Here is a 44,137-nt window from a genome sequence, read left to right as displayed (position 1 = left end):
ATCTAGGCAAAATAATCGAATTGCTTCACATCGAAAAAGGATTACCAAACGGCAGGGAAAAATGAAAGGACGAATTGCTTCTGCTCATTTACTATTGACGATTGCTTACAACATCTTAAAAACAGGAGAACCCTATCATGAACTAGGCTCAAATTACCTAGAAGAAAAACAAAATAACAAAGAATTAAAAATGATCGAATACCTAAAAAAGAAAGGCTATACAATCGCTCCATCTAAACAACAAACTGCATAACCAGTTAAATAACGAAATAGTACATTTAAGCCCATCAAAAAAATGAGAATATGGAGGGTTTATTTTAACATGGCTTTTTTACTATTGTGTTTTCATACAAAAAAGCTGCCTTAAAGACAGCTCCGATCAGTAAACGATTCTATAAATTGTATAAACAAACTAGTGATGCGAGTAGTACAAACTGGACATGCTTTGAATGCCGGCAGCGCGGATCACGCTTTTCTGTTCGAATCCAGAACCTCCAAATAGTGCTGATTGTACATAATGCCTAGGATGTTCCCAAAGGGATCAACCACGGAGGCAGTAATGAACCCCTGACCGCGAACTGTAGGTGCCTCGTGTTCTTTCGCTCCCATAGACAGCAGCTTCTCGAAAGTTGCTGTCACATCGTCGACGTGCCAGTACACGACGGCACCACCGGCCGCGCCGGTCGAGGATCCACCGGGGGCGTAGCGGCTATCGATTAGGCCCAGCTCGTGCTGGTAGTCCCCGAGGCGAAACTCGGCATATCCCGGGCGTTCGAAGTATGGGTCGATACCCAGCAGCTCTGCGTACCACTTCTTTGCCGCCACTAGATCAGCCGCCCAAAAACTGACGGTGGTGAGTCCTCTTAATGTCTTTGTGTCACTCATAATCGATTTCCTCCTCAATGTTGAGTAAGTCTTCAATATTTAGGGTCACCGGGTAATTTCCTAGTTGCTGTTTCAAATTGTAAACGTCTAATGCTGACAACAGTATGTCAGTGGAGGTGAATATTTCATCAAAAGTGATTTGAACATTTATTCTTTTGATTAACTTCGATTTACCTACGAATAAACCCTTCTCTTATACAAGAAAATGTCCCAATTGTTGAACAAAGTTCAAACGGCACTGTTGGACTAACCTGCCCCTAGCAATAAGAAAAAACTGCCTTAATGACAGCTCCGTTTCTTCATCTAGCGCACCCTTTCTTTCAACAAGAGTTGGTGTATGTTCTCATTATATGTAATCGATGTCGAAATGAGGGGATAGTAATTCCATGCTTTGTAAATCCCATTCAAAGGTAAGTATGGCTGATTGTTTTGATTTATGAGTCAGGAGGGGTACACCATTTTTTATGATCATGCTTTCTGCATCCCAAAAGCGGACAGTTTCGTCTTCGCCAGTACGATTACAGACTATTACGGGCAGCCCTGTTTCTAGTGACCTTTGTTCCCATTCTCCCTCCGGACCATGTAATCCGGGACCCCAGGAAGACGGTGCAAGTAATATTTCTGCTCCTTTTTCAGATAAGGTGCAAGCAATATCTTTGTTATATGCGTCTGCACAAATCATAATGCCAACCTCAACATTGTCTGTTTTTATTGGCTCTAATACTTCCCCTGAAGCTGACCAATCATCAAGAACACTGATTTTTCTCTGTTTACCTATTAAATGACCTTTTTTATCTATGACAAACACAGAATTATACAACTCTCCGTCACTGCCTTTTTCAGGGCACCCCAAAAATACAGTGCTTTTCAAATTCTTTAGTTTACGGCTCAAATTATTCATCCAAACATCAGGTTGCCTGTTAATCCATCCAGTCCCAATCTCATGATTGAATTGAAGTCCGCTGATACATAGTTCGGGTGTTATAATCCATTCGGCATCATTATTTGATGCTATATGAATGGCTTGTTCAATTAGTTTTTGGTTATGCTCCACATCACCAGCGATAGGCAATAGGTGCAGTAAAGCTATTTTTATTTTCCTCATAATGATCTCCCAAACATCAACGTAAATTAATGGCTATACTTGTAAATTGTAGCATAGACATTGATTGGCTTGTTCAACTAATCTTCCTCGGCAGATTTTACCCATTCGCTGATGTAGAATATATCACCCACATTTATCACAAAATACTCCATTGCAGGGGCTGTTTGTTGTATCATCAAGAAATTGAAGTGGAAGGGGCAGAGATGACGGATTTTGAACGTTAAACAGGAGTTTACGGTTATACTTATTTCTATTTCAGGTTTTCTAGCGTTGCTCTGTTAATTAGTAAGTGAAAAACATAAAAAGGGCGCTTCCTCGGATAAGGAAGCGCTTCCATCTTATATAAAGCTATTGGACTTTCATTATAGCATGATTACCCTTCAAATAACAGGAATTAATGTTTAATTTTAGTTCATTTAATTTTATTTTGACATTAAATACTTATCTCCTTTTGTTAATGAAGTAACTGGAAAACTACTAATTTAATTCAGTATCCACAAAAGACCGTCCAGCTTTTGTAAATCGGACGGTCTTACGGATAATAGAATATAATTTTAATATCCTTCGTGAGGGAAAATATTTATTTAGCTGCACCAGCTTTATTTATCACTTCCTTCGCTACCTGCAATGCGGATTCATAATCTGGGTGATCCGTGACTTCCGGTACATATTCCACATACTTAATGGTTCCTTCTTGATTTATTACAAATACTGCCCTGCATTCCAGTCGTTGTTCTTTCATATACGTTCCATATGCAGTACCAAAAGACAAATCAAAGTGATCGGAGAGAATGGTTATAGCTTCCACATTACTTTCTTTACACCATCTTGCTTGAGCAAAGGGAAGGTCTGCGCTGATAGCCAACACTGCTACATCATCACCCATTTTGCTTGCTTCTTCATTTAAGAGCTTTGTTTGTAAATCACATACACCAGTATCAAGCGAAGGAACAGTCGTGATGATGCATGTCTTATTTTTATAGTCTGTTAAATGTGCTTTACGGCGGTCATTTGTTAATAGTGCGAAGTCAGGGGCCTTATCCCCTACTCTTAGTTCAGGACCAATCAAGGTCACTGGATTACCGCCTAAAGTCACTGCACCAGTACGTTCATGTGCCAAATTGAACCCTCCAACTCTCTTACTGATTTATTAGCTTCCTCGGTAGGTGCTATATCCTCCCGGAGCAACAAGCAGAGGAACATGATAATGTTCTTCATTACTTCTTATTCCAAAACGAAGTGGGACCTTATTTAAAAATGTTCTTATATTTGGATCATTCGCTCCATCATTGAAATATTCCCCAACATAAAAGACAAGCTCATACTCCCCTGGTTTGAGATCATCCCCTTGAAGTAGCGGATCATCCACTCTCCCATCTTTGTTTGTACAGACCTCTTTAATGAAAGAATGGTCTCCCTGTTCTGCTATGGCCCAAAGTTCTATCTTCATTCCTTTTGCCGGCAGACCTTTAGACAGGTCCAAAACATGTGTGGTCAGCTTACTGTCCATTATCGGGAAGCCCCTACCGTTGAATCAGCTGCCTTTTTTTGTTTAACGTCTTCTTGTGTAACGACAAAGCCTTGGAAGCCAAACGGAGGACGTGGTTCCTGATAAACACTTCCTTCTGAATTTGGAATGGTTTCTACAACGGTTTCCCAGGTACGATTATTGGTTTTAAATTGAACATTCGCCAGCTGAGGGAAACGTTCCAGAATCCTAATACCAATATGATAAATGAGCTGCTGAATCGAACGGTTATTCAGTTCATGGAACACTGTGTTTGCAATATCACAAATTTGTTCTGCCGCTACATATTTTTCTGGATTCGCTCCAGTGCAATCCTCCCAGCGGCTATATTCCCAATCGAAATCCAAGTAGATAAATAGTGGACGATCCTGAGCTTCTGGCAGTGTGGTGTATTCATCTTGAATAAATCCATAAAAAGAGCTTCCTTTAACCTTGATTAAATGGACATCAACTATTCCACTTGAATGCTTAACGATTTTGCTTCCGGTAGGTGTCCTTTTGACTTCGATTGTAGTGGTAGCCCTTTCATTTCTGGAACATCGATAGACAACATCACTATTTTCATGTCCTTCCCCTTTTGGAACGAGTACATGATCGAAGGGAACTTCAGTTGCTGTCAGTTCCACTGCATCTATGTGGCTATACTTATCAAGGAAAACTTCACATATGAACTTTAAAAATCCTTCCGCCGTATTTCCTTGATAATTGGCCGCCTGGCGATGAATGATGTTTTTCATGGAATCCGTTGCAACCACCAAGCTATTATCTCCTTCCGTAAAAGAAGATAAAAAAGCTTCCCCTTTCAGAGAAATCTGGCAATTAAATCCAAAAATAGTATTATCTCTTTCTGTGAAACTTGATTCCGGTATTTTCCTCAAACCTGTAAGAGGCTGTACAAAAGTCCTGTATACAAATACATCCCCTTTGCCGTAATACATCGTTCTATTTTCATTTTGAATTGTCATATTATTCCTCCTCCTAGTTAATAAAATCAGATAGCCTGTGTCTGGCAATTAAGTGGATTTGCTTGATCGCTTCCTTAAGTTCATTTGCCTGATCCAAACCAATCCTTCTTTTCATCTCTGCCTTTATCACCGTTTTATCGCTGCCACGGACAGCAAATATGAACGGAAATCCAAACTTTTCTTTATACTGATTATTTAACGCATGAAATTCTTCATATTCATCCGGAGAAAGCGAATTCAAACCGGCTGCGGATTGTTCTTTAACTGATGCTTCAGCCATATCAATCCGGGCTGCTAGGTCCGGGTGAGACTTGATTAATTGGAGCTGTTCCGATAATGAGGCATTCTGCACAACTATTTCCATTTTCTGTTTTAGGTCCTCTAAGGAAATGAATGGCTTGTACTCCCATGAACGCTCTGCTATCCATGGAGAATGTTCATATACCCAACCTAACTTTTGGATGAATTCCACCTTGTTCAACTCATTAATGCTATTAAGGTCAGATATCAATACGGGCCCTCCCTTCTTCCAATTATTTTTATAATTCAAAACATTCTTAACTTAATTGAATTATATACGTGCGTTTATTTATAGGTCATTAGCTGAAAAAGCTAATATTTTTCCAACCCCTTTGTGCTTACCGCACTCACCTTTTAAAGAACAGGCTATCCTAATAGCTTAGCTTTAGTTGCCAATATTCAAAAAATTAGTTAAATTAGAGAAAAAAGGCACAGCGAAGGGGACCTAACATGCATTTAACGATGACTGATGCATTAAAATTACCACAGATCAAACAATGCCAAGTGGCAGCTGGCATTCAGGGACTTAATAGAGAAATAGAATCCATCAATAGCTTTGATGCTCCTGATGTGCTTTCCTGGTTGAAGCCAAATGAATTGATTCTAACAACAGGATACTTATTTCAAGATAATCCGCAACAATTAGACCAATTCGTAATCGAATTGGCAAAAATGAATTGTTCAGGATTGTTCATCAAACTGGAAGAAATTCCGCAAACCACCATCAGCATTGCCAATATGGCCAATTTGCCTATTCTCAAAATCCCCCCTGAGTTTTCGCTATCAGATATCATGTCTCCCCTGCTTCGTGAAATTGTAACGAGACAGAATGAACAAAAAGAGCAAAGTTATAGTATGGAAGATATTTCCGTAGTTGGTGCCGAAAATTTAAGTTACGGGATTTTAGGAATGACGGAGGACAAATCCAGCTTCCATCAAATTACTGGGGGATTCATATGTACGGTTTTACCTTTAACGCTGCAATGGAATCAAAAGAATGATTCCATTACTTATAAACAGCTTATCAAGACAATTGAAACATTAACCGAACAATATAAAATCGATAAGCTCATAAGGAATATCAAGGGCAGTCTAGTTATCATTTATCTGGATACCATCCCCCTAGGGAACACCCGATTTTATTCACAAGTCACCCAGATAAGCCAACAAATTATCTCTACTTTATCTAAACACCTGCCAATGGAACTTACGCTGGGAGTTGGTAACTATCATACAGGTATTAATAACCTGGCCAATAGCCTACAGGAAGCTTTACAATCTATTGATTTGGGAAAACGATTGAACCCAGGAAAGGAAGTTTACAGCTATAAAGAATTAATAACATTTAAAATTTTGCAGTATACTCCAAAAAATGTGCTCATGGATATTGTTACAGGTAATTTAGCACCGCTGAAGGAGCATGACGATGAAACCCAGTCTGATCTGATCAAAACCTTGGAGGCCTATTTGCAATGCAATCTTCGACCTGCTGAAACGGCCAGAAAAATGGGGGTACACCGAAACACTATCCATTTTCGAATTAAAAGCATAAAAAAACTATTAGGAATGGAATTAAGCAATGATGATCTATTCACTTTAAAACTTGCCCTATATGCCAAACGTCTGCTGGATAATCGATAAGAAATGGCCCATACACATGAAAAACTGCCCGGGATACTACATTCCCTGGCAGTTTTTCATGTGCAGTAACACTTGATTCCCGATTCCTTCAAATCATGCTTCCTTTACCTAGTCATGTAATAATAACTTCGCAGCTTTTATACTAAACTGCAATTTAAAAGCAATATCCCTCGATTTTAAATCAACTCCTAATAAGTCTTCAATTCTAGACAAACGGAACTTTACAGTATTTCGATGAACAAACAAAGCCCGTGCCGCGTCTTCTATTCTCCCTCTTGAAAATAGATATGTTTCCAGCGTTTTTAACAACTCCCCCTCATTTTCCCTATCATATACAATAATCGGCTGAATCATGGATAGCACGTATTGAGTTATGGCATCCTTAGGGATTTGATTTATTAGATCTTCAACTTCAACGCTTGCGTAATCATTGATATTAGTCGGGTTGACCCTCGAGCCAAGTTGAATGGCCTTTTTAGCTTCAATAAACCCTTCTTTCATATTGTAGATTTCTTTTTTCACCTTGCTTAACCCCATCGATAGTGAAGTGCCAGGATTATCTTTGGATATAAGACCTTCGAAAAGGATGGCAATTCTTTGAGCCTGCATAAGCAGGTGTTCATCAGTCACCATTCCTTTTCCTTGCAGGATAATCAATTGACCATCGAAGTCGATATTCCAATACTTAAAATCTTCCCTTTCCGTTTGGTTTAATTTCTCCAACATTCTGCCAATTGGAAAGAATGAATCCCCTTCTTCTTTCGTTCCGTTTATTAAGAGCAGAATATATGGCCTATCGGGATTAAAGCCAAATTCCTGTAATTGGGGGATAAAAGATGAACTCCTATTTTCCCCATTCAAAAGAGAATGAAAAACTTCAACACTTCCTTTTCCATTGTTTTTCACTTTCTCCTTATTAACAAGTTCATATGTAAAGCTGAATAATAAGTCGGATAAAGGCATTTCATAAGGAATCTCCAGCAATGGGAAATTGTACTTGTTCGCTTCTTCCACCATTCCAGGAGGAATCGTAGAAAGAAACCGCTTAATCTTGATAGCTAATCCAGCACTTCCTCTTTTCGACAATTCCCTAACAAGATTGATTTGAGCATTCAGGTCATCCTTAAACACATAACCAGTTGTCAGTAGGAGTTCCCCTCGTTTAATCCATGATATATCCGGATGATCCATTATACTTACTGAATTAATTACCCGAGTTAACCCTTGACTTCCTCCAATAACTTCCACTTGGTTTAGGGCAGGAAGTTTCAAAGCTTTTTCGATCGTTAAATACATATTTCTCCCCCTATTCTTCTTAATTATATACAGAATGAACTTGAATGAATATTCATATTTTTCCAAAAAATAGTCTTGATTTAGCATTATGGCGGTGATAATATAAAAATACACCGATTTTGTAAATAGCGTTTCTTAATAAGCAACAATACAGCCATCCATAAGGAAGTATTTACAAAATCACAAGGAGGCGATTTCGTTACATTCATATAATTGGAAAGTCGTGACTAATTAAAAGGGGGCAAACATGGAAAAATTGAGCAAAGTAAACACGTTATTGTTAGGTTTACAGCATGTTTGTGTAATGTATGGAGGAGCGGTAGCTGTTCCACTAATCGTCGGTCCTGCAATCGGCTTGACACAAGAACAGATCATATACCTGATCTCGTTTGATTTACTCGCCTGTGGGATAGTCACCTTGCTTCAAGTTATTGGCGGTAAAGGATTTGGTATAAGATTACCTGCTTTAATGGCTGTTTCTTTTATCGTGGTTGAGCCAGTAATAGCCATAGGATCGGTCCATAGTATAACCGGGGTTTTAGGCGCAGTTATGGTATCCGGAATAATTGTTGCCATTTTATCAGGAGTAATTGGTAAATTAATACCCTATTTCCCACCAATTGTTGCAGGGTCCGTCATATTAATTATAGGCGTGTCATTAATGCCAGTTGCCATGAAAAATGCAGCGGGTGGAGTCGGTTCCCCCACCTTTGGAGATCCTATGAATCTAATGCTAGCTTGTTTTACACTAGTGAGTTTTCTTTTATTGAATACACTTACTAAAGGTTTCTTGAAAGCGGTTTCAGTTCTTTTCGCCATGGTTCTTGGCACTATATTGGCTGGTTGTTTAGGTATGGTCGATACCTCTGGCTTTTTAGAGGCCAGCTGGTTTACAATGGTGACTCCTTTTTATTTTGGGGTACCTACCTTCGACTTTTCATCTATTATCACTATGACAATCATATCTTTAATCATAGCTGTGGAAAGTATAGGCGTCTTTTTGACACTCGGGGAAGTATGCGGGAAGGAAATAACCGAAAAAGATGTGGAAAAGGGCCTCCGTGCAGAAGGAATAGGGAGCTTCATAAGCGGTATCTTCAACTCTTTTAACCATTCTACCTTCTCACAAAATGTTGGCTTGGTCTTGCTGACAAAGGTAACTCAGCGCTCGGTAGTAGTCACGGCAGGTTGTATCCTAATCTTTCTAGCTTTTGTGCCTAAGGTTGCCGGTCTTACGACGATGATCCCTTTACCCGTTCTGGGCGGGGCCATGATACCAATGTTTGGCATGCTTCTATCTGCAGCTTTGGGGATGGTAGCCAAAGCGGATTTAAGCAAACCTTCCAATCAATTGACGATTGCACTTGGAATAGGAGTCGGTCTGGCAATCAAGGGGGTCCCGGAAGCATTCGATAAATTCCCGGAAACAGTCCAATTAATATGTGGAAACGGAGTGGTGATGGGTACAATAACACTGGTTGTGTTAAATGCCATCCTGAATGGAAAAACAAATCCATCTATTACACACCATCATTCCATACCCGAAATTCAACCAAGTATGAGCCAGAATATTAATATCCACCCTTAGAAAGTAGCGGACAAGGCAATTCTCTAAGGGTGTCTAGTTGGCTAGGTTCTCCAACACTTTTAATTATAACCTTATTCAGGGAATTTTCAAACAAATAATACAAGCACCTTGCAACAGCCTATTTAATAGGTAAGCAAGGTGCTTTTTTTATTCAATTTTAGGGCAAAGCCTGATGGCTTTTCGACTTGTTTCATTTGAAAAGAGATCGATATAACCCTCCGGAAATTCGGAAAATCATTCCTGAACTTCTCCCCCTGCAGCACCAGTGACAAGTATTTTAGTAAGCGCAATTCTCATATACTCTTGATTGGTTATACAGTTATTTTTTCCAAACTTCAAGTATTTCAGATCCTACTCGATCCCATTCATATAAGGTAAGGGCAAGTTCTAAGCCTCGTTCGCCCATTTTTTTCATTAGTAATCTGTTTGATAGAATTTCTGTAATCTTCTCTGTAAAACATCCAGGATCTTCTGGATTCTCTACTACAAGCCCATTCTCTTTTTTTAGCTCCCATTTGACCAGCCATAATCTCGGGTGCACTAATCCCCAATATTCATTTCCTTGTTGTGCTAACTCTAGATAGCTTGATTCATTTAATTTTTCTAAGCTTCTTTTTGCTTGTTCTTCGAATTGTTCTAAAACATTCAGCAAATGGGAGCTTGCAGGCATTTCTTCATATGCATTAGCAATGTTTCGAAACCAATCCATTTTATTAATGACTTTTTGATAAGTCGCTGGCCATTTATATAATCTGGATGCAACTTCAGCTTGTTGAGGCGGAACATAACCTTTGCTTAAAAGGCGGAATTCGCCGAGAGCATTACAAAGGTGTTTGGCTCTTTCCAAATCTTTTGTTACAGGTGCCAATGATTCGATCCACTCAGCGACGAACCATAACTTCCCTCCTGCCTCAACATAATCATTTCCTCTTTGGTTTTCACGCTTCCTTAACATTAACTAAATATTCTTGAGCTCCTAAGCTAAACATACTTCTTTGGTCTTCTGTGTAAAAGCTTTAAACTCTTTGGCCCTGAACTTGTTTCCATTTTCCATATAGAGCCGCCTTTATCTGGTTTTGTTGTAACAACTTGAATGTTCTGAACGGAGAAACCGTAATGTTCAAGAACTTCTAGTGACATTTTTTCAATATATTCAGGAACAAAAAACTCATGAGTAAGTTCATCTTCTTCCCAAGGCACAATTATTGCTTTCTCCATGAAAACCCCTCCTGTGATATATATAAAAGTATTTTCCGCCAAAATAAGGGTACGGTCACGACAGATTCATTATGTTCTAATATCATGTTGTATCCATATACAAGCATAATTTTCTAATGTTGAATATTGTTCTTTATTAAATATGTGAAAAAAAACTTTTATATCGGACATTTCACCCAAATTGTTAGGTAATTGGGTTCTGGTGCAAATATGACCTGTTAGAAACATAGAATCTCAATAACCTTTTCATCTATGAATTATGGAGCTACTCTACATAAATTATGTATGAATTAAAGTCTCGCCTTGGACAGACTTCACCCCTTGCTGAAGTTGTCAGAATAAGCTGTGCAAAAACTTTTTCACAGGATTTTAATTATTTTATAACGAATTACTAGAAGAATTTCATACAAAAAGAAGGAGGAATATAGTGGGGATAAAAATTGACGAATACGAACTTCTTGACATAGATTCAGGCCCTTATGGAATAACTGCCGGAAAAGATGGTGCGCTATGGTTTACACAACATAAAGCAAATCAAATTGGTCGAATGACTGTTAACGGTGAAGTCACTCATTTCGTTGTTCCTACACCCGATGCAGGTGTGCTACTATAATCTCCACAACTCAGGGTGATGTATGGTTTACGGAAAATAGGGCGAATAAAATTGGTAAACTGACAGTAACAGGTGAAATCATCGAATATACTCTCCCGAGTCCAAATTCAGCACCTTTTGGAATAACTGAAGGACACAATGGAGACATTTGGTTTACCGAAATGAATGGAAATAGAATAGGGAGAATTTTACCATCAGGTAAAATTATTCAGTATGATTTACCGAGTCCTGGCTCTTATCCCTCTTTTATTGTTGCTGGACCGGACGGCGCCCTTTGGTTTACTGAGAATCAGAGTAATCAAATTGGTCGGATTACGATGCTCGGAGAAGTGACTAATTACATTTTGCCAACAAAACATGCTGGTCCTGTAGGTATTACAAGTGGACCGGACGATGCACTCTGGTTTGTGGAAATTAACGGAAATAAAATCGGTAGAATAACTACCACTGGAACAATAAGTGAATATACCATCCCTACTGCAAATGCCCGCCCACACGCAATAGTTACGGGTCCTGACCGTGCTTTATGGTTCACTGAATGGGGAAGTAATCAAATTGGTCGAATTACAATGCAAGGTGAAATTACGGAATATCTAATTCCTACACAAAATGCGGAGCCACATGGAATTGTATTAGGACCTGATGGTGCCATTTGGTTCGCTGAGGAGTGCAATAAGATAGGTCGGCTAAGTTTATTATAAAAATCCTGAAAGGCAGTGGATATCCATGGAATCAAATAAGCAACATGGGCCAAATCCTAAAGATAAATATCCGATTAAGGGAAATTCCGTCGTGCAATTTATAAAAAATACAATTACTAGACCAAACATTATTGTGGGTGAATACTCATATTACGATGCAAGAAATGGTGAATCTTTTGAAGATCAAGTGTTATATCACTACGAATTCTTCGGTGATCGACTTGTCATTGGGAAATTTTGTGCCATAGCACCTGGTGTAACGTTTATTATGAATGGAGCTAATCATAGAATGGATGGTTTTTCAACCTACCCATTCAATATTTTCGGAAACGGTTGGGAGAAATATACGCCAACGTTAGATCAGTTGCCGTTTAAAGGTGATACCATAATTGGAAATGATGTTTGGATAGGATTGGATACTGTCATTATGCCTGGAATAAAAATAGGGGATGGTGCAATTGTAGCAGCCAAATCCGTTATTACCAAAGATGTCGAGCCTTACACCATCGTTGGAGGAAATCCCGAAAAGAAACTTAAAACCCGCTTCTCAGAAGAAATCATTAACGAATTGCTGGATATTAAATGGTGGGATTTAGATATTGCTATCATTTCTGCTCATATTGATGTGATAGTAAATGGAGATATGGAGAATCTAAGAAAATTTTTTAAAAAAATATGACAAAGTTACAACTTCCGAGAATCCGTGTTCGGCAGAAAAAGTAATAAGATTCTTGTACCACAAACGGGAGTATTAATGGAGGAAAAATCACAGAAGTTATTAACTTTTTATAAGAGAATAGCAAATTCATATGATTTATTAGCATTAAAATTATTAAGAGGATGCTCAATCCATGATAAAGCATCCTCTATAGTGTATGGATAAGGTAGGTACAATGTATTTTTATAAATATTATAATTATTACAAAGTTTAGTAACAGCTACTGCATCAGATTTTTGAAAAAGTCTTAGTACTAGCCTTTTAGTGGTAATTGTTTTATTTAGATTATCATATATCATAAGAATCCCCCCTTAATTTTGGATACTAATTCTTACATACATTTACTATAATTATCCAAAAGTTCTTATTCAACTAACTGCCCCGATAGTTCCCTAAAGAAAAAGCTGCCTTAAAGACAGCTCCGATTTTCAGCTAGCGCACCTGTTAGTGGAATAAGGGTTAACGATTTTTTTTTGCATACATTCTTGCCATTGTCGAAGGTGAAAATTTAATTCTATATTTCCCTTCAAGTTCTTTCTTAATTTTTCCTGTTAAATTTAATCCTTGTTTATTGTGTTCTTCTTCAAGTTCAATCCCATTAGGAAGCAATTTATCTTCATCCCAATCAATCCATTCTCCATACATATTTACCCATTCAATCAATTCTCTTATTAACTTATTTGAAATCGGAATGTCTTCTATATCCAAGTTACAACCACATTGATTGCACCATATAGGGTCCGCCCCAACATCACCTTCAACTTTTAACTCATCTGTTTTTTTTGTTCACAAAAACATTCCATTATTTTCCGACTCCTCTACTACACGCTTTTTTATTATATTTTACATTACTTTTTGTTAAAGTAACCCTTCCCCGTTAGTCAATAAGAAAAGCGATTCTTATTAAAGAATCGTGCCCGATTGTATAAAAAAACATCCGAGAATGAATATGCAGAAAAATACCTTATTCATAAAATGTGCTTCGGTTTCATATTTCTATAATATTTTCGCGCTAAAAATACACTTGAAAACAGTGCGAATGTATATGTTTTTCCCGCAAAACTCCCCAATGAGGGATTCTGTTATAGGTTCTCACTTCAGGCCTTTTCCTTTATCCCTTTTCGTTCATGTAAAATTTCTTGAATGATTTCAATATGAACAAAAGACCATGATTTTTCATGAAAGTGAAGAAATACACTTATGGAAAGAATGGAAATATAAATTAATATAAAGACAACCCAAAGCAAACTCCCATCTTTAAAAAGGAAATCTTGCAATTGTTTTGAAAACAGAAAAAAAAGCCAAGGTCCAGAGGATATTATAATAGGAATGATTCCCGATCCGTTTTTCTCTTTTATCATACAATAATAAACTTTTTTTAACGTACCGCTATCAATCGAACTGTAAAAATTTTGAATCTCTTCCACTTCCATTAGTTTCTTCATACATTTGAAAGATCGGTCTTTGTATGAGACTTTTTTTAATTGAAGATAAATTTTATGAGCATCTCCACGTAACGAAATCATATATCTAATCTTTTCCCCCCTTCCAAAAAACTCCTTACTAAAGGCTTTGTCATAATTCGTATTTTTATGTAGTCATTGTCTTTTGAATTTTACAGTATCTACATCAGGGAAGACATACGAATTATTGTCGATACTATTACCATAAAAAAAACCAGCTTTATATGCGTATATGTAAACCTAAAAGGTCATAATTTTCATTCGCGATAATTATGACCTTTTAGGTAACGACAAAGATAGGGTACCCCAAGGAGTGACCTCACTATTATGTGGGGCTCTGACTCTTTGGGATGGCCGTTCATTATTAAACAGTATTACTTAGTTTCAGATTCATTTTTGTCCATATCTTCATCTAATTGTTCAAATGATCTGACCTTACCATGTGGATTCTGCGATTGTTTACGATCTTTCCATTCGCGTTCTTGTTGTCGCTTAGATTGAGTCATCTAATATGCTCCTTTACATTAAGTTCAGTACACAGTATGAAGTATGATAAGCCTCCACCCTTTGTACTCGGTGCAGGCATCACTTATTATGTTCGAGTCTGGCAAGTATTAATTAATGCATGCCTTTCCACTCACCTTGATTTTTAGATGCTTTTTCTTTTTTTGCTTTATTTTTATGTGCTTGATTAGCGTTTGCACTGCCAAATTCACGAGAGAATTCTGAATCAGTTTTGCTTGAATCAAATCCTTGTTTGTTCTTTTGGTCTGCATCATTTTTCTTTGTTCGTTTTGCCATGGATACCCCTCCTTCTTATCTTTAGTATGAGATCAGAAAGAAGAAATATACTCCGATTAAAACCGATAGTAACATGAACCCGTCATGTAATTCGGGGAAAAACAAAGTGAATAATAAGTTCCAGTTGAGTTATTTCAGCTAACGCAACCGTTAGTGCAGTAACATTCACCGTTATTTTTTTAGGTTTGCCTTCATTAAAAAGGAAATTTTTTGCTCATCCGTATTTTGGATCTGTTCCAGCTGATTAATAACTAGCTCTTGCCGATGTATTGAATGGTTTTGACTTAACTTCGCTTTCCCCTCTATCTTGTTGATCTTTATTTTGAAGCCTTGAATTCCTTTGTTCATCCCAGCGAGAAAGTCAGCGTCTAAATCTTGCAATTTGTATGAACTATCAGGGGCTTCATATTTCAATACCATGTCATGCAAGGAATCCGTTAACTCCTGTTCATCCTCAATAAGTTCGGCTTCGCCGTATACATGAACGGTCACATAATTCCATGTTGGTACTGCTTGATTCGTCTCATACCAAGAGGAAGAGATATAACAGTGAGGACCATGAAAAACGGCTAAAACTGTTTGATTTTCAATATCTTTCCACTGAGGGTTCGGACGAGCAAAATGACCATACAAATAACTTTTCTCTTTATTCAACAGCAGTGGTAAATGTGTAGCAAACGGAATGCCTTCATACATGGAAAACAATGTTGCAAAACCATTCTCCTGTATTACATCATAGGCTAATGCTAATTCCTTTATTTCAAATTGCTTAGGGATATACATAAACAATCTCCTTTCCAGCCATTAAATCTACCTTGAATAATCAATAACCCTCATCTGTAAAATATGGTATTATACAAACTGACATATAAAAAGGTACAATTATAAATAAGTATACATGTCAAAGGAGATCGTAAATGATAAATACCATCTTTGCCTTTAAGGATGATTCTCCCAAATACAAACAAATTTACGAGCAGTTTAAGTTATTTATTGAACGGGGTGACATACTTGCTGATGAACAATTGCCATCCATTCGTCAACTTGCAGATTCCCTTCTAGTAAGTCGAAATACGACATTAATGGCTTATGATCAACTTGTAGCTGAAGGCTACATTCGTGGAGAAGGGAGAAAAGGTTATTTTGCAAATGAATTGGAGCCACTTTTTTCCCAAGAAGAGTTATTTCCTCATAATAAAAAGCAAAAAGAGTCAGTGACGCCTTCCCTCATTGATTTCCGGGCAGGTGCCGTAGATCAAGCACATTTCCCTCTAAAAGTTTGGAGGAGGATTTCCAACCAAGTATTAACGTTACAGGAGAGCTTTCAATATGGCGAACCCTTTGGTGAGTTGTGCCTACGTGAACAAATTGCCACATACTTACTCCAATCTCGTGGGGTGAAAACAGATGAAAATGCCATTATTATCGGCAGCAGTACCCAACAAATGCTTATCAATCTTGGGCATATACTGAAGGATGATTTTCCAGGCATTACAGTAGAAGACCCTGGATATGATGGCGCTAGGGAAGCTTTTCAATTCCATTGTTTTACGATTGAAACTTTACCAGTTTATGAGGCTGGTGCTGATTTTTCACAATTGGAACAAATGAAATCACGATTAATCTATGTAACACCTTCCCATCACAGTCCATATGGGGTAAGCATGTCCATTCAACAACGGCAAACGCTTATTCATTGGGCTAACAAAATGCATGGGTATATTATCGAAGACGATTATGATAGTGAATTCCGCTATACACAACAACCATTTCCAGCTCTCGCATCCATTGATTCTGTAAGAGTCATTTATCTAGGGAATTTCTCAAAGTCCTTTCTTCCAGGAATTCGTCTAAGTTATATGGTGTTGCCAGAGCCACTCTTAAACCATTATAAAAATCAATTTCTTCATTTCGAGAGTACCACTTCACTTCTTAGCCAACTCACAATGGCTAAATTCATGGAAGAAGGAGAATGGAATCGCCATATCAAACGTATGCGTCTTGTTTATAAACGAAAAATGCAGCACTTGGTATCATTATTAAAAAAGCACTTCGATCAAAATATATCCATCATTGGTGAGCAGTCCGGTTTGTATTTATTAATCAAAGTACATCTGAAACGTTCAGAAGAATGGCTATTAGAGCGTGCTTCCCTTCATGGAGTTAAAGTGTATCCTACCTCACTCTACTTCATTGAAAATAATACCGATAAACCAATTATCAAACTTGGTTTCAGTAATCTTTCTTGCGAGGAAATCAAGCTTGGCGTGGAGCTCCTAAAAAAGGCTTGGTTATAAAAACACATTGTATTTTTGTAGGCAAATCATGGCTTTTAAATACAGGTTCTTATTCCACTCCCACTAAACCTGCGTCGTAAGCTAAAAAAGAAAAGAGCTAATCACCACCTCAGCTCTTTAATAAACTAACGCACCCATTACTTTAATACAAACTTTTACAATTTGAAGAATATGCCGATATGACAGCTCCGTTCCGTTCTCTAATTCTTGCATCTGATGGTTTTTATTTAACCCCAAAGGCAAATGAATGGGGATTGGTTTCCATTATTCTGTTGTGACAATCGTGCCAAAAGAGTTTTTTTTGAACAAACCCCCAAATTTCATCAACATTCGTGACCTTAAAATATTTTGGAACATACATAATAATCCACCTTTCTTATATGAGAGTTTTGGTCATTATAAAGTCCATTTGTACTCTTAGCCAACCATGCTGCATTTCTTTCATGGGAGTTGAAGAAGGGTCACCATAACAATCGTTATAGGAATTAATCCACTAAAAAAGGCCACTTAAAGTAGCCTTTTTTATTACAATCATATTCTTTTTATTTTTGACTTTAAGGGCCTTAATTACTTCTTCTGTTGCCTCAGCAATAAGGTCGTCGTTATAATCAGCATCTTTTTTATCACGACTTGAAAGTACAGCAAGAACAATAGGGTCTCCTTTTGATGGCCAAATGATCGCAATGTCATTTCGCGTACCATATGATCCTGCTCCGGTCTTATCAGCCACTACCCATCCTTTCGGCACTCCAGCACGAATTAACGCATCTCCAGTAGTATTTCTCTTCATCCAATCTATTAAAAGTTCACGTTTCTCAGTTGGAAGTGCATCTCCCAATGTAAAAGCCTGAAGGCTAGTAGCAAGTGCTCTTGGTGTACTCGTATCATGAGTTTCACCAGGATTAACTTCATTTAAATCTGGCTCAAATCGCTCAGGGTTGGTAACATTATCTCCAATTTCCTCCAGTGCTTTTTTAAATCCAGTCGGTCCCCCCAGTTGTTTAAGGATAAGGTTTCCAGCAGTATTGTCACTGTATCGAAGAGAAGCATCAGAAAGCTCCTTAAGAGTCATCCCCGTATCAACATGCTTTTCTGTAATCGGATTATAATTAACAAGATCCTCACGTGTATAGGTAATTCTTTGATTAAGTTCTTCTATTGATTTCTGTCGTAAAAGTGCTCCTACAGCTAGAGCCTTATGAGTAGATACATAAGCAAAACGCTCATCTGGATGATAGGTTACTGTTTGGTTTGTACCAGTATCCAACGCAAAGACACCAAGTTTAGCATCAAATTTTTCTTCAAGCTTAGCAAAATCATGATTAGTGGCAGTTTCTTGTTTTTTGGGTTTAGTTAATTCAGCATTAACGTTATTGTTTGAACAACCTACAAGCGTTGCACATGAAAGAAATAGGACAGGCACAATTTTTCTGAATGCGGAAGCACTAAAAATGTTGCTTAATGATTTCATTAAAATTCAACCTCTTTCTAAAAAAATTTTATTAGGTATTCTCCTGGGATAGCAGCCGGATCTCTTGCACCCTATCTTTTGTTCATGATGCAGTCCTCCTGATTTGATTAGACTCTTATGTACGAGTTGAAAAAACACCCTCATGCAAGGAGTTTTAACAGATTACATTTGTAGTCTTATCGCATCTGTAGTACAGTATTACATATGTAATCAAATAAAGTCAATTCTTTATTTTTTACCCTCAAGCCATATAAATATGAAATATACCTGTTTTTTAAAATTTAAAAGTCAAGAGAGTTGGTATTGAAGGACATGTTTTTAACTCATTTTATAATAGGTCTATTGGTGTCTTCATTTTCCGTTACTGTTATACTACTTATACGAAAATGGTTCGGAAGACAATTAACAGCAAAATGGCACTATCATTTGTGGATGTTTCTTTTTATGGCTTTAGCACTTCCATTCATACCTACTGATTTATATAATTTTAGTTCTCTCTTTAGCCGTGGGGATGCATATCAGACTAATGCACCCAGCTCTAATATGAAAATAACTGGAACTGATATGATACAAGGCCTGCACCTAATACAAGACTTTTCTGTATCGGTCAATCGGCCGGACCTGTCCTTACTTCATATTGGAGTGATGGGTTTATGGATGTCAGGAATGCTTTTATTTACCTTTACTATGGTTCGTGGCTGGCTCACACTTAGAAGGGTAAAGTATTATTCTTCTCCGTTTTCCAATCAAGAAGTTCTCATGCTTTTCGAAGAATGCAAGAAAAGACTACAGATTAAAAAATCAATAAAGATTGTTATTTCTAAAAGAGTCCAATCCCCAATGATATTCGGACTTTTTCAAACATATATTGTCTTACCTTCCCAGCATGAAAACTGGCTTAGCTTAAAAAATTACGAGTATATCTTTCTTCATGAATTAAGTCACTATAAAAACAAGGATTTGCTGACAAATTACGTGGTTTTGTTCTATCAAATCATTTATTGGTTTAATCCCCTTATCTGGCTTGCTTTTAGAGAAATGAGATTGGATCGGGAAATTGCATGTGATACATCTGTTTTACAGTTACTAGATGATGATAATTCATTTAGTGAATATGGAAATACAATCATTAATTTTTTGGATCTTTCAAAACGGTCAAGTAAGCTTCAGATAGTGACACATTTAAACGGTTCGAAGCTTCAAATCAAAAAACGAATTGAACAAATTTCTGCCTATAAGCATTCCACAAAAAAATCAATAAGAAAAAGTGTCTTTATTTATGTGTTGGCCAGTATCATTTTGACAATCCAATTACCTTTCGTTTCCGCATTTGCAACGGAAAATGACCGATACTTTTTTAATGATGATGGAACAGTTTACGAGGATTTACATCAATTTTTTAAAGGGTATGAAGGAAGCTTTGTTTTATATGATCATAACGCACAGCAATATCTCATTTATAATGAAGAGAAAAGTACGTTGCGGGTATCACCTGATTCCACATACAAAATCTATAGTGCCTTATTTGGACTAGAATCAAATGTGATATCACCCGAAGAATCCACCCTTTCATGGGATGGGACTGAGCAACCCTATGCTGCTTGGAATATGGATCAGAATGTCTCATCTGCTTTACAAAAATCTGTAAACTGGTATTTCCAAGAATTAGATCGTAGAACAGGATTCGAAACAATACAATCCAATCTGCAAGAGATAAATTATGGAAATTCCGATGTATCTGGGGGATTTGGTGAATTCTGGATCGAATCCTCATTGAAAATTTCTCCAGTCGAGCAAGTCCAACTGCTGCAAGCCTTTTATTACAATCAATTGGGATATAAGGAAATGAATATCCAAGCTGTGAAGGAAGCCCTACTCTTAGAAAAGAATGAAGAAGCTCGCCTATCAGGAAAAACAGGTACAGGAGCAGTAAATGGAAAAAACATCAATGGTTGGTTTATCGGGTATGTAGAGACGAAGAACAATACTTATTTCTTTGCTACCAATATACAAAATGAAGATGACTCATCTGGAAGCAAGGCGGGAGAAATTACTTTATCAATTTTAAAAGATTTAGGAATCTATAAAGAAAATGGAGGGGAGAAATATGGAGAAAAACATTCCTAGCATATCAGAATCAGAATGGGAAATCATGAACGTGCTTTGGGATAAAGCCCCTCAAGCAGCAAATGACATCATAGTTTCCTTACAGGAGAGTACCGATTGGAAGCCGAAAACCATACGCACTCTTCTCGATCGATTGGTTCAAAAAGATGTAGTAGGTGTCAATAAAAATCTAAGAGTTTACACCTTTTACCCGCTCTATACACAGGAAGAGTGCCGGCGTGCCGAGACCGAATCATTTATCAACCGTATCTATGGAGGTACTCTGAAGTCCATGCTTGTCCAATTCATTCAGGAAGATACCCTATCTGATGATGATATCAATGAACTACGCTCTATTTTAAATAAGAAACCTAACAAGTAATAATAGTAAAAATGTCGATTTGGAATTTTTCCAAATCGCTTTTTTCGGTCGAAATCGCAATAGCTGAGGACATATTTCTCATGTAATTCTCGCTTTCTTCTCTGTAAATACTACGCCCGTTAGTCATACGAAAGGAGCCATTAACTATGAAGGAATAAATAGAAAGGGCATGTTTTGAAAAAAGATTATCAAAACATGCCCTTATATTACTATTAAATTGGATTGTTCTTTTATAAAAAACGCTGACCTTTTTTGTCTTCCTTAATAAACCCGCACTCGTTTTTAAAGTGGTTCTGCTATATTCATGTTGATTTTATCAAAAAAACGATTTTTATCGATCAGCTTGCAACAATTTACGGTCATTTGTAATCAACCCTTTAAAAATGTTAGCAGTGCTTCATTAAATTCTTTGGCATGTGTTGCATTGAACCCATGTGGACCACCCTTTATTAAAGTTACCTTAGAATCAGGAATTGCTTCATGTGTCAGCTTCCCACTATATTCAAATGGAACAATTGCATCTGAATCACTATGAAGAACAAGGGTAGGTATATTAAACTTGGCTAAATCTCCTCTGAAATCCGTTTTGCTGAAAGCAGAAATACAATCTAGTGTCCCTTTAGGCGATGCACCCGCTGCAATATCCCTATTGTAAAGTCGGAATGGTTCACTGACTAAGTCAGTTCGATCTCCAGCAGCAAAAAATCCTCTCGTAAACTCATCAAGAAATGCTAGGCGATCATTTTTTACTCCATTTTCTAATTCTTGAATTACTGCATCATCAAATGCTCCCTCAGCATGTTCTGCTGACTTGTAAAGAAATGGTGGTACAGCTCCTGCAAATACAGCCTTCTCTACTCTATTTGTTCCAAAAGTTCCGATATAGCGGGCTACTTCTCCACCCCCCATTGAAAATCCGACCAGTGTCACACTTTGGAGATCCAAATGCTCTAGTAACAGATGTAAATCAGTAGCGAATGTATCATAATCGTAACCGTTCCATGGCTGAGAAGAGTTCCCGAACCCTCGACGGTCATAAGTTATGACTCTGTATCCAGCCTCAACGAGAGCAGGAACTTGATATTCCCAAGATCGGCCACTTAATGGCCAACCGTGAATTAATACTACTGGCTTCCCTGTACCATGATCCTCATAATATAGTTCAATCGGTGTTTGATTTTCGGTTCCTACAGTAATTTTTGCCATTTTTCTACCTCCAAAAAATATTCCGATATATATCCTATTCTCCAATAATACGGATGAATCCCGTAGCCTATTTATTCACGTTTTATGTTGCGGACTCCAAGCATGAAATCCTATTGTTCCGATGATTCATTTTCTGTTTTTGTAACAATTCCCCATCTAATACCTTTTTTATCATGAATGTAACTTAAAAGAAGTTTATCTAAAACTGATAATCTCCTTTTGTTAAACTAGAATAGGAGTGTGATCGATCCAATGAATAAATTGTTGTAATCGTTTTGTTATTTCGTCAGTAAGCGCTTTCTAATTGAAGTCAATCTTTTCGTGTACTTGCGAAATTAGTACTTTTTGAAATGGAACGACATTAGCTTGCATGGCTTCTAGTATTTGTCTGGTTTAAATTTGGGCAAAGGCAGTACCTATTCCCCCATTGCTCCGATTAAGCCAACGGGTTTTCTACTAAGAACAGCGGACTCACGAGGTCTTGATACCCAGTCCAATGCATTTTTTAGAGCGCCCGGAATTCCTGAATTGTATTCTGGACTCACGATAATAATACCGTCCACTTCTTGAATAGCCGGCTTAAATGATGTTACTGTCTCTGGAACGTCGCCGCTTCTCAGTCTTCGTTAAAGAAAGGAAGATCTTTTATTTCGATCCAACAAAATTGGGCGGAATCATCCATGACTGTCAATGATTCAGCAATGACGTAAACTACCACAAATAAGGCCAATGGTTTTGGTCATATCCCCTCCTTGTTTGAAATACCTATTCATGATACTATACTTTTTCAGTTATGGGCATAGATTCCAATAATGGAATAAAAAGGTTAAGCGAAAATAAGGTTACAGTTCGAAAAGCCTTGAATTCAATAGAATCTAAGGCTTTTTGTGTATGGGTTACATTAATATAACGTCTAGATGAAAAGAATTGAACAATAGGAAAGACAACTAAAGTAAGACAAAGGGTTGCAAATAAAGATATATTTCCAAAATCATTTTTTCTTAAAAAGATAATACGGTCTAAAATCCGAAATATACAAAGAAAATTGTTAAGATATGATAACTTGTTTTTGCACTTGCTGCGGTAATTTCCCTACCCATTTCGTCTTTTTGATCTTTACGTTCAAATCCCCAAGTAGCAAGTTGAAATATGGTAGTTAAAACCACAACCGTTCCTATAACACCTCTTACTCTTATGCTAGTTCCAAGATGGTCTAATTCTAATTCTAATTCTAATTCCTTGTTGAAGGAATTGGCAAAAGCCCTATCCCTGACAGGACAGGAATTAATCTCTGCTGTGAAAATATCGACTCTACGTTAGTTAAATTAAAAAGGGGCTGTCCTAGCAAGCAGGCTCAAATCCTCTGGATATACTGAGGCTATTTGTGAATAATAAGATTGTTAAACAATAGATGAAGGAGGACTTGTATGCAACAGAATCAACAAGCTAAAAAGAACTTGGGTTCTATTATGAAACCAGAATTTAGCGGAACTGATCCACAAAAAGTAAAACAAGAAATTCAAAAAGATGTAAGCGAAGGACAAGGTGCAATGACTTCCCGAGAGGCAGGAGCAATGCGCGATTAAAAAACCACTCTGAGTGGTTTTTTATTTTTTCTGCTTTAAAGTTAAACACTTTACATCTCTCATTTCGATTTGATATAGATGCTGCAAATTTAATATTAAGCGCGGTTGACCTTATGTAAATGGAAAAAGGCTGTTCCGTCTTAGGAACAACCCTTTTCAACTATACTCCCATATCCAATATATAGAAAATAGGGATTGCGATTACATTACTTTGGACCATTTGATTCTACCGCTTTGGTAATCGGACAAACAGTAGCGCTAATATTGCACCTGCAAAAGCCACCATACCGGACCAGAAGAACGCTTGTTGATAGCCCTCGTTAAGAGCGTCTACCGGGTTCACTGCGGTACTGGCGGACGTTGCCGCTGCAATGGAAACCATAATAGCTAGGCCAACTGCTGAACCTATCTGGTAAAAAGATCTGGTTCTGTTTCAATGACCGGTTCCTAAGGAGTAATTTTGTCTTTTTTCCAATTCTGTCCCTTCAACTGGTTGATTATTACGAAACTTTATCATTTTCTTGTCCAGCTATATCAATAATTACGCTGGATTCTTTTTTGGTTTTTGCGACTATTAGCCCAATCAAAAAGCCCACTAATCCTGTGCTAATCCATCCAACGCCATGCTCGAATAATGGAATGAATCCAAATGTATTGTTAATTGCATTTGTTAAGATATGAGCCTCTTTTAAAGAATCAAGCAGAGCAACCAATCCGACTCCTACTACAGTACTCACATATACAGACTGATAACCTTTAAACAGATTATTGGCAAATATTAAAGCAATCAAAGCAATTGCCAAAGGGTAAAGCAGGAGCAATATAGGGGATGCTAAAGTTAAAATTGTATTCAATCCAAAATTTGTAATAATTAACCCTAGGATAGAAAAAACTATTAGCCATTTTTTGTAACTTAAAAGCGGCATAATTCTTTCAAAGTATTCGGAAACAGCTGCTAGGCAAGCAACATTGGTAGTAATCCCTGTCAGAAAAATAACTGTTCCAATAATGTAAATTCCAAATTTCCCAAAAAGAGCGATGGCACTCTCCGCTAGAACTTCCCCACCATTTTCTTTTAAACCAATTGCATCCACACTAGAAGCACCTATCCAAGCCATTGAAACTTGTAAGGCGATTAATCCGAAAATTGTTATGATTCCTGCTTTAATAAATAGCTTAGAAACTTCTTTTTCAGATTTTATTCCTAAAGAACTAATTGTCTTAATGAAAATACCTCCAAATATAAAAGCAGCAAGTATGTCCATTGTATAGTATCCTTGTGTAAATCCTTTTAAGAAAACACCATCTAAGTATCCTTCCTGAGGATTACCTATTTTGCCCATAGGTGTGATAAATGATTTTATAATCAATACTCCTAGCAAAATCGAGAAAATAGGAGTTATAATTTTACCCAAGTTATCTACAAACTTTTTTGTATCCCAAGAGAGTAAAACCGTCAATAGAATAAATAGTACTGAAAATACAAACAGATACAGCCTTTCATTTGCTTCACTTTGAATCAATGGATTTAAAGAAATTTCATAGACAACAGATGTTGTTCTAGGAATAACATAGATAGGTCCCAGTGTCAGAAAAAGCAATATCGAAAAAAATGTTGCAAAGCGTGGATGGACCCTTCCTGCAAGTTTTTCTACAGTACCACCTCCACGAGTTAGTGCAATGATAGCTAGTAAAACTAGCCCAACACCTGTTATCAAAAAACCTCCCATGGCAAGCCAGGTGTTTGTTCCCGCCTGTTGACCTAACATCGGAGCAAATATAACGTTGCCCGCTCCTAAAAACATGGCAAAGAGCATTAAACCAATTGACAGCACTTGCGAAAAGGACACTTTCTTATCCATTGTTATTCCCCCTTAATACTTATGAAAGCTGCGGGAACGGCTGAAAGAGCCCTTCCTAAAATATCCTGCAAATAAATGGCTGCATATTTCTTTATACTTTAGTTGGTTTCTTCTTGCTGATTCTTCCTAATAAAAACGCACCAGCGCCAATACCAATTAATGTGTTCGTTTTTTTGTTAAATGTCTGTTTGGCTACTAAGTTAAGGTTTTGGGGACGCTCCGCCAAACGGCGCATAAAGTACCCATACCAATCCACTCCAAACGGAACGTAAGTACAAAAATTGTATCCTTCCTTGGCTAAACTCAACTGCATATCTTTTCTGAATCCGTAAAGCATTTGGAATTCATATTTCTCTGCTGGTATGTTATTCTTTTTCGCGAACTTTTTCACATGATTAATGATATGGTGATCATGTGTAGCAATGGAAGTAAATTTACCATGCAGGAGATGGAACTCGATTAAATCAATGAAATTTTGATCAATATCTTTTTTGTCTTGATATGCGACATTTTCAGATTCTTTATAGGCGCCTTTTACGATTCTTAACCGGTGATTTTTATATTTTGTAATCATATCTTTCGCATTATAAAAGTAAGCCTGAATAACCGTTCCAATATTATTATAGTCTTTGGAGAGTTCATCAATTAAATCAAATGATGACTGAAGATGACCATGATCTTCCATATCAAAATTGATAAATACATTATTTTTGTACGCATTTTCAACAATTTCCGATAGATTTTCAAGGCAGAAACTATAATCAATATCCTGGCCCAGTTGAGTAGGCTTTAAGGAAATATGGGCATCTAATTGATGCTGATAAATAGCTTCAATAACGGCAAGAATTCTTTCTTTCGCCTGCATGGCTTCTTTCTTTTCAAATACAAACTCACCAAGGTTATCGATTGTTGCAGAAATTCCATTTGCATTCAATTCTTTAACACTCTTCACCATTTCTTCAATATTCGTTCCTGCTACGACAGACTGGGCACCAAGTTTAAGCCCCCATCGTTTTGCACCGCTATTAAGCATCTTATTTTGTGAAAGCATAATAAAAAAATCTTTTGTAATTGTCAAAATAGTTACCTCCATCATTTTGAACGGGCTTTTTACCAATTCAGTTATATTTAGCGTTAATCCTAGGAATTTACTTATTAAGATACAAACATAAAACGCTTTTACTTCTAATTCTTCTTATAAGCAAACAATTCACAGAAGAGAGAGTGTGACCAGCGTTTCGCACTGTGGTACCATATTTGGTTCGAACAGTCACAGGCAGAGCTTCGCACCCCTGTGATTAAAGGGCAGTCTGCAGGAAAAGGGACTCATTATTCACACAAAATTGTTGACGGTCCATTATAAAGATTTGGCTAACTGATAATCGTTAAAGTAAATTACTTCAGTAAGGAATTTACAGCCCTGTACCTTTTCAAAAGTTGATCTTGCTTCTTGCTCTGTGTCAAATTCAAACATTTTGACATTTTTATTGGAATGGATAGTGATAATCCACATTAAAATTTCCTCCAATTCAAATCATCTTGTCTTAGGAATGTCCCTTTATAAGGACAAACAGGCTTTCGTCATGCTGCTTTATCTATTTAGAAAAGAATCCTCTAAGAGCAAATGCTATATTTTGAGGCCGCTCTGCCAATCGGCGCATAAAATAACCAAACCAATCATCACCGAAAGGAATATACACACGCATTTTATATCCTTCTTGTACTAAACTCAGCTGCATCTCTGTTCTAAACCCGTATAGCATTTGGAACTCAAATTGATCGCGCGGTATATTATTTCTTTGGGCAAAGTCTTTTACTTTAGCAATTATGTGATGGTCATGAGAAGCAATCGCCGTATAACTTCCACTTAATAAATGCTTTTCAATGATGTTCATATAATTTTCATCTACTTTTTCTTTTTCCTGATAGGCGACTTCCAGTGGTTCTTTATAAGCACCCTTCACCAAACGCAAAGGAACACCTTCTAACTCTTTTACATCTTGTTCTGCCCGGTATAAATAAGCTTGAATAACAGTGCCAACATTATCAAAGGTTTGGCGCAGTTCTCTCAGGATATCTAACGTCATTTGGCAATGCCCGTGATCCTCCATATCGATTCTTACAAAGTTATTATGCTTTTTAGCTGTTTCGAGTATTTGACGCATATTTTCCACACAAAAATCTCGGTCGATATCTAATCCAAGCTGCGTCATTTTTACTGATAAATTACTGTTTACACCAGCTCTAGCTATCGCTTCTAATGTTCTAATATTGTAATCTGTTGCTTCTAGTGCTTCTTGTTTGGTTGAAACAAATTCTCCTAAATGATCCATTGTACAGACCATGCCTTTTTCATTTAAAGTTTGAGATTTTTTAATAGCACTTTCGATAGTCTCTCCTGCGACCACTTGAGAAGCCCCAAAGCGAAGGCCCCATTTTTTAGCTGCTTTATTTAGACCCTTATTTTGAGAGGCGTAGAGAAAAATATTTTTCGAAACGGTTGCTAACATCCTTTATCCCCCTACGTATCTTTCTTTTTATTTTTGCATTTTATAAAAGGCAGCATAAAAGCTGCCTTAATTCTTAAATTGTTTCACTAATCGTTTTTGCCTGCATGTGTAAAATAAGATAGTCAGGGCCTCCTGCCTTGGAATCTGTTCCTGACATGTTAAAACCACCAAACGGCTGGTAGCCAACAATTGCTCCTGTGCAGCCACGGTTAAAATAAAGATTTCCTACATGGAATTCTTCTTTTGCTCGCTTAATATGATCAGGATTATTTGAGAGTAACGCTCCAGTTAGCCCATAATCCGTATTGTTCGCTATTTCCATCATGTGATCAAAATCGCGGGCTTTACAGAAAGCCAAAACAGGACCAAAAATTTCTTCTTGCATAATGCGTGCTTTTTCATCAACATCAGCAAAAATAGTCGGCTGGATAAAGTAGCCTTTAGAGTCATCCCCTTCACCGCCGGTTATCAACCTGCCTTCTTCTTTTCCAATTTCAATATATTTTGTAATCTTGTTAAAAGAAGCTTGATCAATAACTGGCCCCATGTAGGTATTCATGTCTTCTGGATTACCGATTGATAACGTGTTTGTTAAAGCAGCTGCTCTTTCTAAAACTTCGTCATAGACATCTTGGTGTACAACCGCACGTGAACCCGCCGAACATTTTTGCCCCGAGAATCCAAATGCTGAGTACACAATCGAGGATGCTGCTAAATCTAAATCAGTATCTTTATCTACAACAACAGTATCTTTTCCACCCATTTCAGCAATCACACGCTTCAACCAGATTTGGCCTGGCTGTACTTTTGCCGCACGTTCATAAATACGGCAGCCAACCTCACGTGAACCAGTGAAAGATACAAAGCGGGTTTTAGGATGATCAACAAGGTAATCACCTACTTCTGCACCACTTCCTGGAATGTAATTGATTACTCCTTCAGGAAGACCAGCTTCTTGTAATAGTTCCACAAATTTAGCTGCTATTACAGGTGTATTATTCGACGGTTTTAAAAGAATTGAATTTCCTGCTACGATCGCTGCTGCCGCAGTTCCAGCCATAATCGCCAATGGAAAGTTAAATGGCGAAATAATGATCCCTACACCAAGTGGAATATAATTAAAAGCATTTGCTTCTCCTTCTCTACTTTCTACAGGAGCCCCCCCTTTTAATTGCATCATTTGGCGTCCATAAAAAATTAAAAAATCAATCGCTTCTGCCGTATCTGCATCTGCTTCTTTCCATGGCTTTCCGGCTTCCTTTACTAGATAAACAGAAAATTCATGTTTTCGTTCGCGGAGAATCTCTGCTGCACTAAATAAAATATTCGCCCGTACTTCAGGGTCTTCTTGTTTCCAAGTATCGAAAGCAACTAGCGCAGCTTGCATCGCCTTTTCAGCCAACTCTTTATTTGCTTTGGAAACACTTCCAATTACTTCTTCCTTATTCGCTGGGTTAATCGAAATGATTTGTTCATCTGTTGTAATCGACTCGCCCCCGATAATTAGGGGGTAGCCTTTACCCATCTCTGATTGAACAACTTTTAACGCTTTATTAAATGCATTTTTATTTTCTTCAATCGTAAAATCAGTGAATGGCTCGTGCTTATATTTTTCTTTTAATGTAATACTCATAGTCATGTAGTTCTCTCCTTTTATAGATAATTAGTTCGTAAACAGGCTTAAAGAAAATGTGAAAACCTCATCAAATTTTGATTAAGTGAAGCAAGCCATATAGATATATTTCACTGTCATCGTCTTCCTGTGCATTAAGCATTTTCCAATACAGACTGTTGTTTTAAGGTAAAGCCTTGCTGATATGGATCGGTTTCTTCTAAAGCAAATCGATGTAATCCGGTAACCCAGGCTGCCCCTGTAATCTCAGGAATAATAGCATCGAAACCTGATACTGTCGTTTTTCCAACTACTTTACCTATAAATCTGGAATCGATAATACTTTCTTGAATAATACTTTCACCAACTTGAAGATCTAGGGTTGCTAATTTTGCAGAAGTACCTGTGCCGCATGGTGAACGGTCAATTTGTCCGTTCCCAAAAACAACAACATTACGATAATGATTCTTCTCCTTTTTTAAGCTGAACTCTATAAGATCCACCGTGCAAATATTGGGGTTTTGAGGATGCTCAAAATAAAATTGCTCATTAAGTATTTGTTTTATTCTCATACCAAGTTGAGATAAGACAATAGTTTCGCTTGTTTTTAATTTCAAATTAAATTGTGACGCGTCTACAATAGCAAATATGCTGCCGCCAAAAACAATATCTAATTTGATGGTTCCATAGCCTTCAATCGAAATATTCACATTTTTTTCAAGAACAAAAGAGGGCACATTCCGGAACGACACTTGACTAACTTTCTGATCTTTATATTTAACTGTACATTCTACCTTGCCTGACGGTGTATCAAGAAAAAACATTTCCTTTTGAGGTAACAAGCCAAACTGTATACCCGCAGTAATGGTGCCGATTGTGCCATGACCGCACATATTAAGGTAATCACCGCTGTCCATAAATATTAAGCCAGCATCACAACCTTCTTGAGAAGGTTCACAAAGAATAGCTCCAAACATATCCTGATGACCGCGTGGTTCGTTCATTAATAAATTTCTTAGCCAAGGTATTTCTTTTTTAAGATTATTTTTTTTTTCTAACATTGTATCTCCTGAAATTTTTGGAACCCCACTTACAATAATTCTTGTTGGCTGACCCATTGTGTGGGTATCGATTGTTTCAATAAACTTAGAAAAATTGATCATCACTACACCTTCTCTTTTTTCACAATAATTTGCGTGCTACTAGACATATTGCAATTTGCATGCCAAAAACTTTTTTCAGCATTACTGCGATTTTAAAAAAACAAAATTAAAAATAAGTCATTCTCTTTTATATAACGTGTATGTTCCTTATTCTGAACTGATAGAGCTGGGTTAAAGGGATAATACAATAGCAAGATTAATACGTAATAATAAATAAAAAAAACAAATTCTAAATATAAATATTGAATAGACTTCATTTTTAAAATATTATAAAAAGTGTAAATATTATTAACATATTGTAAACCTGTAAACTTACATAAAAGAGCTGTAAAAGGAGGCAGATTAAAATAGCGGATTTTAGTAGAGATAATATCCTTTTTTATTTAGAAGCTATTTTAAAAACCAGTAAAGATGCAGTCACAGCTGTTGATAAAACGGGGCGGGTTGTTTACTGGAATGAAGCAGCAGAAAATACTTATCAAATTAAATCAAATGAAATAATAGGGAAAAACATAGAGAACTATTTTCAAATGAAGGACATTAAATTGTACGAAATTTTAAAAAGTAAACAGCCAATATTTGATGTTTATCATCAACCTCGGCCTGATAAGCATATTTCAATCAGTTCTTCTCCTGTTTTTGACCATGGTGGCAACCTGATTGGTGCTATATCGGTAGATCGTGATATTACAGATACCGTAAAACTAAATGATAAGCTTTCCGTTACAAACTCAAAGCTACAAGATTTAAAACAGCAAATCATTAATCAGGCTAAAAACTTACCTTTCTCTAACATAAAAGGCAGCAGCAAAATTATTAATCAGATAAAGGCATCCGCTATTAAAGTAGCAACAACGGACGCAACAGTGCTGATATTAGGAGAAAGCGGTGTAGGGAAGGAACTTTTTGCACAGGCCATTCATGAGTCAAGTTCAAGAAAAAGAAAGCCATTTGTTCCTATTAATTGTGGTGCGATCCCTTCCCCTTTATTTGAAAGCGAATTCTTTGGCTATGAAAAAGGTTCGTTTACAGGAGCTGAAAAAGGTGGGAAAGCGGGAAAATTAGAAGAAGCAAATGGTGGTACACTATTTTTAGATGAATTAGGAACAATGCCTTTAGATATCCAGGTTAAATTCTTGAGAACTCTTCAAGAAGGAGAAATATATAGAGTAGGCGGCACAAAAGCAATCAAAGTAGACATAAGGGTAATAGCAGCTACAAACAGCATGCTAGAGGAGATGGTGGAAAAAGGGGAATTCAGAGAAGACTTATATTATCGTCTTAATGTGGTCCCCCTTCATATTCCTTCACTTCGAGAGAGATTAGAAGATGTTCCAGAGCTGGTAAATTTATTTATAGAAGAATTCTCTATTAAATATCAAAAAGAAATACAATTACTATCCAATGATATGATGGAGTTATTTTCCTCATACCACTGGCCTGGTAACATAAGAGAATTAAGAAACTCTGTAGAAAGGCTTGTGGTCATGACTGATGACGCTGTATTACAAGCCAGTGATATATTGAATATTCTTCCACAAAGGGCAAAAAAAATAACGCTTGAAAATGCTAATATCACCTTTCAAGATGAGATAAGCTTAATAGAAAAAGAACGAATAAAAAAAGCATTAGAAAAAACACACGGTAATAAGTCATTGGCAGCAAAGGAATTAGGCTTTTCAAGAGTTACTCTTTACAAAAAGATAACAAAGTATGGGCTTTAATATTAATTTCGAACTTTTCTAGTAGAAATGAAGAATGGAAGAGAAGCTTTCCCTTATGCTTCTTTTCTCGTTCATATTTTTCAACAGTAGTGGGTCTGTTTGTATAGATTGGCTTGGTTCCTGTAGGGGCACTAAATATATGAATTTCATTACCTACAGAACATACATGTGACCATCCAGCAGCTTCAAAGAAGGCTAAATATTCATCATCTGCTTCTTTTTGATAATCCAGTGAATACTCAATGTTCTTACGTTCCCCTTTTCTTAGCTTGTACCCTAGCCCTGCAAATTTTTCTAAAACCCATCCCTCTTTTGCATATTCGGCAAGCTTTTTCATCTCTTTTTCTTCAAAAAAAGCTAAACCGCCACTAGGAATAAATTTAACTTTTTTCATGATACTGCTCCCCGTTATATTTTGGTTGCTTAGTGTCTTAGTAATTGGGTATGGGTATCTGAAAGTATGGGGAAATTTTTTCAAGTATTAGGGATGATTTCCCTTATCATTCTTATCTTCCCCGGCCTGCCATACCTTTCTTATCAATTTAAATTATTGAAATTACGAAAGGAGTAAATATCAATTAAAAAAGTTCGAATACAAGAAAAATTTTCACTAACGGGTAGCTTTAGTAAAACAAATAAAAAGGCGATTTCTTAAGCAACTGGAAATCGCCTTTTTTTATGTTCGAGACTTCCTTATCGTTGTAAAACCACATTTTCCTGACGTTGCCCCTTATAGAACTAACCTGCCCCATTTTAAAAGGAACTGTGATCAGCTCCTGATAATGAAGTAAAGGACTGTTAGCTGAGGAACAAATACCTTTCTTGAAGAAAGATTCCAGGAATCAAAAAATCCAGCTAAAGAGAGTGTAAATTCCGATTAATGTAAAGAAAATGATTAATATTAATATCGTGATACACCCAATAGTAAATAACTTATCCTCCAATGTCTCTTCAGGTTCTTCCACCAACTTTTCTTTTACTTTATTTTGTAAAGGAGAAATTGCCTGATCTTGCATTCCTTTTATAATTTCACTATCTCCTTTAAATTTTAGAACTTTGGCTATTCTAATAGGATCGTTACCCATGGATTTTTCGAATTGAATACACGCATCTACCATTTCAGGTGTCTTATTCTTTTCTAGATACCAATATCGACCGGCCATCGAGGGATATTTTAATGCAAAATAGATATCGCCTAATTTTTTATGTAATTCTAATTCATCTGGATAGGTGATAATTAACCCGTGTATTCTATCTCTTGCTTTTCCTAAATCATTATTTTTAATGTCCTCTTCTATCTTCTTTAAAGTTTTAACAGGTATTTTTTCTATAAATACTCCTCCTTCATCTATTTATTTACAGTCGAAATAATGCTAGAAGGGAAGAAAAAAATTTTCTTCTTAAGATCAGAATAGAACACCTCCATATTCTATTCCATCCACTTTTTGTAGAGGGCATCAAATTTTCCCTGTAGCTTCATTTCATCCATCCACATTTCCAAGTAGCTTGCATAAATGAAATCACCCCGCGGGATCATATAACCTTTTTCACTGTTTGTGAAAGGCTTGTCAGTTTGAGCCGCATACAATCTGGGATCAGCTTTTGCATACAGCATTGCTTCCACTGTGTCAGTGATCATAACATCATACGTACCTTCTGCAACAAGATGTGGGATATCAAGATTGTTTTCTACAACAGTTACGTCAGCATGGCTTAGATACTGACGGACAAATTCTTCGTTTGTTCCGCCTGGATTTACGCCGATTCGTACAGAAGGCTTGTTGATATCATCAATGGTAAGATACTTGTCTTTATCTTCCTTGCGAATCAAAGGAACCTTCCCGAATGAAACATAACCTTGCGATACATAAGCGCTTTTTTGTCTGGCTGTGTTGCGGGTCACACCGCCCACAGCGATATCAAATTTATCCGCTTGCAGGTCTTTCATCATCGTAGGCCATGTGGTAGCGACAAACTCCACCTTCACACCAAGATCTTTGCCAAGCTCTTTGACAGCGTCCACGTCAAAGCCTTCATACTCTTTTGTTTCCGGGTTCAAATAGGTAAATGGTTTGTAGTCTCCGGTCATTCCTACCCGAATGTATCCTCGTTCGATTATTTCATCAAGCTGGGAAGCCTCCACTTTTTTCAAATGCCCTGGTGCCTTTTCAGATGCGGGTTCAGCCGAGACGTTTTGCGAGGAGATCAGGTCGTGACCGACGTACCCTGTACCTAGCAAGGATAAGCTGATCACTCCAGCCATTAGTATTTTTTTCCAATTGTTAACCATGTGATTTTCCCTCCACTTTTTTCTATATTTTTAATTAATCTACCAATTATTAAAAATACAACAAAATAAATGAATCACCTTCAAAAAACAAACACTTTTTTATATTTAAGTTAGATTAGCGTAGCAGTTGATATGAAAAGGACTACACCTATTAGATATAGCTAAAATGTGTAGTTCTAATTTTATTCCTTGTTGAAATGAAGCACCTGTTAATTCTATAAGCAAAAAAGCAACCAATTCGGCTGCTTCTTGATCTTGAACTCGTTAGTTGAAGTACATTCCTTCACAATCACAAATACCAAAAAGCATATCTTCAAATGAGGAACTTATTACTTTGCACAAACAATGAAACTATTTAATGAATTCTCATTTCCATTCGAAGTGTTCATGAGTTCATAATAACTAGTTATCAACGTTTGTATCATGGAAGGCACTTTAATAAATTCTGCACAGATACTGTTTGCATAACTTTTTTCCCATTGACCGTCCTGTAATAATGTTGCATCGACTGTAAGTTGTTTTACCACTTCAAAATTCGCTTGCTGGAGTAGCCGATTAATTTGAGTTTTATGAATGTTAATGGTGCCCCGTAATCGGGACTAGCAATATCTATTGCGACAACAGATCCGTTTTCTCCTACTGCGTCAGCTATTGCAACGGTTGTATCCCCCTGCCCACAACCTATTTCCAATACACGCATCCCTTTTTGAACCCCAAATGCTTCCACTAATTCCATACGGTGCTGCAACTGAACTTGTTGTATCAAATCATCTTCAAATAATTGATATTTCGATAAAAAAGATCTTGTTTTTTCGTTTAGCTGAAATGACTTCAAGTATAATTCACCCCACATTTATTGTGTCTTGGTTTCACAGGTGGGGATGCCTCTCCAGCAAATCTTACAGCTCCATAGGGATTATCAATATACCCTTCAGTCGTACTAAATTAAAGAGACTCCGCTCCTTCTTTATACGTTTAACAATTATTTTAAAAGTTTAATAGCTACTTTTACTCTTATAATATCTTGAATTTTCAATTATTTCATTAACCCTTACTCTGATTCCTAACGGCCCAAATAACAATTGGAATAAGCAGTAGCGAAAGCACAGCACCAGTAATTGAAAGGGTTGCATAACTAGAATGAGCTACAACCATTCCAGATAAGCCTCCTCCTAATGCTCCTGACAAAGCAATCAATACATCTACAGAACCCTGCGTCTTAGCCCGAGTAGATGGTGGTGTTGCATCTACAAGAATTGCTGTTCCACTAATTAAACCAAAATTCCAGCCAAGTCCAAGTAAAACGAGTGCTGTAATGAGCACTGCCATCGAATTAGCAGGTCCCATAGCAGCTAGAATGCCAGAAGCAAGTAACGTAATGGCAGAAGCAATGGCCATAGCAGTACGGCCAATTTTATCAACAAGATATCCAGTTACTAAAGAAGGCAAAAACATCGCACCTACGTGAAGTCCAATGACAAGCCCAATTTCACCCAGACCATGCCCATGATGTCCCATATGTATAGGTGTCATCGTCATAATCGCTATCATCACAAATTGAGTAAAAACCATTACTGAAGCCCCTGCAATAATGCCTGGCCTGTTTTTAGAATTTTCCTCTAAAAGTGAATCACTGGTTGTTCTTTGAGCGTCTGATATAGCTTTTGCTACAATAAAAGGATCAGGACGAAGTAAACTAAATAAAACCAAACCTGCCAGAATATACGCTGCAGCTGCCAATATAAAAGGACCAGCTAAAGAAGGAATTCCCATGGACAGAGCAAACTCCCCCATTACATCCACCAGGTTTGGGCCTGCAACGGCTCCAAATGTAGTGGAAACCATGGCCATACTAATAGCCTTTGCCCTTTGTGTCGAGTTTGCCAAGTCAGTTCCAGCGTAACGTGCTTGTAAGTTTGTAGCTGTTCCAGCCCCATAGATAAATAGTGCAAGAAATAAAAGCAGAATACTATTCATTAATGCTGAAATCACTACTCCAATGGCACCGATCCCTCCAGCCAAAAATCCGACCGTAAGTCCAATACGACGACCAAATCGCTGAGAAAGCCGTCCCACAAGTAGTGCTGCCCCTGCTGATCCTAAAGTAAATAGCGCCGTCGGAATACCAGCAACACTATCTGTACCTAACATATCTTGCGCTAGAAGTGCACCTACTGTTATTCCCGCTGCAAGTCCGGCTCCTCCAAAAATTTGAGATAAAACAACAACCATTAATGTTCTTTTATATAGTTGTTGTTGTTTTTCTGGAGAACTAATGTAGCTTTGTAACCAATCTGATTGGACGTCTAACACTTTTACATTCTCTTTATGTAACACAATCTAACCTCCCTTTCTAGAAAGCAAATTCTATTTCTCATAATCCTCCAACTAGATTTGAATCATCATAACACGCACAAAAAAGCCATACAATATTATAATTGTATGGCAAACAATGTTAGGTAAGATCGTTTAGTAAACCTCTAAGGATAATCAATCCTTTTTCAAGCTCTTCGAGAGTTTGTGGTGCACAGACAGAAACCCTTACAGCCCGATCTGGACAACTATTTCCAACTACAAAACGTTCAGCCGCATACACTTGTACCCCCTGCTGTGCAGCTAACGTTTCAAATTCAGCACCTGTAATCTTGCCTGGTAATAGCAACCAACGAAAGATGCCTGTTTCAACACCTAAACACGTATAATCTGCCAAATATCGATTTACGACTTGGTTTCTGCGAATTGTTTGTTCCCTATGACCCTCAATTAAGATCTCAAATTGATTCGATACAATCGTACGTGCTGACAGTTCTGCCAATAATGGGGAAACTGATATATTTAAATTATATAGTGCCTTTGAAATCGGCTCCTTGAATTGACTCGGCACTGCTACATAGGCTAGTCGTAACCCAGGTGCTATTGATTTCGATAAACTCGCAATATAGATGACCTGTTCCGGTGCAAAGGATGCGACTGCCGGAAGTGGTCTTTCGTTGTGTAGATGATACGTCGCATCTTCAATAATGAACTGATTATACTTTTTGGCGATTGCTGCAATCACTTTTCGATTCTCGACAGACATACAGCAAGCTGTCGGATTATGATAATCCGGAATCAAGTAAATGCCTTTAATATTGTCATTTTTACACGCATCTTCAAATGCTGTTGGACTCATTTCATAGTTCTCTGATTTTATCGGTACTATTTGCACACTAAGCATCGCTGCGACAGTTTTTAAGCCCGGGTAAGTATGGTGATCAACACCAATGCGATCTCCAGGCTGACAAAGACTCGCCAGTGTGGCAGCAATCGCATTTTGACCCCCATTTGCAAATAAAATGTGATCAACTGTTGTTTCAAACCCACCTCTTCGGATGAGCTTTATAGCTGCATCTTTTTGCCAAAGGCTTTCGCCTGCCCGACCATAACCAAACCATTTTTCATAATCTGTCTCTTGCAGCATACTTTTCAGTTGAAGTAAAAGTGGCTCGTATGAAGCATTATCAGGTAGTGTTGCTCCCATTTCAATTAAATGCTTCGGCTTTGTATCTTCAAGTAAATACGCATTTGAAAGTGCATCATACGAAACAAATGTGCCACTTCCAACAGATGCACTTATCAAGCCCTTTAACTCACAAACTTTAAAGGCTTTAGAAATAGTACTCAAATTCAAATCTAAATAATCAGCTAGTTCTCGCTGTGGGGGAAGTTTTGTACCAGGTAACAGAACTCCGTTAAAAATGTCCTGTTGTAATTGTTCTGCGATTGCTTGATAAATGGGCTTTTTGGTTTTATCAATAGATGGCTTCCAGCTCATCGGATAATTTTCAAAAGAATTAATCGGCATGCTACGCATCCTTTTTTTCATCCAATTATATTATTAAACGGTTTATAAAACTATTATAATTTTCTTTAAATATTATGCCCTTTAGTGAGATATCCGAGTAGCGATTATTTTTACTTAATAGTCTCGAAAGTAACAATCGAAAGTATTGGCTCTTATTTTTTAAAAACAACTATATTATTTATTCACACAACCAAATGTAGATTTCATATAAAGTTTGATTAAAAGCCCTTCAAACTGGTGGATTTCTTCTATATCTATCTCTACAAAGCAAACTAATAATCAAGGAAATTATTCCTTTATTTTATCATTAATCAATTCATAAATGAGTTATCGAAATCCTTATCTCCTTTAATGAACTATCCTGCCCCGAGAGTTCCATAAAGAAAAAGAGCTGCCATAGCACCTCTCTTAATGAAGTAAGCACCCGTTAGCTTATTAAAATTATATTTATTGCCTGTCTTCAGTATCTTCCATATCACTCATTATTTTTTGGTTCTTACTAATATGATTAGCTATATATAAAAGTAAACCAAAACCCCCGCCAACTAGTACCTTAAAACCTGAACCAACAGCTAACCACTCCAGGGCGTAGAAAACTATCACACCGAGAAGAACATATGAAAAAACTGTATCTATCTTAATCAAAATCATTCAACCTTCTTCCTTTATTTGACGTACAATATAAATTCTATTTCAAATACATTATCCCTTGTTGAACCAACCTGCCCCGTTAGTTCCATAAAGAAAGAGCTGCCTTAAAGACAGCTCTGATCTTCAGCTAACGCACCCGTTAGTTTAAGTACACTTTTTCACAATCTGGCTTTTAATAAAAATTAGATAAAAGAAAAAAGGTTTGACACATCGTTATTTCACGATATAATTAAATCAAGAAGCCGAAGAAACATAATGGTTTTCCAGTATTAAAGGAAATTCAGTAACGTTATATATCGATAATTACGATATTATAAAATGGTTTATTTTTTTAAAAATTACAAATCGTTAATTAACTATATAACGATGTACTAAAGTGCGTTATTTTTTTTAAACTTATACATCGTTAATTAACTATATAACGATGTATCGTGTGGACGTAAACCAAAATTCCGTTATATAGGTCAAAGAGAGGAAGAGTGTGAACCCTAATGAAATTAAAGGATTTACTTGTAGGTATATTATTTACTGTTTTATATGCTTCTGGAGCTGTAGTGATGAAATTCGGTCTTCATTCAGCCCCACCATTAACACTATCTACCATTCGGTTTATTATTGCAGGGCTCTTACTGCTTCTCTATCTTTATGGATTTAAAAAGGGCAAATATGCTATGCCAAATAAAAAAGAATTTAAGATTTTATTTTGGCTGGGTTTATTAAACACCTCAATATTCCTAGGATTCGGTTTGTTGGCTCTTCGAACTGTATCATCTGGAATATTCAATCTTTTTATACCAATAAATCCATTTCTTTTTGCCCTGCTGGCCATGATATTTATGGGGCAATCCATTCGCCTTAGAGAATGGGGTGGGATGGTTGTATCATTTATCGGACTATTCGTGGCTACTTATCCATCATTTGCAGGTAGTCATTCGACGATAGGTGGTATCTTATTAATCACTTTCGCGATGATTGCTATGGCTGTGGGTAGTCTTATTTACAAAAAAGCGAATTTACAGTTACCAACCATAGTGGTTAACACGTGGCAGGTAATGATTGGAGGAGTAATTTTACTTATCCCAACGCTCATTTTAGAGTCTGGTGAGCCCATCACCATAGATATTCATTTTATCGGCTACTTACTTTGGTCCGTCTTTGCTCTTTCGATTTTCAATGTGAATCTTTGGTTTTATTTACTGAAAAAAGACGCCATCAAAGCGAACAATTGGTTGCTTTTGAATCCTGTCGCTGGATATATTCTTGGCGCAATGTTATTGGGAGAACCGATTACAGGGTATGCAGTGATTGGAACAATCGTCGTGCTTTTAGGCTTATATTTATCGGGAAGTTTTCGTGTTAAACCATCTAACTAAACAAAGTATAAGAGATAGTCGACTTCTATGCAGTCGAGCTTGTATTTTAACTGCATATTGTTAAACCCTTGAAAGGAGGTGAAACAATGAAAATTGAAACTGATGTAGAAAGTCTTTATCAAAAGATGGTCAAAGGCCATTCTTTAGATATTAACCATAAAATGATTCAACTAGTTGATAAAGAGAAGTCAGCCATTTACTTTGCTTCCCTACAAAAGGATTTTGATGTCGTTAAACGCGTGGTTCAAGCACTAAGTGGAAGCTTACTTCTTATGCAACTTGGAGTTAAACAAGATGTAAGTTTAACCGTATCAACGGCCAAAGAGTCATTAGTTGAGACTACTAAACGAATTAAAGACGTAGTAGTTCCTCTTGGACTAAAAATACACTTTGACCATTTGATGTATAGTGTTCAGGCCCTAAATAAGATTTTTGCTAAGTATTCTTTAGCTGAAGATATTTATTTTATGAATGAACGTCAATTAGAAGAGATTCAGCGTGCTTTAGACTTAGCAAATTCATATTTGAAAAAATCGTCCACTTTCTCAATGGGATTGGGGATGATCTCTCTAGAAACAAGTTGTTTCTGTGGTGCACATTAATCAACAATAACATTTAAAGGAGTTTAAACAAAAATGAAAAATTATTCTATCTGGGTATTAGAGTACTCTCGTGTAATGAAATATCATAAAAGTGGTGTAGTTTATGGGGCACACAATGAAGGTTATGTAAAACTACCTTACAGTTATGTGGTTATAAAAGGTAACGGTCATAATATTATGGTTGATGTAGGATATAACCATAAGGATTATGGAAAGGTTCTTGGAGATAAATTTAACGTAGTCGATTGGCAGAGTCCTTCAGTGGTTCTAAAAGAAGTTGGCTTAAAGCCTGAAGATATTGATACAGTTATTATCACTCATGCTCATTTTGATCATTTTGGTAACGTAGAAGATTTCCCAAATGCAACTTTTTATATGCAAGAAAAAGAGTTGTCTAAATTTATATGGGCTATGTCACTTCCACATCAATTCCAATACTTGATGTCTGGTATTGATCCTTCAGATATCCTGCGTGGAGTACAACTTGCTAAAGAAGGACGCATGAGACTTTTAGATGGTGATGTTGAGGAATTTCTACCAGGAATAGATCTATTTGCTGCATTTGATACACACACTTACGGTTCTCAGTTCGTTCGAGTAAAACAAGGTGGTTCTGAGGAAGATAGTTGGGTTCTAGCTGGAGATAATGCTTATCAATTTGAAAATATTGAAGGGAAAAACCAAGACGGTATTCTTCTACCTGTTGGATTAGCTACTGGAAGTCAAACAGAAATGATATTTAGCTTAGATAAAATGCTAAAGTTGGTAGGGCGAGATGCAAAGCGTGTCATTCCAATTCACGAGCAAGGTATCACGGAAAGATTTCCTTCTCGCATAACAGACAAAGATCTATTTGTTGTAGAAGTTGATTTGGCAGATGATGAGGTATCGAAAGTAAAATAACTTAATACAAACAGTTAGAACCATGGGAGTAATAAAACTGACGAATATTCCATGGTTCTAATTTCATTCTTTTATATTGGAGTTGATACAATAGTCTATGAGTAAGCAATTTGAAAATCACCGAGGTTATAATCAAATGTTTAAGGAAAATGAATTAACACTTGGTCTTTTATTTCCACTAGAATCTTATAAAGGTGATATTCCAAAAATGGATATAGCAGAACAGATGAGTTTGGCTAAAAAGGCAGAGAATTTTAAATTCGCCTCCTTATTCGTTAGAGATGTTCCTTTACGTGATCCCTGGTTTGGAGATGTAGGACAAATATATGATCCATTTGTTTTTCTGGGTTATTTAGCAGCTCATACAGAGAAGATAGCGTTAGGTACATCAAGTATATTACTGACATTACGACACCCTTTACACGTTGCAAAAGCAGCTGCTTCCGTTGATAAGCTATCAGGAGAGCGCCTTGTGCTTGGCATAGCAACGGGCGATAGACCCATTGAATTTCCAGCATTTAAAGTAGACCCCCTTGAAAAAGCAGACCGTTTTCAAGAGTCTGTCATGACGATGAGAAAAGTTTGGGGTGAACAGTTTCCTCATATTGATTCACCAAGGGTTCATATGAATGAAGGAGATTTGCTTCCTAAACCTACATCTAATAATATTCCTTTGCTAGTAACTGGACACTCTTCTCAATCAGTTGAATGGATTGCAGAACATGGTGATGGATGGATTTATTACCCTAGAAACGTGAATCAACAATTAGATCGGATACAGACATGGCGTTCCTCAACGAATGAATTTAAACCATTCGTTCAATCTTTGTACGTTGACTTAACTGAGGACCCTAACCAACCGCCTACTCCTATACATTTAGGATTTCGTATTGGGCGTAATACGCTTATTGAATATATCGAACATTTAAAACTTACTGGAGTAAACCATATTATTATTGTTCTTAAAAATTCGAAAAGACCAGCTTCCGAAGTTATTCAAGAGTTAGGAGAAGAAGTGGTTCCCTTTTTCCCTTCATTAATAATGTAATCTGCCTGAAGTATAAGGAATTTACCAAAAGCATAACAGAATTGGTAATTATGCTGTTATATAGAAAAGTACAGAGTTAATAATAAATGTATTTTGTTGATTTGACATTTCGTGAAAGGACGATATAATGAATGGTATGAAACCAGTTGAAATTTTTAAAGCATTGGGTAACGATACAAGGTTGCAAATATTAGAATGGTTAAAAGAGCCAGAGAAACATTTTTCGCCTCAACCCGAGGAAGTGAGTGATTTTCAACAAGCGGGTGTGTGTGTAACACAGTTCCATAAAAAATTAAATGTTACACAATCAACGGCTTCTCAGCATCTTACCGTTCTCCTTCGAGCAGGACTTGTGACAGCGAAACGTCACGGGAGATGGACATATTATAAAAGGAATGAAGAAGCTTTTCATCAACTTAAAGAGATGATTGAGCATGATGTATAGGAGTAAACTGAAATCCTTATAAGTGATTTCAGTTTTACTCTCTTTTTTTTGCTAGTACATATCGTTATTTAACGAAATAACAAAATATTATAATCCCAATAACATCAAATGGCAAAAATAACATTTAGTTTTTATACAACTATCCTGCCCCGTTCGTATTATAAAGGTCAGCCAGTTATTTCTGGTTGAACAATTTTTATCACGAAAAATTATTTGTCTTCTAGAAACATTTCCGATCCC

At 37.0% G+C, this 44,137-nt stretch carries 40 protein-coding genes and 6 pseudogenes; 15 read left to right on the top strand and 31 right to left on the bottom strand.

Annotated features, from left to right (window positions below):
- Positions 1-253: pseudogene (locus J7E52_RS25455) on the top strand (hypothetical protein); the annotation flags it as partial.
- A gap of 212 nt (positions 254-465) precedes the next feature.
- Here J7E52_RS25455 and J7E52_RS25450 read toward each other — a convergent pair.
- From J7E52_RS25450 to uraD, 6 genes are all read right to left on the bottom strand, one after another.
- Positions 466-885, bottom strand: a complete 420-nt coding sequence (locus J7E52_RS25450; protein WP_214751180.1) for a VOC family protein — start codon at positions 883-885, stop codon at positions 466-468.
- A gap of 346 nt (positions 886-1,231) precedes the next feature.
- Positions 1,232-1,990: a carbon-nitrogen hydrolase family protein gene (locus J7E52_RS25445; protein WP_214751177.1), complete on the bottom strand. Its 759-nt coding sequence runs from the start codon at positions 1,988-1,990 to the stop codon at positions 1,232-1,234.
- A gap of 580 nt (positions 1,991-2,570) precedes the next feature.
- Complete coding sequence (gene tpx, locus J7E52_RS25440) at positions 2,571-3,110, bottom strand: thiol peroxidase (protein WP_214751175.1); 540 nt, start codon at positions 3,108-3,110, stop codon at positions 2,571-2,573.
- A 30-nt stretch (positions 3,111-3,140) separates the two neighbouring features.
- Positions 3,141-3,500 carry a hydroxyisourate hydrolase gene (uraH, locus tag J7E52_RS25435; protein ID WP_214751173.1) on the bottom strand — a complete coding sequence of 120 codons (360 nt, stop codon included), beginning with the start codon at positions 3,498-3,500 and terminating at the stop codon, positions 3,141-3,143.
- Positions 3,500-4,483 carry a factor-independent urate hydroxylase gene (pucL, locus tag J7E52_RS25430; RefSeq protein WP_214751171.1) on the bottom strand — a complete coding sequence of 328 codons (984 nt, stop codon included), beginning with the start codon at positions 4,481-4,483 and terminating at the stop codon, positions 3,500-3,502. The genes uraH and pucL overlap by 1 nt, the downstream gene beginning before the upstream one ends.
- A 13-nt stretch (positions 4,484-4,496) precedes the next feature.
- The gene (gene uraD / locus J7E52_RS25425) at positions 4,497-4,994 is read right to left on the bottom strand and encodes a 2-oxo-4-hydroxy-4-carboxy-5-ureidoimidazoline decarboxylase (RefSeq protein WP_214751169.1); all 498 of its coding nucleotides are present in this window, start codon (positions 4,992-4,994) and stop codon (positions 4,497-4,499) included.
- A gap of 239 nt (positions 4,995-5,233) precedes the next feature.
- Here uraD and J7E52_RS25420 point away from each other — a divergent pair, with 239 nt between their 5' ends.
- Entirely contained in the window at positions 5,234-6,424 is a 1,191-nt protein-coding gene (locus J7E52_RS25420; RefSeq protein WP_214751167.1) for a PucR family transcriptional regulator, read from the top strand.
- 108 nt (positions 6,425-6,532) lie between these two features.
- Here the strand turns inward: J7E52_RS25420 and J7E52_RS25415 are convergent, their stop codons facing one another.
- Entirely contained in the window at positions 6,533-7,720 is a 1,188-nt protein-coding gene (locus J7E52_RS25415) for a PucR family transcriptional regulator (protein ID WP_214751165.1), read from the bottom strand.
- 247 nt (positions 7,721-7,967) lie between these two features.
- Here J7E52_RS25415 and J7E52_RS25410 point away from each other — a divergent pair, with 247 nt between their 5' ends.
- Complete coding sequence (locus tag J7E52_RS25410) at positions 7,968-9,308, top strand: nucleobase:cation symporter-2 family protein (protein WP_214751163.1); 1,341 nt, start codon at positions 7,968-7,970, stop codon at positions 9,306-9,308.
- A gap of 322 nt (positions 9,309-9,630) precedes the next feature.
- Here the strand turns inward: J7E52_RS25410 and J7E52_RS27550 are convergent.
- Both J7E52_RS27550 and J7E52_RS25405 read right to left on the bottom strand, forming a co-directional pair.
- Positions 9,631-9,807: pseudogene (locus tag J7E52_RS27550) on the bottom strand (glycosyltransferase); the annotation flags it as partial.
- Positions 9,808-9,818: 11 nt separating this feature from the next.
- Positions 9,819-10,526 (bottom strand): annotated as a pseudogene (locus J7E52_RS25405) (protein kinase family protein); the annotation flags it as partial.
- A 427-nt stretch (positions 10,527-10,953) separates the two neighbouring features.
- Between J7E52_RS25405 and J7E52_RS25400 the strand changes: the two are divergent.
- Positions 10,954-11,840, top strand: a pseudogene (locus J7E52_RS25400) (Vgb family protein).
- 25 nt (positions 11,841-11,865) lie between these two features.
- Positions 11,866-12,519: a Vat family streptogramin A O-acetyltransferase gene (locus J7E52_RS25395; protein ID WP_214751161.1), complete on the top strand. Its 654-nt coding sequence runs from the start codon at positions 11,866-11,868 to the stop codon at positions 12,517-12,519.
- A gap of 107 nt (positions 12,520-12,626) precedes the next feature.
- Here J7E52_RS25395 and J7E52_RS25390 read toward each other — a convergent pair whose 3' ends face one another.
- From J7E52_RS25390 to J7E52_RS25375, 5 genes are all read right to left on the bottom strand, one after another.
- Positions 12,627-12,857 carry a GNAT family N-acetyltransferase gene (locus tag J7E52_RS25390; RefSeq protein ID WP_396020319.1) on the bottom strand — a complete coding sequence of 77 codons (231 nt, stop codon included), beginning with the start codon at positions 12,855-12,857 and terminating at the stop codon, positions 12,627-12,629.
- Between the two features lie 160 nt (positions 12,858-13,017).
- The gene (locus tag J7E52_RS25385; RefSeq protein WP_309476940.1) at positions 13,018-13,266 is read right to left on the bottom strand and encodes a hypothetical protein; all 249 of its coding nucleotides are present in this window, start codon (positions 13,264-13,266) and stop codon (positions 13,018-13,020) included.
- Positions 13,267-14,395: 1,129 nt separating this feature from the next.
- Positions 14,396-14,527 (bottom strand): DUF6254 family protein, encoded by a 132-nt coding sequence (locus J7E52_RS27195; protein ID WP_286198076.1) that lies wholly within the window; start codon positions 14,525-14,527, stop codon positions 14,396-14,398.
- A 112-nt stretch (positions 14,528-14,639) separates the two neighbouring features.
- The gene (locus J7E52_RS25380) at positions 14,640-14,822 is read right to left on the bottom strand and encodes a hypothetical protein (RefSeq protein WP_214751159.1); all 183 of its coding nucleotides are present in this window, start codon (positions 14,820-14,822) and stop codon (positions 14,640-14,642) included.
- A 171-nt stretch (positions 14,823-14,993) separates the two neighbouring features.
- Complete coding sequence (locus tag J7E52_RS25375) at positions 14,994-15,605, bottom strand: FMN-binding negative transcriptional regulator (protein ID WP_214751157.1); 612 nt, start codon at positions 15,603-15,605, stop codon at positions 14,994-14,996.
- Between the two features lie 134 nt (positions 15,606-15,739).
- Between J7E52_RS25375 and pdxR the strand changes: the two genes are divergently transcribed.
- Positions 15,740-17,119 carry a MocR-like pyridoxine biosynthesis transcription factor PdxR gene (pdxR, locus tag J7E52_RS25370; protein WP_214751155.1) on the top strand — a complete coding sequence of 460 codons (1,380 nt, stop codon included), beginning with the start codon at positions 15,740-15,742 and terminating at the stop codon, positions 17,117-17,119.
- Between the two features lie 267 nt (positions 17,120-17,386).
- On the opposite strand, the pseudogene J7E52_RS25365 reads toward pdxR, so the two are convergent.
- Both J7E52_RS25365 and bla read right to left on the bottom strand, forming a co-directional pair.
- Positions 17,387-17,480 (bottom strand): annotated as a pseudogene (locus tag J7E52_RS25365) (FMN-binding negative transcriptional regulator); the annotation flags it as partial.
- A gap of 132 nt (positions 17,481-17,612) precedes the next feature.
- Positions 17,613-18,590 carry a class A beta-lactamase gene (gene bla / locus J7E52_RS25360; protein WP_214751153.1) on the bottom strand — a complete coding sequence of 326 codons (978 nt, stop codon included), beginning with the start codon at positions 18,588-18,590 and terminating at the stop codon, positions 17,613-17,615.
- A gap of 312 nt (positions 18,591-18,902) precedes the next feature.
- Between bla and J7E52_RS25355 the strand changes: the two genes are divergently transcribed.
- Both J7E52_RS25355 and blaI read left to right on the top strand, forming a co-directional pair.
- The gene (locus tag J7E52_RS25355) at positions 18,903-20,717 is read left to right on the top strand and encodes a BlaR1 family beta-lactam sensor/signal transducer (RefSeq protein WP_214751152.1); all 1,815 of its coding nucleotides are present in this window, start codon (positions 18,903-18,905) and stop codon (positions 20,715-20,717) included.
- Positions 20,698-21,078 carry a penicillinase repressor BlaI gene (blaI, locus tag J7E52_RS25350; RefSeq protein WP_214751150.1) on the top strand — a complete coding sequence of 127 codons (381 nt, stop codon included), beginning with the start codon at positions 20,698-20,700 and terminating at the stop codon, positions 21,076-21,078. The genes J7E52_RS25355 and blaI overlap by 20 nt, the downstream gene beginning before the upstream one ends.
- A 369-nt stretch (positions 21,079-21,447) precedes the next feature.
- On the opposite strand, the gene J7E52_RS25345 is transcribed toward blaI, so the two are convergent.
- Positions 21,448-22,284 (bottom strand): alpha/beta fold hydrolase, encoded by an 837-nt coding sequence (locus J7E52_RS25345; RefSeq protein ID WP_214751148.1) that lies wholly within the window; start codon positions 22,282-22,284, stop codon positions 21,448-21,450.
- Positions 22,285-22,506: 222 nt separating this feature from the next.
- A pseudogene (locus J7E52_RS27325) lies at positions 22,507-23,027 on the bottom strand (NADPH-dependent FMN reductase).
- Positions 23,028-23,711: 684 nt separating this feature from the next.
- Between J7E52_RS27325 and J7E52_RS25335 the strand changes: the two are divergent.
- Positions 23,712-23,870, top strand: coding sequence for a hypothetical protein (locus tag J7E52_RS25335; protein WP_214751146.1), 159 nt, complete (start codon positions 23,712-23,714; stop codon positions 23,868-23,870).
- Between the two features lie 500 nt (positions 23,871-24,370).
- On the opposite strand, the gene brnQ is transcribed toward J7E52_RS25335, so the two are convergent.
- The 6 genes from brnQ to J7E52_RS25305 all read right to left on the bottom strand — a co-directional run bounded on the left by brnQ (position 24,371) and on the right by J7E52_RS25305 (position 31,017).
- Positions 24,371-25,732: a branched-chain amino acid transport system II carrier protein gene (gene brnQ / locus J7E52_RS25330; protein WP_214751144.1), complete on the bottom strand. Its 1,362-nt coding sequence runs from the start codon at positions 25,730-25,732 to the stop codon at positions 24,371-24,373.
- Positions 25,733-25,823: 91 nt separating this feature from the next.
- A complete protein-coding gene (locus J7E52_RS25325; RefSeq protein WP_286198077.1) occupies positions 25,824-26,783 on the bottom strand; it encodes a proline dehydrogenase family protein in 960 nt (319 codons plus the stop codon).
- 306 nt (positions 26,784-27,089) lie between these two features.
- Positions 27,090-27,245, bottom strand: coding sequence for a hypothetical protein (locus J7E52_RS25320; RefSeq protein WP_214751142.1), 156 nt, complete (start codon positions 27,243-27,245; stop codon positions 27,090-27,092).
- An 82-nt stretch (positions 27,246-27,327) separates the two neighbouring features.
- Positions 27,328-28,242, bottom strand: coding sequence for a proline dehydrogenase family protein (locus J7E52_RS25315; RefSeq protein ID WP_214751140.1), 915 nt, complete (start codon positions 28,240-28,242; stop codon positions 27,328-27,330).
- A gap of 73 nt (positions 28,243-28,315) precedes the next feature.
- On the bottom strand, positions 28,316-29,875 hold the full coding sequence (pruA, locus tag J7E52_RS25310) for an L-glutamate gamma-semialdehyde dehydrogenase (protein WP_214751189.1): 1,560 nt from the start codon (positions 29,873-29,875) through the stop codon (positions 28,316-28,318).
- Positions 29,876-30,009: 134 nt separating this feature from the next.
- Positions 30,010-31,017, bottom strand: a complete 1,008-nt coding sequence (locus J7E52_RS25305; protein WP_214751138.1) for a proline racemase family protein — start codon at positions 31,015-31,017, stop codon at positions 30,010-30,012.
- A gap of 347 nt (positions 31,018-31,364) precedes the next feature.
- On the opposite strand from J7E52_RS25305, the gene J7E52_RS25300 reads away from it, so the two are divergent.
- Positions 31,365-32,741, top strand: a complete 1,377-nt coding sequence (locus J7E52_RS25300) for a sigma-54 interaction domain-containing protein (protein WP_214751187.1) — start codon at positions 31,365-31,367, stop codon at positions 32,739-32,741.
- Here the strand turns inward: J7E52_RS25300 and J7E52_RS25295 are convergent.
- The 7 genes from J7E52_RS25295 to J7E52_RS25265 form a co-directional block, all read right to left on the bottom strand.
- Positions 32,704-33,135, bottom strand: coding sequence for a DUF2812 domain-containing protein (locus tag J7E52_RS25295; protein WP_214751136.1), 432 nt, complete (start codon positions 33,133-33,135; stop codon positions 32,704-32,706). The two genes, J7E52_RS25300 and J7E52_RS25295, sit on opposite strands and share 38 nt — an antisense overlap.
- A 448-nt stretch (positions 33,136-33,583) precedes the next feature.
- Positions 33,584-34,072 (bottom strand): DUF6584 family protein, encoded by a 489-nt coding sequence (locus J7E52_RS25290; RefSeq protein WP_214751185.1) that lies wholly within the window; start codon positions 34,070-34,072, stop codon positions 33,584-33,586.
- A 98-nt stretch (positions 34,073-34,170) separates the two neighbouring features.
- The gene (locus J7E52_RS25285) at positions 34,171-35,031 is read right to left on the bottom strand and encodes a transporter substrate-binding domain-containing protein (protein ID WP_214751134.1); all 861 of its coding nucleotides are present in this window, start codon (positions 35,029-35,031) and stop codon (positions 34,171-34,173) included.
- A gap of 520 nt (positions 35,032-35,551) precedes the next feature.
- Positions 35,552-35,866 carry a class I SAM-dependent methyltransferase gene (locus J7E52_RS27190; protein ID WP_286198075.1) on the bottom strand — a complete coding sequence of 105 codons (315 nt, stop codon included), beginning with the start codon at positions 35,864-35,866 and terminating at the stop codon, positions 35,552-35,554.
- 209 nt (positions 35,867-36,075) lie between these two features.
- Positions 36,076-37,368 carry an MFS transporter gene (locus J7E52_RS25275; protein WP_396020317.1) on the bottom strand — a complete coding sequence of 431 codons (1,293 nt, stop codon included), beginning with the start codon at positions 37,366-37,368 and terminating at the stop codon, positions 36,076-36,078.
- A gap of 118 nt (positions 37,369-37,486) precedes the next feature.
- Positions 37,487-38,875, bottom strand: a complete 1,389-nt coding sequence (locus J7E52_RS25270) for an aminotransferase-like domain-containing protein (RefSeq protein WP_214751182.1) — start codon at positions 38,873-38,875, stop codon at positions 37,487-37,489.
- A gap of 447 nt (positions 38,876-39,322) precedes the next feature.
- Positions 39,323-39,526, bottom strand: coding sequence for a hypothetical protein (locus J7E52_RS25265; RefSeq protein WP_214751132.1), 204 nt, complete (start codon positions 39,524-39,526; stop codon positions 39,323-39,325).
- 491 nt (positions 39,527-40,017) lie between these two features.
- On the opposite strand from J7E52_RS25265, the gene J7E52_RS25260 reads away from it, so the two are divergent.
- The 5 genes from J7E52_RS25260 (at position 40,018) to J7E52_RS25240 (ending at position 43,897) form a co-directional block, all read left to right on the top strand.
- A complete protein-coding gene (locus J7E52_RS25260) occupies positions 40,018-40,899 on the top strand; it encodes a DMT family transporter (protein WP_214751130.1) in 882 nt (293 codons plus the stop codon).
- Positions 40,900-40,985: 86 nt separating this feature from the next.
- Positions 40,986-41,501 (top strand): hypothetical protein, encoded by a 516-nt coding sequence (locus J7E52_RS25255; protein ID WP_214751128.1) that lies wholly within the window; start codon positions 40,986-40,988, stop codon positions 41,499-41,501.
- A 33-nt stretch (positions 41,502-41,534) separates the two neighbouring features.
- Entirely contained in the window at positions 41,535-42,404 is an 870-nt protein-coding gene (locus J7E52_RS25250; protein ID WP_054399506.1) for an N-acyl homoserine lactonase family protein, read from the top strand.
- A gap of 97 nt (positions 42,405-42,501) precedes the next feature.
- Entirely contained in the window at positions 42,502-43,452 is a 951-nt protein-coding gene (locus tag J7E52_RS25245; protein WP_214751126.1) for an LLM class oxidoreductase, read from the top strand.
- 136 nt (positions 43,453-43,588) lie between these two features.
- Positions 43,589-43,897, top strand: a complete 309-nt coding sequence (locus J7E52_RS25240; protein WP_063577785.1) for an ArsR/SmtB family transcription factor — start codon at positions 43,589-43,591, stop codon at positions 43,895-43,897.
- Positions 43,898-44,137 lie beyond the last annotated feature (240 nt).

This window comes from Bacillus sp. ISL-34 (genome assembly GCF_018613325.1).
Taxonomy (GTDB): Bacteria; Bacillota; Bacilli; order Bacillales; family DSM-1321; genus Peribacillus.
This window is presented reverse-complemented; position numbering and strand designations above follow the sequence as displayed.

Coding starts and splice junctions, on each gene's coding strand:
- J7E52_RS25450 (WP_214751180.1), bottom strand. CDS start 885: ATGAGTGACACAAAGACATTAAGAGGACTCACCACCGTCAGTTTTTGG.
- J7E52_RS25445 (WP_214751177.1), bottom strand. CDS start 1,990: ATGAGGAAAATAAAAATAGCTTTACTGCACCTATTGCCTATCGCTGGT.
- uraH (WP_214751173.1), bottom strand. CDS start 3,500: ATGGACAGTAAGCTGACCACACATGTTTTGGACCTGTCTAAAGGTCTG.
- pucL (WP_214751171.1), bottom strand. CDS start 4,483: ATGACAATTCAAAATGAAAATAGAACGATGTATTACGGCAAAGGGGAT.
- J7E52_RS25420 (WP_214751167.1), top strand. CDS start 5,234: ATGCATTTAACGATGACTGATGCATTAAAATTACCACAGATCAAACAA.
- J7E52_RS25415 (WP_214751165.1), bottom strand. CDS start 7,720: ATGTATTTAACGATCGAAAAAGCTTTGAAACTTCCTGCCCTAAACCAA.
- J7E52_RS25410 (WP_214751163.1), top strand. CDS start 7,968: ATGGAAAAATTGAGCAAAGTAAACACGTTATTGTTAGGTTTACAGCAT.
- J7E52_RS25395 (WP_214751161.1), top strand. CDS start 11,866: ATGGAATCAAATAAGCAACATGGGCCAAATCCTAAAGATAAATATCCG.
- J7E52_RS25390 (WP_396020319.1), bottom strand. CDS start 12,857: ATGATATATGATAATCTAAATAAAACAATTACCACTAAAAGGCTAGTA.
- J7E52_RS27195 (WP_286198076.1), bottom strand. CDS start 14,527: ATGACTCAATCTAAGCGACAACAAGAACGCGAATGGAAAGATCGTAAA.
- J7E52_RS25380 (WP_214751159.1), bottom strand. CDS start 14,822: ATGGCAAAACGAACAAAGAAAAATGATGCAGACCAAAAGAACAAACAA.
- J7E52_RS25375 (WP_214751157.1), bottom strand. CDS start 15,605: ATGTATATCCCTAAGCAATTTGAAATAAAGGAATTAGCATTAGCCTAT.
- pdxR (WP_214751155.1), top strand. CDS start 15,740: ATGATAAATACCATCTTTGCCTTTAAGGATGATTCTCCCAAATACAAA.
- bla (WP_214751153.1), bottom strand. CDS start 18,590: ATGAAATCATTAAGCAACATTTTTAGTGCTTCCGCATTCAGAAAAATT.
- J7E52_RS25355 (WP_214751152.1), top strand. CDS start 18,903: ATGTTTTTAACTCATTTTATAATAGGTCTATTGGTGTCTTCATTTTCC.
- blaI (WP_214751150.1), top strand. CDS start 20,698: ATGGAGAAAAACATTCCTAGCATATCAGAATCAGAATGGGAAATCATG.
- J7E52_RS25345 (WP_214751148.1), bottom strand. CDS start 22,284: ATGGCAAAAATTACTGTAGGAACCGAAAATCAAACACCGATTGAACTA.
- J7E52_RS25335 (WP_214751146.1), top strand. CDS start 23,712: ATGCAACAGAATCAACAAGCTAAAAAGAACTTGGGTTCTATTATGAAA.
- brnQ (WP_214751144.1), bottom strand. CDS start 25,732: ATGGATAAGAAAGTGTCCTTTTCGCAAGTGCTGTCAATTGGTTTAATG.
- J7E52_RS25325 (WP_286198077.1), bottom strand. CDS start 26,783: ATGCTTTCACAAAATAAGATGCTTAATAGCGGTGCAAAACGATGGGGG.
- J7E52_RS25320 (WP_214751142.1), bottom strand. CDS start 27,245: ATGTGGATTATCACTATCCATTCCAATAAAAATGTCAAAATGTTTGAA.
- J7E52_RS25315 (WP_214751140.1), bottom strand. CDS start 28,242: ATGTTAGCAACCGTTTCGAAAAATATTTTTCTCTACGCCTCTCAAAAT.
- pruA (WP_214751189.1), bottom strand. CDS start 29,875: ATGAGTATTACATTAAAAGAAAAATATAAGCACGAGCCATTCACTGAT.
- J7E52_RS25305 (WP_214751138.1), bottom strand. CDS start 31,017: ATGATCAATTTTTCTAAGTTTATTGAAACAATCGATACCCACACAATG.
- J7E52_RS25295 (WP_214751136.1), bottom strand. CDS start 33,135: ATGAAAAAAGTTAAATTTATTCCTAGTGGCGGTTTAGCTTTTTTTGAA.
- J7E52_RS25285 (WP_214751134.1), bottom strand. CDS start 35,031: ATGGTTAACAATTGGAAAAAAATACTAATGGCTGGAGTGATCAGCTTA.
- J7E52_RS25270 (WP_214751182.1), bottom strand. CDS start 38,875: ATGCCGATTAATTCTTTTGAAAATTATCCGATGAGCTGGAAGCCATCT.
- J7E52_RS25265 (WP_214751132.1), bottom strand. CDS start 39,526: ATGATTTTGATTAAGATAGATACAGTTTTTTCATATGTTCTTCTCGGT.
- J7E52_RS25260 (WP_214751130.1), top strand. CDS start 40,018: ATGAAATTAAAGGATTTACTTGTAGGTATATTATTTACTGTTTTATAT.
- J7E52_RS25255 (WP_214751128.1), top strand. CDS start 40,986: ATGAAAATTGAAACTGATGTAGAAAGTCTTTATCAAAAGATGGTCAAA.
- J7E52_RS25250 (WP_054399506.1), top strand. CDS start 41,535: ATGAAAAATTATTCTATCTGGGTATTAGAGTACTCTCGTGTAATGAAA.
- J7E52_RS25245 (WP_214751126.1), top strand. CDS start 42,502: ATGAGTAAGCAATTTGAAAATCACCGAGGTTATAATCAAATGTTTAAG.
- J7E52_RS25240 (WP_063577785.1), top strand. CDS start 43,589: ATGAAACCAGTTGAAATTTTTAAAGCATTGGGTAACGATACAAGGTTG.